The 55,616-nt window shown below is 59.6% G+C and carries 53 protein-coding genes and 1 other RNA gene (2 of these 54 cut by a window edge); 38 read left to right on the top strand and 16 right to left on the bottom strand.

What is annotated here, in order from left to right:
• The 3 genes in view from AC13DD_RS15720 to AC13DD_RS15710 are tightly spaced (at most 24 nt apart) and all read right to left on the bottom strand, a layout consistent with a single transcriptional unit that may run on beyond the window.
• A protein-coding gene (locus AC13DD_RS15720) for a D-sedoheptulose-7-phosphate isomerase (protein ID WP_008176542.1) crosses the window boundary here: on the bottom strand, positions 1 to 540 show its 5' portion. Its footprint begins 51 nt before the window's first position; only the first 540 of its 591 coding nucleotides appear in the window; its start codon is at positions 538 to 540; its stop codon lies off the left edge, out of view.
• A gap of 11 nt (positions 541 to 551) precedes the next feature.
• On the bottom strand, positions 552 to 917 hold the full coding sequence (locus AC13DD_RS15715) for a YraN family protein (RefSeq protein WP_104271799.1): 366 nt from the start codon (positions 915 to 917) through the stop codon (positions 552 to 554).
• A 24-nt stretch (positions 918 to 941) separates the two neighbouring features.
• The gene (locus AC13DD_RS15710; protein WP_482931421.1) at positions 942 to 2,870 is read right to left on the bottom strand and encodes a penicillin-binding protein activator; all 1,929 of its coding nucleotides are present in this window, start codon (positions 2,868 to 2,870) and stop codon (positions 942 to 944) included.
• A 75-nt stretch (positions 2,871 to 2,945) separates the two neighbouring features.
• Here AC13DD_RS15710 and rsmI point away from each other — a divergent pair, with 75 nt between their 5' ends.
• The 18 genes from rsmI (at position 2,946) to lpxC (ending at position 22,636) form a co-directional block, all read left to right on the top strand.
• Positions 2,946 to 3,842 carry a 16S rRNA (cytidine(1402)-2'-O)-methyltransferase gene (gene rsmI, locus AC13DD_RS15705; RefSeq protein WP_008176535.1) on the top strand — a complete coding sequence of 299 codons (897 nt, stop codon included), beginning with the start codon at positions 2,946 to 2,948 and terminating at the stop codon, positions 3,840 to 3,842.
• A 53-nt stretch (positions 3,843 to 3,895) separates the two neighbouring features.
• Positions 3,896 to 4,245: RNase P RNA component class A (gene rnpB, locus AC13DD_RS15700), an RNA gene on the top strand.
• Positions 4,246 to 4,547: 302 nt separating this feature from the next.
• Positions 4,548 to 5,000, top strand: a complete 453-nt coding sequence (mraZ, locus tag AC13DD_RS15695; RefSeq protein ID WP_008176533.1) for a division/cell wall cluster transcriptional repressor MraZ — start codon at positions 4,548 to 4,550, stop codon at positions 4,998 to 5,000.
• The gene (gene rsmH / locus AC13DD_RS15690; RefSeq protein WP_014576097.1) at positions 4,997 to 5,980 is read left to right on the top strand and encodes a 16S rRNA (cytosine(1402)-N(4))-methyltransferase RsmH; all 984 of its coding nucleotides are present in this window, start codon (positions 4,997 to 4,999) and stop codon (positions 5,978 to 5,980) included. The genes mraZ and rsmH overlap by 4 nt, the downstream gene beginning before the upstream one ends.
• A 2-nt stretch (positions 5,981 to 5,982) precedes the next feature.
• Complete coding sequence (gene ftsL, locus AC13DD_RS15685; RefSeq protein ID WP_014576098.1) at positions 5,983 to 6,387, top strand: cell division protein FtsL; 405 nt, start codon at positions 5,983 to 5,985, stop codon at positions 6,385 to 6,387.
• A 34-nt stretch (positions 6,388 to 6,421) separates the two neighbouring features.
• The gene (locus AC13DD_RS15680; protein WP_104271801.1) at positions 6,422 to 8,161 is read left to right on the top strand and encodes a peptidoglycan D,D-transpeptidase FtsI family protein; all 1,740 of its coding nucleotides are present in this window, start codon (positions 6,422 to 6,424) and stop codon (positions 8,159 to 8,161) included.
• Positions 8,162 to 8,165: 4 nt separating this feature from the next.
• Complete coding sequence (locus tag AC13DD_RS15675; RefSeq protein WP_482931420.1) at positions 8,166 to 9,650, top strand: UDP-N-acetylmuramoyl-L-alanyl-D-glutamate--2,6-diaminopimelate ligase; 1,485 nt, start codon at positions 8,166 to 8,168, stop codon at positions 9,648 to 9,650.
• Complete coding sequence (locus AC13DD_RS15670; RefSeq protein ID WP_104271803.1) at positions 9,647 to 11,035, top strand: UDP-N-acetylmuramoyl-tripeptide--D-alanyl-D-alanine ligase; 1,389 nt, start codon at positions 9,647 to 9,649, stop codon at positions 11,033 to 11,035. The genes AC13DD_RS15675 and AC13DD_RS15670 overlap by 4 nt, the downstream gene beginning before the upstream one ends.
• Entirely contained in the window at positions 11,020 to 12,105 is a 1,086-nt protein-coding gene (mraY, locus tag AC13DD_RS15665; RefSeq protein ID WP_008176520.1) for a phospho-N-acetylmuramoyl-pentapeptide-transferase, read from the top strand. The genes AC13DD_RS15670 and mraY overlap by 16 nt, the downstream gene beginning before the upstream one ends.
• Positions 12,106 to 12,120: 15 nt before the next feature.
• Positions 12,121 to 13,461, top strand: a complete 1,341-nt coding sequence (murD, locus tag AC13DD_RS15660; RefSeq protein WP_273045108.1) for a UDP-N-acetylmuramoyl-L-alanine--D-glutamate ligase — start codon at positions 12,121 to 12,123, stop codon at positions 13,459 to 13,461.
• Positions 13,461 to 14,660 (top strand): putative lipid II flippase FtsW, encoded by a 1,200-nt coding sequence (ftsW, locus tag AC13DD_RS15655; protein WP_288367256.1) that lies wholly within the window; start codon positions 13,461 to 13,463, stop codon positions 14,658 to 14,660. The genes murD and ftsW overlap by 1 nt, the downstream gene beginning before the upstream one ends.
• On the top strand, positions 14,653 to 15,738 hold the full coding sequence (gene murG / locus AC13DD_RS15650) for an undecaprenyldiphospho-muramoylpentapeptide beta-N-acetylglucosaminyltransferase (protein WP_092030361.1): 1,086 nt from the start codon (positions 14,653 to 14,655) through the stop codon (positions 15,736 to 15,738). The genes ftsW and murG overlap by 8 nt, the downstream gene beginning before the upstream one ends.
• The gene (gene murC, locus AC13DD_RS15645; protein ID WP_482902333.1) at positions 15,731 to 17,176 is read left to right on the top strand and encodes a UDP-N-acetylmuramate--L-alanine ligase; all 1,446 of its coding nucleotides are present in this window, start codon (positions 15,731 to 15,733) and stop codon (positions 17,174 to 17,176) included. The genes murG and murC overlap by 8 nt, the downstream gene beginning before the upstream one ends.
• 1 nt (position 17,177) lies before the next feature.
• A complete protein-coding gene (locus AC13DD_RS15640) occupies positions 17,178 to 18,149 on the top strand; it encodes a D-alanine--D-alanine ligase (RefSeq protein ID WP_199185536.1) in 972 nt (323 codons plus the stop codon).
• Complete coding sequence (locus AC13DD_RS15635) at positions 18,142 to 18,981, top strand: cell division protein FtsQ/DivIB (protein WP_104271816.1); 840 nt, start codon at positions 18,142 to 18,144, stop codon at positions 18,979 to 18,981. Before AC13DD_RS15640 ends, AC13DD_RS15635 begins: the two co-directional genes overlap by 8 nt.
• 36 nt (positions 18,982 to 19,017) lie before the next feature.
• A complete protein-coding gene (gene ftsA / locus AC13DD_RS15630) occupies positions 19,018 to 20,253 on the top strand; it encodes a cell division protein FtsA (RefSeq protein ID WP_008176504.1) in 1,236 nt (411 codons plus the stop codon).
• 98 nt (positions 20,254 to 20,351) lie between these two features.
• Positions 20,352 to 21,509, top strand: a complete 1,158-nt coding sequence (ftsZ, locus tag AC13DD_RS15625; protein WP_482931419.1) for a cell division protein FtsZ — start codon at positions 20,352 to 20,354, stop codon at positions 21,507 to 21,509.
• Positions 21,510 to 21,721: 212 nt separating this feature from the next.
• Entirely contained in the window at positions 21,722 to 22,636 is a 915-nt protein-coding gene (lpxC, locus tag AC13DD_RS15620; RefSeq protein ID WP_482931418.1) for a UDP-3-O-acyl-N-acetylglucosamine deacetylase, read from the top strand.
• Between the two features lie 11 nt (positions 22,637 to 22,647).
• On the opposite strand, the gene AC13DD_RS15615 is transcribed toward lpxC, so the two are convergent.
• Positions 22,648 to 23,094, bottom strand: coding sequence for a DciA family protein (locus tag AC13DD_RS15615; RefSeq protein WP_069183992.1), 447 nt, complete (start codon positions 23,092 to 23,094; stop codon positions 22,648 to 22,650).
• Between the two features lie 215 nt (positions 23,095 to 23,309).
• On the opposite strand from AC13DD_RS15615, the gene AC13DD_RS15610 reads away from it, so the two are divergent.
• The 6 genes from AC13DD_RS15610 to ribA all read left to right on the top strand — a co-directional run bounded on the left by AC13DD_RS15610 (position 23,310) and on the right by ribA (position 30,821).
• Positions 23,310 to 24,263: a M23 family metallopeptidase gene (locus tag AC13DD_RS15610; protein WP_069183991.1), complete on the top strand. Its 954-nt coding sequence runs from the start codon at positions 23,310 to 23,312 to the stop codon at positions 24,261 to 24,263.
• A gap of 181 nt (positions 24,264 to 24,444) precedes the next feature.
• The gene (gene secA, locus AC13DD_RS15605) at positions 24,445 to 27,183 is read left to right on the top strand and encodes a preprotein translocase subunit SecA (RefSeq protein ID WP_069183990.1); all 2,739 of its coding nucleotides are present in this window, start codon (positions 24,445 to 24,447) and stop codon (positions 27,181 to 27,183) included.
• Positions 27,184 to 27,310: 127 nt separating this feature from the next.
• Positions 27,311 to 28,528 carry a bifunctional glutamate N-acetyltransferase/amino-acid acetyltransferase ArgJ gene (argJ, locus tag AC13DD_RS15600; protein WP_482931417.1) on the top strand — a complete coding sequence of 406 codons (1,218 nt, stop codon included), beginning with the start codon at positions 27,311 to 27,313 and terminating at the stop codon, positions 28,526 to 28,528.
• A gap of 2 nt (positions 28,529 to 28,530) precedes the next feature.
• On the top strand, positions 28,531 to 29,502 hold the full coding sequence (locus AC13DD_RS15595) for a Nudix family hydrolase (protein WP_273157756.1): 972 nt from the start codon (positions 28,531 to 28,533) through the stop codon (positions 29,500 to 29,502).
• Positions 29,503 to 29,589: 87 nt separating this feature from the next.
• On the top strand, positions 29,590 to 30,072 hold the full coding sequence (gene moaC, locus AC13DD_RS15590; RefSeq protein ID WP_008176486.1) for a cyclic pyranopterin monophosphate synthase MoaC: 483 nt from the start codon (positions 29,590 to 29,592) through the stop codon (positions 30,070 to 30,072).
• A 134-nt stretch (positions 30,073 to 30,206) separates the two neighbouring features.
• Positions 30,207 to 30,821, top strand: a complete 615-nt coding sequence (gene ribA / locus AC13DD_RS15585; protein WP_008176485.1) for a GTP cyclohydrolase II — start codon at positions 30,207 to 30,209, stop codon at positions 30,819 to 30,821.
• Between the two features lie 74 nt (positions 30,822 to 30,895).
• Here ribA and dxs read toward each other — a convergent pair whose 3' ends face one another.
• The 4 genes from dxs to AC13DD_RS15565 all read right to left on the bottom strand — a co-directional run bounded on the left by dxs (position 30,896) and on the right by AC13DD_RS15565 (position 34,940).
• Positions 30,896 to 32,827 carry a 1-deoxy-D-xylulose-5-phosphate synthase gene (dxs, locus tag AC13DD_RS15580; protein ID WP_482931416.1) on the bottom strand — a complete coding sequence of 644 codons (1,932 nt, stop codon included), beginning with the start codon at positions 32,825 to 32,827 and terminating at the stop codon, positions 30,896 to 30,898.
• A gap of 133 nt (positions 32,828 to 32,960) precedes the next feature.
• Positions 32,961 to 33,857 (bottom strand): polyprenyl synthetase family protein, encoded by an 897-nt coding sequence (locus AC13DD_RS15575; RefSeq protein WP_405418599.1) that lies wholly within the window; start codon positions 33,855 to 33,857, stop codon positions 32,961 to 32,963.
• Positions 33,857 to 34,111 (bottom strand): exodeoxyribonuclease VII small subunit, encoded by a 255-nt coding sequence (locus AC13DD_RS15570; RefSeq protein ID WP_008176478.1) that lies wholly within the window; start codon positions 34,109 to 34,111, stop codon positions 33,857 to 33,859. The genes AC13DD_RS15575 and AC13DD_RS15570 overlap by 1 nt, the downstream gene beginning before the upstream one ends.
• 55 nt (positions 34,112 to 34,166) lie before the next feature.
• Positions 34,167 to 34,940, bottom strand: coding sequence for an NRDE family protein (locus tag AC13DD_RS15565; protein WP_273157755.1), 774 nt, complete (start codon positions 34,938 to 34,940; stop codon positions 34,167 to 34,169).
• An 89-nt stretch (positions 34,941 to 35,029) separates the two neighbouring features.
• On the opposite strand from AC13DD_RS15565, the gene AC13DD_RS15560 reads away from it, so the two are divergent.
• Genes AC13DD_RS15560 through AC13DD_RS15545 form a run of 4 tightly spaced genes read left to right on the top strand, consistent with a single transcriptional unit; the run spans position 35,030 to position 37,995 of the window.
• The gene (locus tag AC13DD_RS15560; protein WP_273157754.1) at positions 35,030 to 35,827 is read left to right on the top strand and encodes a sulfite exporter TauE/SafE family protein; all 798 of its coding nucleotides are present in this window, start codon (positions 35,030 to 35,032) and stop codon (positions 35,825 to 35,827) included.
• A 10-nt stretch (positions 35,828 to 35,837) separates the two neighbouring features.
• Complete coding sequence (lgt, locus tag AC13DD_RS15555; protein WP_482931415.1) at positions 35,838 to 36,626, top strand: prolipoprotein diacylglyceryl transferase; 789 nt, start codon at positions 35,838 to 35,840, stop codon at positions 36,624 to 36,626.
• Positions 36,623 to 37,462, top strand: coding sequence for a thymidylate synthase (locus AC13DD_RS15550; RefSeq protein WP_092030347.1), 840 nt, complete (start codon positions 36,623 to 36,625; stop codon positions 37,460 to 37,462). Before lgt ends, AC13DD_RS15550 begins: the two co-directional genes overlap by 4 nt.
• A gap of 23 nt (positions 37,463 to 37,485) precedes the next feature.
• The gene (locus AC13DD_RS15545; protein ID WP_008176466.1) at positions 37,486 to 37,995 is read left to right on the top strand and encodes a dihydrofolate reductase; all 510 of its coding nucleotides are present in this window, start codon (positions 37,486 to 37,488) and stop codon (positions 37,993 to 37,995) included.
• Here AC13DD_RS15545 and AC13DD_RS15540 read toward each other — a convergent pair.
• The 4 genes from AC13DD_RS15540 to AC13DD_RS15525 all read right to left on the bottom strand — a co-directional run bounded on the left by AC13DD_RS15540 (position 37,992) and on the right by AC13DD_RS15525 (position 41,487).
• Entirely contained in the window at positions 37,992 to 39,512 is a 1,521-nt protein-coding gene (locus AC13DD_RS15540) for a DEAD/DEAH box helicase (RefSeq protein ID WP_062785656.1), read from the bottom strand. The two genes, AC13DD_RS15545 and AC13DD_RS15540, sit on opposite strands and share 4 nt — an antisense overlap.
• A 253-nt stretch (positions 39,513 to 39,765) precedes the next feature.
• Entirely contained in the window at positions 39,766 to 40,665 is a 900-nt protein-coding gene (locus AC13DD_RS15535; protein WP_008176462.1) for a haloalkane dehalogenase, read from the bottom strand.
• A gap of 147 nt (positions 40,666 to 40,812) precedes the next feature.
• Complete coding sequence (locus AC13DD_RS15530) at positions 40,813 to 41,061, bottom strand: hypothetical protein (RefSeq protein ID WP_008176460.1); 249 nt, start codon at positions 41,059 to 41,061, stop codon at positions 40,813 to 40,815.
• A 75-nt stretch (positions 41,062 to 41,136) separates the two neighbouring features.
• Positions 41,137 to 41,487, bottom strand: coding sequence for a hypothetical protein (locus tag AC13DD_RS15525; protein WP_008176458.1), 351 nt, complete (start codon positions 41,485 to 41,487; stop codon positions 41,137 to 41,139).
• Positions 41,488 to 41,614: 127 nt separating this feature from the next.
• Between AC13DD_RS15525 and AC13DD_RS15520 the strand changes: the two genes are divergently transcribed.
• Both AC13DD_RS15520 and AC13DD_RS15515 read left to right on the top strand, forming a co-directional pair.
• On the top strand, positions 41,615 to 42,730 hold the full coding sequence (locus AC13DD_RS15520) for an AI-2E family transporter (protein WP_482931414.1): 1,116 nt from the start codon (positions 41,615 to 41,617) through the stop codon (positions 42,728 to 42,730).
• A 122-nt stretch (positions 42,731 to 42,852) separates the two neighbouring features.
• A complete protein-coding gene (locus tag AC13DD_RS15515; RefSeq protein WP_273157752.1) occupies positions 42,853 to 43,272 on the top strand; it encodes a peptidoglycan-binding domain-containing protein in 420 nt (139 codons plus the stop codon).
• Between the two features lie 73 nt (positions 43,273 to 43,345).
• Here the strand turns inward: AC13DD_RS15515 and ilvD are convergent, their stop codons facing one another.
• On the bottom strand, positions 43,346 to 45,181 hold the full coding sequence (gene ilvD, locus AC13DD_RS15510) for a dihydroxy-acid dehydratase (protein ID WP_008176452.1): 1,836 nt from the start codon (positions 45,179 to 45,181) through the stop codon (positions 43,346 to 43,348).
• A gap of 160 nt (positions 45,182 to 45,341) precedes the next feature.
• Here ilvD and AC13DD_RS15505 point away from each other — a divergent pair, with 160 nt between their 5' ends.
• Together AC13DD_RS15505 and AC13DD_RS15500 are read left to right on the top strand one after the other, a co-directional pair.
• The gene (locus AC13DD_RS15505) at positions 45,342 to 46,598 is read left to right on the top strand and encodes an HDOD domain-containing protein (protein WP_008176449.1); all 1,257 of its coding nucleotides are present in this window, start codon (positions 45,342 to 45,344) and stop codon (positions 46,596 to 46,598) included.
• Between the two features lie 52 nt (positions 46,599 to 46,650).
• Positions 46,651 to 47,229: an LON peptidase substrate-binding domain-containing protein gene (locus AC13DD_RS15500; RefSeq protein ID WP_039882136.1), complete on the top strand. Its 579-nt coding sequence runs from the start codon at positions 46,651 to 46,653 to the stop codon at positions 47,227 to 47,229.
• Here the strand turns inward: AC13DD_RS15500 and AC13DD_RS15495 are convergent.
• From AC13DD_RS15495 to AC13DD_RS15485, 3 genes are read right to left on the bottom strand one after another with little or no spacing between them, the layout of a single operon-like run.
• A complete protein-coding gene (locus AC13DD_RS15495) occupies positions 47,226 to 48,683 on the bottom strand; it encodes a bifunctional DedA family/phosphatase PAP2 family protein (RefSeq protein ID WP_053114574.1) in 1,458 nt (485 codons plus the stop codon). The two genes, AC13DD_RS15500 and AC13DD_RS15495, sit on opposite strands and share 4 nt — an antisense overlap.
• A complete protein-coding gene (locus tag AC13DD_RS15490) occupies positions 48,680 to 49,678 on the bottom strand; it encodes a GGDEF domain-containing protein (RefSeq protein ID WP_008176443.1) in 999 nt (332 codons plus the stop codon). The genes AC13DD_RS15495 and AC13DD_RS15490 overlap by 4 nt, the downstream gene beginning before the upstream one ends.
• Positions 49,675 to 50,691 (bottom strand): GGDEF domain-containing protein, encoded by a 1,017-nt coding sequence (locus AC13DD_RS15485; RefSeq protein ID WP_014576126.1) that lies wholly within the window; start codon positions 50,689 to 50,691, stop codon positions 49,675 to 49,677. Before AC13DD_RS15485 ends, AC13DD_RS15490 begins: the two co-directional genes overlap by 4 nt.
• Before the next feature lie 173 nt (positions 50,692 to 50,864).
• Between AC13DD_RS15485 and AC13DD_RS15480 the strand changes: the two genes are divergently transcribed.
• From AC13DD_RS15480 to rodA, 6 genes are all read left to right on the top strand, one after another.
• Positions 50,865 to 52,121 carry a glutamate-5-semialdehyde dehydrogenase gene (locus tag AC13DD_RS15480; RefSeq protein ID WP_053114577.1) on the top strand — a complete coding sequence of 419 codons (1,257 nt, stop codon included), beginning with the start codon at positions 50,865 to 50,867 and terminating at the stop codon, positions 52,119 to 52,121.
• 5 nt (positions 52,122 to 52,126) lie between these two features.
• Positions 52,127 to 52,777 (top strand): nicotinate-nucleotide adenylyltransferase, encoded by a 651-nt coding sequence (gene nadD, locus AC13DD_RS15475; RefSeq protein ID WP_014576127.1) that lies wholly within the window; start codon positions 52,127 to 52,129, stop codon positions 52,775 to 52,777.
• 70 nt (positions 52,778 to 52,847) lie between these two features.
• A complete protein-coding gene (rsfS, locus tag AC13DD_RS15470) occupies positions 52,848 to 53,198 on the top strand; it encodes a ribosome silencing factor (protein ID WP_008176434.1) in 351 nt (116 codons plus the stop codon).
• Positions 53,199 to 53,200: 2 nt separating this feature from the next.
• On the top strand, positions 53,201 to 53,671 hold the full coding sequence (gene rlmH / locus AC13DD_RS15465) for a 23S rRNA (pseudouridine(1915)-N(3))-methyltransferase RlmH (RefSeq protein WP_008176432.1): 471 nt from the start codon (positions 53,201 to 53,203) through the stop codon (positions 53,669 to 53,671).
• A 9-nt stretch (positions 53,672 to 53,680) separates the two neighbouring features.
• Positions 53,681 to 55,570 carry a penicillin-binding protein 2 gene (gene mrdA / locus AC13DD_RS15460; protein ID WP_008176429.1) on the top strand — a complete coding sequence of 630 codons (1,890 nt, stop codon included), beginning with the start codon at positions 53,681 to 53,683 and terminating at the stop codon, positions 55,568 to 55,570.
• Positions 55,570 to 55,616 carry the 5' end (the start) of a rod shape-determining protein RodA gene (rodA, locus tag AC13DD_RS15455; protein ID WP_008176427.1) on the top strand. The gene runs 1,096 nt beyond the window's last position, so only the first 47 of its 1,143 coding nucleotides appear in the window; its start codon is at positions 55,570 to 55,572; its stop codon lies off the right edge, out of view. Before mrdA ends, rodA begins: the two co-directional genes overlap by 1 nt.

Below are 55,616 nucleotides of genomic sequence, written 5' to 3'. Positions count from 1 at the left end.
GAGCAGCAGCAGAGGTGTAGCCTCCGTGGGACTGAGATCGTTCAGGGCGATTTCGTGGTCCTCTGGATGCAACAAAGAGGTTATGTCCGATTTCTCCCTGGCACTAAGAACCACAACACTCATTTCCCGATCATGGGCAACCTGGATAGCCTGGATAAGATTTGCCTTGTGGCCATCGTCGACGATCACGAACAACAGATCCCCGGGTTTGCCAATCGCCCGGACCTGACGCGAGAAGGTATCGTTGAAACGGTTATCCCGGCAGATGGCCGAATAGGTCGTTGCGTCGGCGCCGAGATTGATGGCGGGCAGTGCCGGCCTGTCCTGTTCGAAACGGTTCAGAAGCGCGGTACAGAAGTACTGGGCCAGAATGTTGGCATTACCGTTGGCGCAGGTAACTATTTTCCCGTCCTGGAGCAGAGTTTCCACGAAGGCATTGGCAACCTCCTCGATAGCAGGGCCGGCCGTACTCGCGGCCTGCGCGGTATGCTCCATATGGCTTGCGAACCACTGGTTGATCTGGTGTTCGGTGTCGGTCATTTTCGGTATCACTATCCTGCCAGAATTGCATTCCTGATCCATTGTACCCGGTATTTTTTGACGGTACCCGGGCTGATGGCAACCACATCTATCCGTGAGAGACTGTTCCAGAGCCCGTGCCTGTGCAGGTAAAACGAGACTGCACGAATCAGGCGTTTCTGTTTGGGGTAATTGATGGAGCTTGCAGGATCTACAAGGCTGCCAGCGCCCCGATAGCGGACCTCGAAGAATACGAGAGTCTCACCTTCCTGTCCGACGAGATCAATCTCGCCGCCGCGATTGTAGACGTTGCGCCCAATAATCCGGACGCCCCGACTGGCGAGGTAACGGGCTGCAACGCCCTCGAAGTGGTTACCCAGGGTTTTGGTGCCATCCATGGCTACTGTTTTTCTCCGTTGGTGTTATTCGCTGAGAGGTGGGGCTTCCTCTTGAGCGCCTTCCATCTCTCCCTCTTCGGTTACCGGTTCAGGAATGAGTTCAGGGGCGCCGTTGCGGAACTGGGTCCAGAGTTGTTCCCGATGGATGCTGCCCTCGGGCGTCATGGTCAGCACACCTGTTTGGCCTGATATCGAGGCGCTTTCAACCTGTTTCAGCAACGGCAGGCGTTTGCTCAGGTGCCACGCATCGGCGCCCATGGCGAAAAGGCGCCCGGGCTGGCCACGGGTTCCGGACAGATTTTCGGTAGCTCGCGTACGCAGCTCATTGTCGTCGCCCAGTACCCAGGGAATATCAGTGAAAATAACGCCGTTCAGGTCACGGTCCCGTGAAGGTGCGGGTGTGCCCTCATAGATAATGGAAGGCGAGTACACAGGCAGGTCCCCGCCGAAATAGAAGGCGAAAAGCGGTTTGAACTGTCGGGCGACAGTGGGCTCTGCCACCATGACGATGGCGTCGGCATCCTGCCGGCGACGCGGCTCGAATTCGACATTCATGCCAATGGTGCGTTCAACCTGGATGGCCCGGTCGCGGGAAACGGTAATGCCCAGCAGGTCAGCCGTTACCGCCCTGAGGTTGTCTTCCCGATAGAAGCGCTCGATATCCAGGGCAACCCCTTCATGGGACGCCATGCGTTTCAGCAACGCAGCCTCAACGCGATCGCCCCATTCGCCGCCGGGGATAAGCACCAGAACCTGCCGCAGCTGTTCTGCGGCAAGCCGGTCGGCAATTTGCCGGGCCTCGTCCTCTGCCGAGAGACCGAACTGGTAGAGTCCGTCAGCAGGCTTGGTATCCGCCGGCAGGTAATTCAGCCCGAGAGCGGGTACGGGCAGCGTATTCATGGAACCCAGTCCGGCCAGTGCCTCTTTTTCCAGGGGGCCGACAATCAGGTCGATATCCTGTTCCGATAGCTGCTTGTAAAGTTCGCTGAAAGACGTGCCGGCGGTATCAAAGATCCGAATGTCGGTTTTGCCCCGGTCAGCAGTGTCATCCAGGTAGTACGCTGCCAGAAAGCCATCCCGGATGGCCTTGCCCGCCGTTGCCAGCGGGCCCTGGAGAGGCAGGGCAAGAGCGATTTTTTCCGGACGGCTGTCCGCCAGTGTGGCGATCAGTTGGAGTTCCGAGGGCAGAATCTGGGCGGCAGGATGGCCGGGCCAGTTGTTTTGCCAACCCCGGATGAGTCGGCCCTGCTCGTCTATGCCGGTTTCTGCAGTGCGCACCAGGTTTGCCAGCTCCAGCCAGCCCTGGGCCTCATAGCCAATCGCTTCGGCAGAGGCCGAGCTCAGCTCGGTGCCCGGTACCTTCTCCAGCAGGGACCAGATGCGGTTATGAATCTGTTGCGCATCCGCGGTGTTATCCGTCTGGGCCAGCAGGATAAGGGTCATGGCCGCAGGCATCGGCTTGCCCGCCAGGTCATAAGTGTCCGCCTGCAGGTTGGCGGCCCGGGCCATCAGGTCGGCCGGGTACTCTATAAAGGTCGACGGCGTGAGTTCGGCGGCAAGCGCCTCTGCCCAGGATTCGTCCTCAAGGGCCTTGGCGCTTGCCATGGCTAGCAGGAGTTTCTGGTTGCCAAGGTCCGCAGCCGGTTGCGCCAGCTGCGAACTTTGAAGTAGCGTTCGTGCTGCCACGTGGTTGCCCTGGTCCTGAAACCTGCTGGCGATCCGGAGGAGGTAGGCCTGGGCGGTCTCGATATTATCTTCGTTGCCGGCAAGCTCGAGGGCCTGGTCGGCCGTTTGCGCGACGTGGGTTTCGAGATTGACGGTGGCGCAGCCCGCCGACAAAAGGGCGGCAGTAAATACGCTGGCCAGGGCTCGTTGATGAATACGGATATTTAACATGGCAGGCTCGACATACTCCGGATGATTGGGCTTGTAGCGCCAGACTAACGCTGGCAAGTTTAACAGCTCCGGGGTTAATTCACATGACGTAACTGTCACGCTCCCGGATACCCCATCACAGAGGCACACGCTTTGAAAAACGAGGTCAGCGATTACCCGTCGTCCGATAGCCGCAGGGATGAACCGGGCGGCACTCTTTATGTTGTTGCCACCCCGATTGGCAACCTTGATGATCTATCTCCAAGAGCAACCCGGACCCTCGCCCACGTGGATGTGGTCGCGGCAGAGGATACGCGCCACAGTGGCCGGCTATTGAGCCATCTGGGCATTCAGAAGCGAATGATCGCATTGCATGACCATAACGAAAAAGATCGCGCAGCCGGAATCCTCGCTGAGCTTAAGGCCGGGCGCGATGTGGCGCTGATCTCCGACGCCGGTACACCGCTTATCTCCGATCCCGGATACGTGCTGGTGCGCGACGCCAGGGCTGCGGGGTATCGGGTGAGCCCGATTCCGGGGCCCTGTGCACTGGTAGTGGCTCTGAGCGCGGCCGGCCTGCCGACGGATCGCTTTCTGTACGTGGGATTTCTGCCTGCCAAGCGCTCGGGTCGCAGGGCCAGTCTTGAGCCGCTGGCCAGTGAGCCGGCCACTCTGGTGTTCTATGAATCGCCGCACAGGATTCTGGAGTCGGTACGGGATATTGCCGAGGTGCTGGGCGAGGATCGTGAGATGGTTCTGGGGCGGGAAATCACCAAGACCTTCGAAACCTTCTATTCCGGTTCGATTGCGGAGGTTCTGGCAGAGTTGGAGCAGGATCCCCACGGAACCCGTGGGGAGTTCGTGGTCATGGTTCGAGGTGCGATGGCGCAACCTGGTAATGATGACGCGGCTACCATGGATGTGGACCGTGTGCTTCGGGTTTTGCTGGCAGAGCTTCCGGTGAAGAAGGTCGCCAAAATGGCCTCGGAGCTGACCGGTCTGTCGAAGAATGAGCTGTACCAGCGCGCACTGGCGCTGAAAGACAGCTGAGTACAGTGGCGTTTTCCCTTGCAAGGCTCTGAGCGCAGGAGTATTGTCTCGCCCGAGCTCGCCAGACAGTCGCCGCCGGTTTTCCGGGGGAGGAAAGTCCGGGCTCCACAGGGCAAGGTGCCAGGTAACGCCTGGGCGGCGCGAGCCGACGGAAAGTGCAACAGAAAGTATACCGCCTAAGCGCCCTCGGGCGCCGGTAAGGGTGAAACGGTGCGGTAAGAGCGCACCGCGTGGCTGGCAACAGTCCACGGCGATGGTAAACCCCACCTGGAGCAAGACCAAATAGGAATCCAATGGCGTGGCCCGCGCTGGATTCGGGTAGGTTGCTTGAGGTCTGTGGTGACGCAGACCCTAGATGAATGACTGTCCAAGACAGAACCCGGCTTATCGGCGAGCTCGCTCTTTTCCCTTCCTGTGACATTCGTCATTCTCAACAGATGTCCTTTATAGCCAAAAAATCTTAAACCTCACTTGCAGTCTTCAGACTTTTTTGCAGGTATTTGATTTTACTTCTTTTCTTTTCCGTAATCTCACCATTTCATCGAATCCGCCTCCGTAACCTCTTGTCATAAAAGGAACTTTTGCAAGTGTGGCGCTGTTTGCGGCGCTTGCATTGTGTATTGCGTGTTTCTATAGTGTGCAGAAGTGGGAAAAAGTGGTTTCTAGTGGTTTTTTGTGGATATCGGGCACCCAGAGACAGCGTAAATGAGTAATTTTCTCGGCAGTCATGCCATCAATATGGATGCGAAGGGTCGCCTGGCGATCCCCTCCAAGGTACGCGAAGAGCTCGCGCAGGCCTGTGGTGGGCGCATTGTATTGACAGCAAACGCTGACGAGGAGCGGTGTCTGCTGGTCTATCCGGAGCCCGAATGGGAAGTTCTACGTCCTAAAATCGAGGCGCTTCCCAACATGAATAAGGCGGCCCGGCGGCTGCAGCGCCTGATCCTGGGTAATGCTGCGCCCATGGAGCTGGATTCGGCCGGGCGCATTCTGATTCCGCCAACCCTTAGAAGCTATGCCCATCTGGAGAAAAAGCTGATGTTGATCGGGCAAGGCAAGAAGCTAGAGCTCTGGAGTGAAGAGCGCTGGTTTGCCTGGCTGGATGAATCCTCTGATGACGAAGACATGCCGCCCGAGATGGAGGCGCTGTCCTTATGACCACCGATCGCAACCAGGAGGCCGGGGCAGCGTACTCGCATCGCTCGGTGCTCCTGGATTCGGCGGTCGACTATCTGGTCAACGACCCCGACGGTTATTACGTGGATGGCACCTTTGGGCGGGGTGGTCACAGCCGCCTGATTCTCGGTCGCCTCGGCCCGTCGGCGCGGTTGCTGGGTATCGACAAGGATCCCGAGGCGATACGCGCGGCGAAGGAATTGGAAGCCCAGGATAACCGGTTCCACAGTTTCCACGGTTCGTTTGCGGAGCTGGGCGCTGCGGTGGTCGGTCAGGGTTGGCAGACAGTGAATGGTGTGTTGCTGGATCTCGGCGTGTCATCGCCGCAGCTTGATGATGCCTCCCGTGGATTCAGTTTCATGCGTGATGGTCCACTGGACATGCGCATGAATACCGAACAATCGCCCAGCGCCGCCGAATGGCTTGCAACAGCGGACGAGTCGGATATCGCAAACGTGATTTTCCGTTACGGCGAAGAGAAATTCTCGCGGCGCATTGCCCGGCTACTGGTCGAGCGTCGGCAGGAAGCGCCCGTCGAAACCACTCGCCAGTTGGCAGAGTTGGTCAGCGAGGCGGTCCCGAAAAAGGAAAAGCACAAGCATCCGGCTACCCGGACCTTCCAGGCAATCCGGATTTTTATCAACCGGGAGCTGGAAGATCTCGAAGTGGGTCTTCAGTCTGCTGTTGACCACCTCGCTCCTGGAGGGCGTCTGGTGGTCATCAGTTTTCATTCGCTGGAAGACCGGTTGGTCAAGCGGTTCATGAGGGATCTGGCGCGCGGGCCACAGCTGCCCAAAGGGGTGCCCGTAACCGCGGAACAGGAAGCCTCGGATTTCCGGCTCGTTGGCAAAGCCAGCAAGGCCGGCGCCGAAGAAGTAAGTGACAACGTACGTGCCCGCAGCGCAGTCATGCGGGTGCTCGAACGCACCGATATCAGGAAAAACTCGCAGGGGAGCGCGTAACCATGGGCGCTGTTGCCATTGAAGAGCCGGTAAAAACGGCGAAGCTCAACAAGCAGAAGGTCCGGGACGGTGTTGCAACCGCGGTCCGTATCTCAAGGCAGGTTTTCGCTGCCACGAAGCAGGGCAAGGTGCTTGTCTCGCTTGGTCTGGTCGCCGTGTTGCTGGCTTCCTCTATTGGCGTGGTGGTCAGTGCCCACGAGAACCGGGAGCTTTTCAACACGCTGTCGCAACTTCAGTCCGAGCGCGACCGTTATCAGAGCGAATGGAGCCAGCTTCTGCTCGAGCAGAGTGCGTTAAGCGCTCATGGCCGGGTCGAAAAGCTGGCGGCTGAGCGTTTCGGCATGGTGGTGCCGGGACGTCAGGATATTGTGCTGGTGCCACTGATGTCGCCGGTTACCAGCCGGTAATCAACGAGAACAACAACGATTCAGGGTGATCGACGTGTCCGATCAGGGAAAGAAGACAACATGGGGGCAGCGTTTGGCGTCCGGGCTGGCAGCCTGGCGCTTTGGCTCCGTCGTGGGCGTCTTTCTCCTGGTGGTGGGTGTGCTTGGCTGGCGCCTGGTCGATCTCCATGTCGTAGATAATGATTTCCTGCGCAAGCAGGGTGATGTCCGTACGATCCGGGTTGAGAGTATTGATGCTCATCGTGGTGTTGTCACCGATCGTTATGACGAGCCTCTGGCCGTCAGCACGCCAGTGCAGACCATCTGGGCGAATCCTTCTGAAGCCAATCCCTCCGAGGCGCGACTCACCAACCTTGCGCGGCTGCTCGATATCAATGAAGCCTCTCTTCGGCAGCGTCTCGAAGAATACTCCGGGCGGGAATTCATCTATCTGCGCCGCAAGGTTCAGCCGGATCTGGCCAGAAAGGTTCTCGAATTGGAGATTGACGGGATATACACCCGTCAGGAGTACCGTCGCTATTACCCCGCCGGCGAAGTGACTGCTCACGTTGTGGGCTTCACCGACATCGACGAACGCGGGCAGGAAGGGATCGAGCTCGCCTACAACCAGTGGCTGTCCGGTGAAACCGGCCGGAAGCGGGTCCTGAAAGACAACCGCGGCCGGGTTATCAAGGATCTGACCCTGATTCGCGATGCCAGCCCCGGCCAGAACCTCGCCCTCAGCATCGACCTGCGCCTCCAGTACCTGGCCTATCGGGAACTCAAGGCTGTGGTGGCGGCTCATAATGCCAGAGGGGGTACGCTGGTCATGCTCGACGTTGATACCGGTGAGGTCCTGGCGATGGTCAACCAGGGGTCCTATAACCCCAATGACCGCAGTCAGCTCGCAGCGGAAAATCTTCGAAACAAGGCTATCACCGACCTGTTCGAGCCAGGCTCAACCATGAAGCCGATCACCATGGCGGCGGCGCTGGAATCCGGCAGCTACTCGGTTAACAGCACCATTGATACCAACCCGGGTTTTCGCCGTTTCGGTCGTTTCACCATCCGGGATCATCGCAACTATGGCGTCATGGATATGACCGAGATCATCGTCAAGTCCAGCAACGTCGGAATCAGCCGGATTGCTACCGACCTTGGCGGCGATGTGATTCGTGATCTCTACGCCCGTCTGGGGCTTGGCCAGCCAACGGGGATCGGTTTTCCCGGCGAAGCCGTGGGTGTATTGCCATCGCCGCCCAAGTGGCGCCCCGTGGAAGAGGCGACACTGTCCTACGGATACGGTATGAGCGTGAACGCTCTTCAACTGGCCCAGGCCTATATGGTGATCGCCAATGGTGGCGTGCGCTATCCCCTGAGCCTGGTCCGGCAGAACAAGAAGCCGGAGGGGCAGCGAGTGCTCTCGGAGCAGGTCACCCTCCAGGTTCGCAATATGCTGCGCGAGGCCGTTTCAAGGGGTACCGGTAAGCGGGCACAGCCTGGATTCTACTCGGCCGGCGGCAAGACCGGGACTGTTCATCTTGTTGGGGCCCAGGGTTACGAGGATAGCCAGTACAAGGCGATTTTTGCCGGTATGGCGCCTATTGATAACCCCAGGCTGGTTACGGTTGTGGCCGTTGATGCGCCGCAGTCCGGAGAATACTACGGTGGTGAAGTGGCCGCGCCAGTATTCTCACGGGTAATGAGTGACGCACTGCGACTGTTGAATGTGAAGCCTGAACTGGAAGTGGGAGAGGCCGAAATGGCTGCTTCTGCATCCGGAGAGCGAGGGTAGGCCTATGTGCATCACATCTCTCAGCACGTTATTGCAGGGTATCGTAGCGGTTCCGTCGGTGTTCGACGTGACCATCCACGGACTGAAAACCGACAGTCGGGAAGTCGCCTCCGGCGATGCCTTTATCGCCCTCTCGGGCGCCCGAACGCCGGCTGACTTCTATGTCGATAAGGCCATTGCAGCGGGCGCAACGGTCATCCTCCTGGAAGCGCAGCAGGCGGGAGAGTGCACCGAACACCACGGTGCCTTGATCGTACCTGTCGCTGGCCTACGCAGTCTGGTGGGGCGAATCGCTGATCGCTTTTTCGAGCATCCGTCGCAACGACTTCGCCTGATTGGCGTGACCGGAACCAATGGCAAGACGTCGGTCTGCCAGTATGTCGCACAGCTGCTCAAGGAAACGGGAACGCCCTGCGGCATCCTCGGCACCCTGGGCTATGGCATGCCCGGCGCCCTGCAGCCTGCGACGCATACGACACCGGATGCGGTTCAGGTTAACCGGGTGCTGTCCCGGATCGTGAAACAGGAAGGTCGGGCAGCCGTGATGGAGGTGTCCTCCCATGCCCTTGATCAGGGCCGCGTGGATAACCTCTCGATGACCGGCGCTGTATTCACGAATCTGACCCGGGATCATCTGGATTATCACGGTTCCATGGAAGCCTATGGTGCCGCCAAGGCGCAGCTTTTCCAGCGTGAAGAGCTGCATTTTTCGGTAATCAACTTTGACGATCCATTTGGTCGACAGCTCTTCGAACAGCTGGACGGCAAATGTGATCGCGTGCGCTACAGCCTGCACGAGGCCCAGACCGAGCTCTGGTTACGGGAATTCCGACCAACCGACGAAGGCTTTGAAGCTGAGGTCGATGGCGAGTGGAGCCGGTTTGTTGTCTCGGTTCCGCTGATGGGAAGTTTCAACGCGAGCAATGTGTTGGCGGCTATGGCAACGGTTCTGACGCTTGGCGTGCCGATCGAGCGCGTGCAGCAGGCTGTGGGTCGGCTCACACAGCCACCGGGCAGGCTGGAGCGGTTTGTGGGTGCTAATGGTGTCAGGGTGGTGGTCGATTACGCCCACACCCCGGATGCCCTCGCCAATGCTCTGACAGCACTGCGTCCGCACGTTACCGGTGAACTGGTGTGCGTGTTTGGTTGCGGCGGTGACCGTGATGCCGGTAAACGTCCGGAAATGGCCCGGGAAGCCGAGAGGCTTGCAGATCGGGTGGTCGTTACTGATGACAATCCCCGCAGTGAGGACCCCGAAACAATTGCGCGGCACATCCTCGCCGGTTTCACGGACGCTGCCCGGGTCTCTGTTATCCATGACCGGGCCGAGGCCATTCAGTCGACGATCCGCTCGGCCACGCCAAACGACGTAGTTCTGATCGCAGGGAAAGGCCACGAGGCTTATCAGGAAATCGCCGGCCAGAAATACCCGTTCAGTGATGCGGAGCAGGTTCGCCACGTCTTGAAACTCAATGGGGGTGTGGCATGATGCGCGCCTTTTCGCTGGCGGAAGCCAAGGGTTGGCTGGGCGCCCAGTGCGCTTCGGGCGACCTTGCGTCGGTGAGCTTCGCCGGGGTTTCCACTGATACCCGCACCCTCGAGCCTGGCCAGCTGTTTGTGGCCCTGCGCGGCGAAAATTTCGATGGCCACCGTTTCCTGCAACAGGCCATGGATAAAGGCGCAGTTGGCCTGGTGGTCGATACGTCTGATACCAACCTGGCTCTGCCTCAGTTGGTAGTGAATGACACACTGGAGGCCCTTGCCCGGCTAGCGGCCGCCAACCGTGAAGAAAGCACAGCGGCCATCCTCGCGATCACTGGCAGCAGCGGCAAGACCACCGTCAAGGAAATGTGCGCCGCCATTCTGTCGCAGATGGGCAAGACGCTGTCAACGAAAGGCAACCTGAACAATCACATCGGCGTTCCGCTTACGCTGTTCGGCCTTTCTCCGGAACACCAGTACGGCGTGATTGAACTGGGTGCCAGTGGGCTGGGTGAAATTGCCCATACCGTCGCCCTGGCAAAGCCCCGCGTTGCCATTCTCACCAATGCTGGCGAGGCCCATCTGGAAGGGTTTGGCAGCTACGAGAACATTGTCCTGGCCAAGGGCGAAATCATTGACGGCGTCGCGTCAGACGGGCTGATGGTGCTCAACGGTGACGATCCGGCCTTCGCGCAGTGGCGCACCCGAGCCGGGGCCCGCCGCGTCGCAGGTGTCAGCCGTCTCGGCGCCGAGGCGGATTATCACGCAGTCATTGAGGGCCAGGACGCCGGAACCAGAACCTTTCAGGTCAGCGGCCCGAACGGCTGGCTATGCAGGGTCACGCTGGGCCTGGAGGGCGATCACAACATCACCAACATGCTGCTTGCCATCGCGGCAACCCGTGAGTTGGGTGCCAGTGATCAGGCGATTGTTGCAGGGCTGGCCAGTGTTGCGCCGGTGAAAGGGCGGCTTCAGGTCTTGGAGTTGTCGCCGGAAATGACGCTGATTGACGACAGTTACAACGCCAACCCGTCGTCCATGAAAGCCGCGCTCGGCGTGCTGGCCGGCCGTGCAGGTCAGAAGATTGCTGTACTCGGTGCCATGGCAGAGCTTGGCGCCAAGGCAAATGCGTTGCACAGGGAAGTTGGAGTGTGCGCCCGGGAGCATGGTATCGATCGACTGATTACCGTGGGGCCGGGTTGTGAAGGTTATGCCGACGGGTTTGGCGAGTCCACGGAACTCGGGCTGAGCCATGAGCAGGCCGTTGAATCGGCGATTGGGGATAAAAACACACCATTGACAGTGCTGGTCAAGGGTTCTCGCAGTTCCGCCATGGAGCGTGTGGTGGAGGGAATTAAAGAAAAGGTGAATAACTCATGCTGCTCTGGCTGACAGAGGTCCTATCACAGTATTTCTCCGCACTGACGGTGTTTCAGTACCTGACCCTGCGTGGAATTCTGGGCACACTCACCGCGCTGCTGATTTCGCTGATCATCGGCCCCGTGATGATCCGCAAGCTGAGCCAGTACCAGATTGGTCAGGCGGTGAGAGATGACGGTCCGCAAACCCATCTCAGCAAAGCTGGCACCCCGACTATGGGTGGCGCACTGATCCTGGTGGCCATTGGCATCAGTACGCTGCTCTGGGCGGATCTTGGTAACCGCTACGTCTGGGTCACCCTGCTGGTGACGCTCCTGTTCGGCGCAATCGGTTGGGTTGATGACTATCGCAAAGTCGTGGAACGTAACCCGCGGGGCCTGCCGGCCCGCTGGAAGTATTTTTGGCAGTCGGTTATCGGCGCTACGGCGGCTGTAGTGTTGTTCTTCAGTTCCGCCTTGCCCCAGGAGACGTCTCTGTATGTGCCCTTTGTAAAGCAGGTATCCCTCACCCTTGGCCCGGTGCTGTTCATTCTGCTCACCTATTTCGTGATCGTTGGCAGCAGCAACGCCGTCAACCTGACCGACGGCCTGGATGGTCTGGCAATCATGCCAACGGTGATGGTCGCCGGAGCGCTTGGTATCTTCGCTTACCTGTCCGGCCACGCCCAGTTCGCCAATTACCTGTTGATCCCGCATCTCCCGGGCACCGGGGAGCTTATCGTATTCTGCGGCGCACTCGTTGGCGCCGGGCTTGGTTTCCTCTGGTTCAACACCTACCCGGCTCAGGTTTTCATGGGGGATGTGGGCGCCTTGGCCCTCGGTGCCGCCCTGGGTGTGGTCGCGGTGATTGTTCGCCAGGAAATAGTGCTGTTCATCATGGGCGGTGTGTTCGTGATGGAAACCGTGTCGGTGATCCTGCAGGTAGCGTCCTTCCGTCTGACCGGGCGGCGGATATTCCGCATGGCGCCGCTGCATCACCACTTTGAACTGAAAGGCTGGCCGGAGCCACGAGTGATTGTCCGGTTCTGGGTTATCACGGTCGTTCTGGTCCTGATTGGCATTGCCAGTCTGAAACTGAGATAGGAAAGCGCTGCAACTATGAGTGTCATTGTTTCGGATCGTCGCACACTGATCGTAGGGCTCGGTAAAACCGGGCTTTCCTGCGTGCGCTATCTGTCCGAACAGGGGCGGGACGTTGCTGTGGCCGATAGCCGCACGGCTCCTCCGGGTCTTGATCAGCTGAAGGTCGGTTGGCCGGATATTCCGGTACACCTCGGGACCTTTGACGCAGAGCTGTTTGCCGGTTTCAACGAACTGGTGGTCAGCCCGGGAATCAGCATTGCCGAACCAGCCATTGCAGCTGCCGCCCGCCAGGGAGCAAGAATCCGGGGTGACATTGATCTGTTCGCCGAGGCTGCCGATGCGCCGATCGTCGCGATCACTGGCTCCAATGGCAAAACCACCGTCACCACACTGGTGGGTGAGATGGCCAGAGCGGCGGGCCGGAACGTCGCCGTTGGCGGCAATATCGGTACCCCGGCCCTTGATCTTCTTGGCCAGGGCGCAGACCTGTATGTGCTCGAGCTTTCGAGTTTCCAGCTTGAGACCACGGACGAGCTGAACGCCCTTGCGGCAACGGTGCTCAACCTCAGTGACGACCACATGGACCGTTACCCCAACAAGATGGCGTATTTCCAGGCCAAGCAGCGGATATTCCGGGGTTGCAAGAACGCCATTGTTAATCTGGACGATGCCTTGAGCACACCCATGGCAAGGGACAACCTGAGGTTCCTGTGTTTCGGCTTCCATCGGGTGAATCCGGAGACGTTCAGCACCCGGGACGATGACCAGGGCACCTGGATTACCTTCGGGTTTGATAACCTCTTGCTGGCCAGCGAGTTGAAGCTGATGGGTCATCACAACATCAGCAACGTGATGGCTGCTCTGGCACTGGGCCATGCCGCCGGGCTGCCCATGGATGTGATGCTCAGGGTAGCGCGGGAATTTCCGGGGCTGCCGCATCGCTGTGAATTCGTGCGCCGGCTGAAGGATGTGGACTTCATCAACGATTCCAAGGGAACCAATGTCGGCGCCACGGTCGCCGCTATTGAAAGCCTTGCCCCGGACAAGGGCAGAGTGGTGCTGATTGCCGGTGGTGATGGCAAAGGGGCTGATTTTACCGCCCTGGAAGCGCCCATCGCCCTGCATTGCCGGGCCGTGCTGCTGATCGGGCGTGATGCGCCGGCCATCGCCGATGTGCTGGGCAGCGGTATTCCGGTACACCGGGTAGGTAGCCTTGCCGAGGCGGTTTCCCGCTCTGCCGAACTGGCCATGCCCGGAGACCGGGTGTTGCTCTCGCCGGCATGCGCCAGCTTTGACATGTTCCGCGACTATCTTGATCGCGGTGACCAGTTTCGTTCTCTGGTGGAGGCCCTGTGATGCACGCAGATCTTCCACTCCAGAACCGGAACCCGTGGCTGGGCGAGATACAGCCCCTGCCGATGTTGGTGATCAGCTCCGTGGCATTGTTGGTGATGGGTGTGGTCATGATTTCCTCGGCGTCCATGGATATGGCTGCCGAAACCATGGGTAACAGCTACCACTATGTGATCCGTCAGCTGATGTTTGCCGGTCTTGGTTGCCTGCTGGCCCTGGTAGCGGTGAACGTGCCGGTGGCCTGGTGGGAGCGCAGCGGCTGGCTGCTGCTGGGCATCGGTCTGTTGGTCCTGGTTCTCGTGTTGACGCCCCTGGGCCGTACCGTGAACGGCTCCACCCGCTGGATTCCATTCGGCCTGTTCAACGTCCAGGTCTCGGAAGTGGCGAAACTCTGCCTGATTGCCTACCTGGCCGGCTACGTGGTCCGTCGCCGGGATGAACTGCTCAATACCTGGCCTGGTTTCCTGAAGCCGTTGGTCGTCCTCGGTTTGGCATCGGTTCTGCTGGTTATTCAGCCGGACTTCGGTGCCACTGTGGTGTTGGTGACGGCAGCGGCGGGGATGATTTTCCTGAGCGGTGTCCGGCTGAGCCGGTTCGTGCCCCTGATCGGCACGCTGGTGGTCCTGGGTGCCATTCTGATCGTTACCCAGCCTTACCGTCTGAAACGGGTTGTCAGCTATCTCGATCCCTGGAAAGACCAGTTCGACAGCGGTTACCAGTTGACCCAGTCCCTGATTGCCTTCGGTCGCGGAGACTGGGGTGGTGTCGGCCTGGGTAACTCCATCCAGAAGCTGTTCTATCTGCCGGAGGCCCACACCGACTTTATCTTCGCCATTATCGCTGAGGAATTCGGTCTCCTGGGATCCTTGCTGGTACTCAGTCTGTTCACCCTGCTGGTGGTGACCGGATTCGTCATTGCCCGCCGGGCCGAGAAGGCGGACATGCCGTTCGGCGCGTGTTTTGCCTATGGGCTGACCCTGCTGATTGGCCTGCAGGCAGGCATCAACATGGCGGTCAGCACCGGGCTTCTGCCCACCAAGGGGCTGACTCTGCCGCTGGTGAGCTACGGTGGATCCAGTCTGATGATTACCTGTATCTGCATTGGCGTTCTTGCCCGTGTGGAAATGGAGCGCCTGGATCAGGAAAAGCTGGCCCGAGAGAAGACCGGTCCGAAGACGCGGGGAGGTGCGGTGTATGACTGAACAGCGTCGCTTCCTGATGATGGCCGGCGGTACCGGCGGGCACGTGTTCCCGGCCCTGGCAACGGCTCGGGCGCTTGAGGCTCGTGGCCACCAGGTGTACTGGCTCGGAGCCAGTGGCGGAATGGAACAGAGGCTGATCGGCGAAACCGATATCCCGCTGTCACTGATTCATATTTCCGGTTTGCGGGGCAAGGGTAAGCTCGCTCTCTTGCTGGCGCCGTTCCGGCTGATGCGGGCGCTGGGTGAAGCCTTCACCATCCTGCGCCGGGTTCGCCCGGATTGCGTTGTAGGCATGGGCGGATTTGTTACCGGGCCCGGTGGTGTTGCCGCCTGGCTGAACCGTACGCCGCTGGTGATTCATGAACAGAACGCCATCGCCGGAATGACCAACCGCATCCTGGTCAGGTTTGCAGAAACCGTGCTGGAGGCTTTTCCGGGTAGCTTCGGGCCGAAAGTGGTTACCCGCTGTACCGGCAATCCGGTGCGGGAAGACCTCGCGGCCTTGCCTGTTCCGGAAAGGCGCCTGGCGGACCGTGAAGGTGCTCTCAGATTGCTGGTGATCGGCGGCAGTCTCGGCGCGCAGGTCTTTAATGAGCAGCTCCCCGAGGCGCTGGCGATGTTGCCGGAAGGTGACCGGCCCGTGGTCCGCCACCAGTGTGGTGAGCGCCATGCCGAGGCGGCGAAGCAGGCCTATGAGGAGCATGGCGTGGAGGCGGCCGTTGAGCCGTTCATCAAGGACATGGCCGAGGCCTATCAGTGGGCCGACCTGGTGCTGTGCCGGGCAGGCGCGTTGACCGTTTCGGAATTGTGCGCCGCGGGTATCGGCGCTGTCCTGGTGCCTTTTCCCCACGCCGTGGATGATCACCAGACGAAAAACGGGCAACAAATGGTGTCGGCGAAGGCAGCCATTCTGATTCCACAGGCAAAAATGACCCCGGCGGTGCTTGCGGAAACCCTGGGTGATCTGGCCCGGAATCGTGACCGGGTAAACGAAATGGCGAAGGCCGCCCGAACATTGGCCCGCCCTGATGCAACGGAGAGAGTCGTGAATTACTGTCTGGAGGCCGCCAATGGCTGATGCAAATAATCCGCCCCTGGTCTATCAGGTGCCTGAAATGCGCCGGATCCGTCACATCCACTTTGTGGGGATTGGTGGTGCGGGGATGAGCGGCATCGCCGAGGTTCTCAAGAATCAGGGCTACGACGTTTCCGGATCGGATCTGAAAGAAGGGGCGGTTACCGATCGTCTCAAGGGTATGGGCGTAGAAGTGCAGATCGGTCACCGGGAAGAGAACAGCGCCAGTGCCGATGTGGTTGTGGTGTCTTCAGCGGTGTCTGCGGAAAACCCGGAAGTCGTGGCGGCCCGCAGTCGTCGGGTGCCGATCGTGCCCAGGGCAGAAATGCTCGCGGAAATCATGCGCTATCGCCACGGCATCGCCGTCGCTGGAACCCATGGCAAGACCACAACCACCAGCCTGATCGCATCCATTCTGGGTGAGGCGGGCCTGGACCCGACTTTCGTGATTGGCGGCAAGCTGAACAGCGCCGGCACCAACGCTCAGTTGGGCGGTTCCCGCTATCTGGTGGCGGAGGCAGACGAGAGTGATGCGTCCTTCCTGCATCTGACGCCGGTGATTTCGTTGGTAACCAACATCGAAGCGGACCATATGGATACCTATGGCGGCGATGTCGAGAAGCTGAAGCAGACCTTTGTGGACTTTCTGCACAACCTGCCGTTTTACGGTGTTGCGGTGATGTGCGTCGATGACGGTTACGTTCAGGAGATCATCCCCCGGATATCCCGCGCCATCATCACCTACGGAATTGACAACCCGGAGGCGGATTACCGGGCCGAGAGTATCAATTCCGACGGTTTGCGGACCCACTTTGTGGTGAAGCGTCCGGCCGGGCGCAGCGACCTCGCGGTCGAGCTGAAAATGCCGGGCCGTCATAACGTGCTGAACGCGCTGGCGGCCATAGCCGTGGCCACAGACGAAGGCGTCGCCGATGATGCAATCTGCCGCGGGCTGGCCGGATTTGCCGGTGTCGGTCGCCGGTTCCAGGTCTACGGCGATTACCAGACCCCCAAGGGCACGGTCACCCTGGTGGACGATTACGGTCACCACCCGACGGAGGTAGAGGCTGTTATCCGGGCTGCACATGATGCCTGGCCCGATCGGCGTCTGGTCATGCTTTACCAGCCGCACCGCTTTACGCGGACCCGCGACCTTTATGAAGACTTTGTCCGGGTGCTTTCGGAAGTGGACGGCCTGCTTTTAATGGACGTGTATTCCGCCGGCGAACCGGCGATTCCGGGGGCCGATGGTCGGGCCCTGTGCCGCAGTATTCGCCAGCGGGGGCAGGTGGAACCGGTATTTGTTGAGGACAACCTGGAAATCGAGTCCCTGCTGGCCAATGTGCTGCAGGACGGTGATCTGCTGATAACCCAGGGCGCCGGCGATATTGGCGGCGTGGCAGCGCGGCTGGCAGCCGCGGGAGTGATAGCTGGTGAGTGACATGCATCATGGGGAACCACAGGCTTATCAGGCCGAACCGGAGCTCGTTCGGTCGCTCGGTCGGGTGGCCGTGTTCATGGGTGGAGATTCCGCTGAAAGGGAAGTGTCCCTGAAAAGCGGCAAGGCGGTACTGGCGGCGCTGGTGTCAGCCGGCGTGGATGCGTTTGCCGTGGACGTCCGCGGCTGCCTGCTGAGAACCGTCGACAACCCTGATTTTGACCGGGTGTTCATCGCGCTGCATGGTCGTGGAGGCGAGGACGGTACCTTGCAGGCCATCCTTTCGCAGGCCGGTATTCCCTACACCGGCAGCGATGTGCTGGCCTCGGCACTGGCCATGGACAAGCTGAGAACCAAGTACGTGTTCGAAGGCTGTGGCCTGCCAACGCCGAAGTTCCGCACCATGTCCGGAGCAGATCAGGCCGAACAGATCATTGGTGAACTGCGGGCGCCCTTGAGTGTGAAACCTTCCCGGGAAGGCTCCAGCATCGGCATCCGCAAGGTACACACGGCGGCCGAACTGGCTGACGCCTACGAAGCCGCCGCCGCGCTGGACAATCTGGTGCTGGTGGAGGAGTGGATCGAAGGGCCGGAGTTCACCGTCAGTCTGTTGCAGGATCGGGCGCTTCCGGCCATTGGCCTGAGCGCAAGCACCGAGCACGTTTTTTACGATTACGAGGCCAAGTACCTGGCAGACGATACCCGGTATCGCATTCCCTGTGGTCTGGCGCCTGAAGACGAAGTCCGTCTTCAGCACCTGGCACTGGAGGCCTTCCGGGTTGTTGGCTGTCGGACCTGGGGCCGGGTCGACATCATGCAGGACAGCGACGGCAAGTTCTGGCTGCTGGAGGTCAATACCGTGCCCGGTATGACGGACCACAGTCTTGTGCCCATGGCTGCAAAGGCCGCAGGCATCAGCTTCGAAGAGCTGGTGGTCCGGATACTGAAAGACAGTCTGGAGGGCGCCAATGCTTGAAACACTGCTGATCCGGAGCCGGGCGATTCCGTCCGAGCCCCCGCGACGCCGGGGGGCAACGTCCCTCGGTCCCGAGCGGGACCGGTTTGGCGTGTTGAAGGGTGTGCTGGCAGCTGTACCCTGGCTCCAGGTGGGCATGGGCGCGGTGATTGTGCTGTTGGCTGCACTGGTGCCCTGGGGCACTGGCAAGGTGCTGGGCGCCATGGATCAGCAGATCCTTGCCGTCGATGTGAAGGGAGAATTTGTGGGCGATAGCCGGGTCGCCATTGAGCGCGCCGCTGGCGACTGGATCGGCAAGAGCTATTTCGCCACGGATCTTTCGGAAATCAAAGACAGCCTGGAACGTCGGCCCTGGGTTGCGTCCGCGGCGGTGCGTCGGGTATGGCCGGATCGCCTGGTGATCGATATCAGGGAGAAGAAACCCCTGGCTTACTGGACCGATGGACGTCTCGTAAGCCGCACCGGTGAGCTGTTCGCGCCGGCGAATCCCGAAGTTGCGGGTCGGTTGCCACGACTCGCAGGGCCGGATGAAAGGGTGCGGGATGTGATCGATATGGCGCGGGACATGAGCGACAAGCTGGTCGCCCGGGGGCTTGGATTTTCAGGCCTGACGCTGGAACACCGGGGTGCGTGGACCCTGCAGCTGGCCAACGGCATCGAGGTGGTGCTTGGCCGCGATCAGGTGGCGCAACGGTTTGATCGGTTTATCACGGTTTATGAAAACCGACTGGCAGCAAGGTCGGACGAAGTCAGTCGGGTAGATGCCCGCTACACCAACGGTGTGGCGGTCAAGTGGAAGGCTGTCGAGACAGCCTCCAGCCCAAAATCATAGCAACGGTTAATTCAGACCTACGGTTTGGTGGAACACATGTCATCGGTTGAAACGGAAAACATGATTGTCGGCCTCGATATCGGAACCTCGAAGGTGGTTGCGATTGTCGGCAAGCGCAAGATGGACGGCACCATCGAAGTGGTGGGCATTGGTTCCCATCCTTCCCGGGGCCTCAAGCGTGGAGTGGTGGTGAATATTGAAACCACCGTCCAGGCAATTCAGCGCGCGGTGGAAGAGGCGGAATTGATGGCCGGGTGCCGCATTCACTCGGTGTATGCGGGTATTGCCGGCAGCCACATCAAGAGCCTGAATTCCCACGGCATTGTTGCAATCCGTGACCGTGAGGTCACCCAGGCCGATATAGACCGGGTCATTGACGCCGCCCAGGCGGTTGCGATTCCTGCAGACCAGAAGATTCTCCATATTCTGCCCCAGGAGTTCGTGATCGACAGCCAGGAAGGCATCAAGGAACCCATGGGCATGTCCGGTGTGCGCCTGGAGGCAAAGGTTCATCTGGTGACCTGCGCGGTCAATGCTGCCCAGAACATAGAGAAATGCGTGAAGCGCTGCGGGCTTGAGGTGGATGACATCATCCTGGAGCAGCTGGCATCCAGCCACGCCATTCTCACCGAGGATGAGAAAGAGCTGGGTGTCTGCGTGGTGGATATCGGTGGTGGCACCACGGATATTGCGGTGTTTACCGGCGGTGCTATCCGGCACACGGCGGTGATTCCGATCGCCGGCGACCAGGTGACCAACGACATTGCCATGGCGCTGCGCACACCGACCCAGAATGCTGAAGAAATCAAGATCAAGTATGCCTGTGCACTGACCCAGCTGGCCGGTGCGGATGAAACCATCAAGGTGCCCAGTGTTGGCGATCGCGCGCCGCGCGATCTGTCCAGGCAGGCCCTGGCGGAGGTGGTGGAACCGCGCTACGAGGAGCTGTTCACCCTGGTTCAGTCAGAGTTGCGCCGGTCCGGATTTGAAGACCTCATTCCGGCAGGCATCGTGATAACCGGCGGTTCCTCCACCATGGAAGGCGTGGTGGAGCTGGCCGAAGAGATCTTCCACATGCCGGTAAGGCTGGCCTGTCCGCAGGCGGTTTCCGGCATGACGGAGGTAGTCAACAATCCGATCTACGCCACTGGCGTTGGGTTGTTGATTCATGGTTTCCGCCAGATGGATCTGGGGCGGGCACCGGTGCTCAAGGGTGAAGATGCACCCTCGCTGTTTGAGCGCATGAAAGCCTGGTTTACCGGTCATTTCTGACGGGGCCGGGCGGGTAGTACACGAAGGTATCTCGAAAACACAATCTCGAACAAACAGCCCGGAACAAGGGCTGAAAACAGCACGAAGGAGTAGGGGAAATGTTTGAACTCGTCGATAATGTCCAGCAAAACGCTGTCATTAAAGTCGTCGGTGTAGGCGGTGGTGGCGGCAACGCCGTTCGCCATATGCTTAACAGCGACATCGAAGGTGTGGAATTCATCTGCGCCAACACAGATGCACAGGCGCTGACCGATATGGATGCGCGCCAGATCATTCAGCTCGGTGGCAATATCACCAAGGGGCTGGGTGCCGGCGCCAATCCTGAGGTTGGTCGTCAGTCCGCCCTGGAAGACCGCGATCGCATCGCCGAAGCCATCAAGGGTGCTGATATGGTGTTCATCACCGCCGGCATGGGCGGTGGTACCGGCACCGGTGCTGCGCCGATCGTGGCGGAAGTGGCCCGTGAACTGGGTATTCTCACCGTTGCCGTTGTCACCAAGCCTTTCATGTTCGAGGGCGGCAAGCGCATGAGTGTTGCCGAATCCGGCCTGAAAGAGCTGGAGGAGAGCGTCGACTCCCTGATCACCATCCCCAATGAAAAACTGTTGGCGGTTATGGGCAAGAAAACCAGCCTGCTGGACGCATTTGCCGCAGCCAACGATGTGCTTCTGGGTGCAGTGCAGGGTATTGCCGACCTGATTACCCGTAACGGTATGATCAACGTCGACTTTGCCGACGTGAAAACGGTTATGTCTGAGATGGGTATGGCGATGATGGGTACCGCCCGCGCTACCGGCGAGAACCGTGCCCGCGAAGCGGCCGAAGCCGCCATCCGCAGCCCGCTGCTGGAAGATATCAACCTGCAGGGTGCCAAAGGTATTCTGGTCAACATCACCGCTGGTATGGACCTCAACCTGGGCGAATTCTCCGAGGTTGGCGACATTGTGCGTGAGTTTGCTTCCGACTCTGCCACCGTTGTCGTCGGTACCGTCATTGATCCTGAGATGACCGACGAACTGAAGGTGACGGTTGTTGCGACCGGTCTGGGCGGTGATCGTGAGAAGCCCACCAAGGTTGTGGACAATACCCGCACCCTGGATGGAAAAACCGATTACAACCAGCTGGACCGTCCCGCTGTTCTGCGTCGCCGGGCCGTTTCCAATGGAAACGTGGCTATCGCCCAGAGCAAGGACAGCGAGGAGCAGGGTGTCGACTATCTCGATATTCCCGCATTCCTCCGTCGGCAGGCTGACTGATAATCTCGTGCAATTGTGATCCGGTTCCTGTTCCCGTGCGAAATAGGGAACCCGAAAACCGGTAAAAACGTGCACTGATTGCCATGGGTTGCGTGCTGTATGAACATTCAGCAACAACGGATTGGTTAAATGGTATTCAGTCTTATTTTCTGATATTCTCCGGGCAGATTTTTGCCTAGAATATCGCCTTTTTGTGACGGAATTATGTACCGATGATCAGACAACGGACACTTAAAAACACCATCCGTGCCACCGGTGTGGGATTGCACTCGGGTGAGAAGGTCTACCTGACCCTCAAGCCTGCCCCGGTGGACTCCGGTATCATCTTCCGCCGTACCGATCTCGAGCCTATGGTCGAGATTCGTGCTTCTGCGGAAAATGTGGGTGAGACCATGCTGTCCACGACGCTGGTAAAAGACGGTGTCCGTGTGGCGACGGTAGAGCATCTGCTCTCGGCCATGGCTGGTCTCGGGATTGATAACTGTTTCGTCGAGCTTAGCGCCGCGGAAGTGCCCATCATGGACGGCTCTGCCGGTCCATTTGTGTTTCTTCTGCAGTCCGCCGGCATTGCCGAGCAGGATGCGCCCAAGCGTTTCATCCGCATCAAGCGTGAGGTCACGGTTGAGGAAGGTGACAAGAAAGCGACCCTGCTGCCATTCGAAGGCTTCAAGGTCAGCTTCGGTATCGACTTTGATCACCCGGTGTTCAAAGGCCGCGCCCAGACTGCCACCGTCGATTTTTCCAGCACGTCCTTTGTGAAGGAAGTGAGCCGCGCACGGACCTTCGGGTTCATGCGTGACATCGAGAAATTGCGGGCCATGAACCTCGCCCTTGGGGGCAGTGTGGATAACGCTATCGTTGTGGATGACTACAAGATCCTCAACGAAGACGGTCTGCGCTATGACGATGAATTCGTGAAGCACAAGCTGCTTGATGCCATCGGTGACCTTTATCAGTTGGGTAACAGCCTGATTGGTGAGTTCCGCGGTATCAAATCCGGTCACGATCTGAACAACAAGCTGTTGCGCAAGCTCAGGGCAGAAGAGGATGCCTGGGAAGTGGTTACCTTTGATGATGAGGCCACTGCCCCGATTTCCTACATGAAGCCCGTGCTGGCGGCGGGTTAAAGCCGGACGCTTTAATCCCGGACGTGGCTAGCGAGTTTTTCGAGAACCTCGCGTAATGCTTTATCCTTCGTGTGCCCGGCTTCCTCTTTGAGGAGCCGGGCATTTTCTTTACTCAAGGGCTCTTTCTTGAACACCGGTTTTTCCCGGAATCGTGGCGGCGCAACCTTGACCCTCAGTTTCCAGACGAACCGGAAGAGTTCGTTCTCTCTAAGCTTTTCCATGATCTCGTGCTGGCGGAACCGGATCTGACTGGCCTTCCCGGCGGTTTCGGCTGTCAGAGCCAGTTCGCCGTCTTTGCAGCTGACAAAGCGTGTGCCCTTAACCAGATCCTGCGGTAGGGCTGCGAGAACTTCTGCCTCTGCCTGTCGGTGAAGTTCGGCCTTTGCCACTAGATCCTTGAGTACCGGGGTCTTGCCCAGCTTGTCGAAGGTCATTTTTTGCTCGCTTTTGCGTTTCATGGCGGCGTTTTTACTCGACGGCTCCGTTTACGATTGGTTACACTTCGGCACGGTTTATGCGTAGTGCCTGTATTACACTCGTTTTACATTGTGATAAATGAGTATGTCTACCGGGCGCTGCAATTTTTTCAGTATGTAGCTGTTGCCAAAGGATGGCAGACCCCCTTCGGATTTTTCCGGGGCGCAACACTACAGGATGCGGTTGCGGCTCAACGATGAAACCTGATGATGATATGAACATTATTTTCGTTGGCAAACACCACGGAAAATCCCGGGTGTTGTCTATCAACAGTACGCTTGCTGTTGCTCTGCTGTTTCTGGTGCTTTCCCTGCTGGTTGCCGCGGGTTGGGCCGGTTACCAGACGGCGATTGAGCAGGTAGAGGCCAGGGAGCCCACCAACGCCGACCTGGTGGCCGAGTGGCAGCTGAAGCTGGCAGAGCAGAAGGCGGAGTTGGCCAACATTGAAGAGAACGTCCAGCAACAGGTAGATGCATTGACTCTGCGCCTGGGCGAGATTCAGGGCCGGTTATTGCGCCTGGATGCCCTGGGCCAGCGTTTTGTGGAATCCGGCCTGGTGGCCAGCGATGAATTCAACTTCGATCAGCCTGCTGCGGTGGGTGGCCCGGAGGATGCCTTGTCCGGGGATTCCTTCTCCGCACCTGAGCTGACCCGGATGATTGAGGAAATGGAATGGCGAATCGAAGACCGCGAGCAGCAACTGCGGTTGCTCGACCAGCTGGCCTCCAGCAAGCGGCTCGAAGATGAGCTGTACCTGGAAGGCCGTCCGATCACCTGGGGCTGGCTGTCTTCGAAGTACGGTTACCGGTCCGATCCGTTTACCGGCAAGCGGACCTGGCATGCCGGTGTTGATCTGGCCGGTAAGGATGGCAGCGATATTATCTCGGTTGCGGGCGGTGTGGTGACCTATGCCGGCGAGCGCTATGGCTACGGTAACCTTGTTGAAGTCGATCATGGCGATGGTCTGATCACCCGCTATGCTCATTGCAAGACGATCAAAGTGGAAGTGGGTGATGTTGTTCAGAAGGGCCAGGTAGTCGCGCTGATGGGCAGCACAGGCCGTTCCACCGGGCCTCACGTGCACTTTGAAGTCATCCGGAATGGCAAGTCTGAAAACCCGGAAACCTACATCAAGCGTGCCAGCCGCTGATCCGGTCCCGGCGCCGCAGCTTTCACAATCTCTCCGTCAACCGGCTCTGGGCCGGTTTTTATCTGTGAATCCGGTGCCTCACCGGCGACTTCTTGCGCCTGTGTGAGGCCTGCCTTTTGTCCTGTTACAAAATAAGGTTAGAATGCCGGCTTCCTCCGTTTAATCAAAGAAGCAGTGGTCTATGTTCACAAAGCTTGCAACTAAGATGTTCGGCAGTAAAAACGCCAGAGAAATCAAGAGAATGCGTAAATCTGTCATACGCATCAATGAGCTTGAAGAGCAGTATGGCAATCTGTCCGACTCCGAGTTGCAAGGTAAGACCGCGGAGTTCCGTCGCCGGCTTGATGAAGGCGAATCCCTCGACGCCCTGCTGCCTGAAGCCTTCGCGACCGTGCGTGAAGCAGGCCGTCGCGTTATGGGAATGCGCCATTACGACGTCCAGCTGATCGGTGGTATCACCCTGCACGAAGGCCGTATCGCGGAAATGAAAACCGGTGAGGGTAAAACTCTGGTTGCCACTGCTGCGGTGTATCTGAACGCGCTGCCCGGCAAAGGCGTCCACGTGGTTACCGTGAACGATTACCTGGCCCGCCGTGATGCCGAGTGGATGGGTAAGCTCTACCGGTTCCTGGGCATGCAGGTGGGTGTAGTGGCCTCGGGCCAGCCGGCGGAAGAAAAGCGCGCGGCGTATCAGGCGGATATTACCTACGGTACCAACAACGAATTTGGCTTCGACTATCTGCGTGACAACATGGCGTTCAGTACCGAGGACAAGGTCCAGCGCGGGCTGAACTACGCGATCGTGGACGAAGTGGACTCGATACTGATCGATGAGGCCAGAACGCCGCTGATCATCTCGGGTGCGGCTGAGGACAGTTCAAAACTGTACCAGGCCATCAATGAGCTGATTCCGGGCTTGGAAAAAGGTGAGGTGCCTGAAGAGGGTGAGCCTACCGGCGACTTCACCATCGACGAAAAATCCCGCCAGGTGGAATTGACCGAGGGCGGTCACGAGAAAGTTGAAGAATTGCTGCTTGAGCGTGGCCTTCTGAAGGAAGGAGAGAGCCTGTATTCAGCGGCCAACCTCAGCCTGCTGCACCACGTGCACTCGGCACTGCGGGCCCACCATCTGTTCCAGAAAGACGTGGATTACATTGTTCAGGGCGGCCAGGTGGTCATCGTGGACGAGCATACCGGCCGTACCATGCCGGGGCGCCGCTGGAGCGAAGGCCTACATCAGGCGGTTGAGGCCAAAGAAGGCGTCAAGATCCAGGCCGAAAGTCAGACTCTCGCGTCCACGACGTTCCAGAATTATTTCCGGCTTTACGACAAGCTGGCCGGCATGACCGGTACCGCAGACACCGAAGCTTTCGAATTCCGTCAGATCTACGGCCTCGACGTGGTGGTCATTCCGCCCAACAAGCCGATTCAGCGGACTGACTACAACGATCTGGTGTATCTGACTCAGGAAGAGAAATTCCACGCGATCATTGATGAGATCAAGGATGTCACCGCCGAAGGGCGCCCGATCCTCGTGGGTACCGCGTCTATCGAGGCTTCCGAGCTTCTTTCTGTGCTGCTCAAGAAGGCGCGGATCGAACACAAGATCCTGAACGCCAAGCAGCACGAATCCGAAGCCCATATCATTGCTCAGGCGGGCCGGCCGGGCGCAGTCACCATCGCCACCAACATGGCCGGTCGTGGTACCGATATCGTACTCGGCGGTAACTGGGAGCACGAAGTCGCCGCCATGGAGAATCCCTCGGAAGAGGAGGTTGCCCGGGTCAAGGCGGAATGGACCGAGCGCCACAATCAGGTTCTTGAGGCCGGTGGCCTGCACATCATTGGTACCGAGCGTCACGAATCCCGCCGGATTGATAACCAGCTTCGTGGCCGTGCCGGTCGCCAGGGCGATCCCGGTTCCTCACGGTTCTTCCTGTCCCTGGAAGACAACCTCATGCGTATCTTCGCACCTGACCGGGTCAAGAGCCTGATGCAGGCAATGGGCATGAAAAAGGGTGAGGCCATTGAACACCGTATGGTGACCAATGCGATCGAGAAATCCCAGCGCAAGGTCGAAGGCCGCAACTTCGATATGCGGAAGACGCTGCTGGAATACGACGACGTGGCCAACGATCAGCGGACGGTCATCTACGACCAGCGTAATGAGGTCATGTCCTCAAACGATATCTCGGACATGGTCAAGACCATCCGGGAGGACGTTGTCGATTCGCTGATCAGTGAATACATCCCGCCCCAGAGCATGCCCGAACAGTGGGACATCACTGGTCTGGAAGCACAGCTCCAGTCCGAGATGGCCATTGATCTTCCAGTACAGAAGTGGCTGGAAGAAGATAACAAGCTGTATGAGGAAAACCTGCGCCAGAAGATTCTGGACGAGATTGTCGCCGCCTACGAAGCCAAGGAAGAAATCGCCGGCTCAGAGGCCATGCGCAAGTTCGAAAAGCAGGTCTTCCTGCAGGTGTTGGATACCCTCTGGAAAGAGCATCTTTCCAACATGGACCATCTGCGCCGGGGCATCCATCTGCGGGGTTATGCCCAGAAGAACCCCAAGCAGGAGTACAAGCGCGAGGCGTTCAACCTGTTTGAAACCATGCTTGATACCATGAAACGGGACGTCACCCGCGTACTCTGCCATGTTCGTGTCCAGAGCCGTGAAGAAATGGAAGAAGTCGAGCGCCGTCGCAAGCAGGAACTCGAAGAAGAGCTTGCCAAGGCTCGCCTGCGCCACGATGAGACCAGCGCCACGGCCCAGAGTCAGGGCGAGGGCAACGCTGACGATTCCCGCCAGTCGACCCCCGAAACCTTCGTTCGACAGGAGCGCAAGGTGGGTCGAAATGAACCCTGCCCCTGCGGGTCCGGCAAGAAGTACAAGCAGTGTCATGGCAAGGTCAGCTAATACAGACTACTGACTGCACCATCGGAACCCGCAATCTGCCAGCCACGACTGGTGGACTGCGGGTTTTTTCGTTTCCAGCGGGTTGTGCGGTACTTCGAGCGCAACCCCAGACAAGAGGAGTGGCAGAATGGCGGTAGGTCCGGGAACCTTACCTGAGTTTCACCCGGTGGCGGGGGTTAAGATCGGTATAGCCAGTGCAGGCATCAAGAAGCCGGGACGGAAGGACGTGGTTGTATTTGAGCTGGCCCCGGAAAGCCGGGTTGCCGGGATTTTCACGAAAAACCAGTTCTGCGCGGCGCCGGTTACTCTCAGCCGCCGACATCTGGCCGAGACCTCGCCCCGGTATCTGCTGATCAATACCGGTAATGCCAATGCCGGCACCGGTGAGCAGGGCATGCGGGATGCGGTGGCCTGCTGCCAGGCTCTGGCAAGCCAGGCGGGCGTTGCCGAAGCCGAGATCCTGCCGTTTTCCACGGGCGTGATTGGCGAGCCGCTGCCGGTGCAGAAAATTGTCGGCGCCCTTCCGGACGCCCTGGCGAACACCGCCGAGAACCGCTGGGCAGAGGCCGCCAGCGGCATCATGACCACGGACACCCGCCCAAAAGGCGCCTCCTGTCAGGTGGAGCTGGACGGTCACACGGTCACCATCTCTGGCATCAGCAAGGGTGCGGGTATGATCCGCCCGAACATGGCGACCATGCTCGGGTTTATTGCCACCGATGCCCGGATTGCGCCGGAACTGCTGCAGACGCTTGCCTCGGAACTGGGGGAAAAGTCCTTCAACCGCATCACTATCGATGGCGACACCTCTACCAATGACGCCTGCATGCTGATGGCCAGCGGCCAGTATTCCGGCCCCGAGATCACGGCCTCCAGCGCGGCGCTGCCGAAGCTGCGGGAGGCCTTGCAGGCAATCTATCTGGAACTGGCCCACGCCATTGTCCGCGACGGCGAAGGAGCAACCAAGTTTGTCACCATCGACGTCAGCGGAGCGGCCGGTCAGCAGGAGGCTCTGGACGTTGCCTATACCGTGGCGCATTCGCCGTTGGTCAAGACCGCACTGTTCGCCTCGGACCCGAATTGGGGCCGGATTCTGGCGGCGGTTGGTCGCGCCGGTGTCGAAGGACTGGACCTCAATGCCCTTGAAATCTATCTGGGCGATGTCTGCCTGGTCCGCAACGGTGGCCGGGCCGAGGATTACTCGGAAGCCCGCGGGCAGGCCGTGATGGACCGGGAAGAGATCACCATTGCCATCGACCTCAAGCGGGGTGATGTTCGGGAAACCGTGTGGACCTGTGATTTCTCCCACGATTACGTGACTATCAACGCCGAGTATCGTACCTGAGCATGTCTGCCAGAGAGACGCCGGTCAAAGAGGTTCACGTTGCCGTGGCGGTCATCGTCCGTGATGGCCGTGTGCTGATCGCCCGACGGCCAGACCACGTTCACCAAGGGGGCTTACTGGAGTTTCCCGGTGGCAAGGTGGAGCCTGGCGAGACGGTTCAGGCGGCGCTTGTGCGCGAAATTGCCGAGGAAACCGGTCTTCACGTGCCGGCGGGTTCCCTGGAGCCTGTTATCGGTATTCGGCACGATTATGGCGACAAGCGGGTTTTCCTGGACGTCTGGGAAACCAGTTCTGCCGGGGGCGAAGCAAGGGGATGTGAGGGGCAGCCCGTGGAATGGCTGACCCCGGAGCAGCTTCGGGATGAGGATTTCCCCGCCGCCAACCGGCCGATCATTCGCGCTCTGCGTTTGCCCCGGCAGTTGGCAATCACCGGTTCCGAGAATGGCCTGGAGCCAACCCTTGCGCACCTTCAGGAGGGTCTGAGCGCCGCTCGACCACCGCTGGTACTGCTCCGGGCTCCGGCGTTGAGACCGCCGGCCTATCGGGAGTTGGCGGCGAACGCGTTGCCGGTTTGTGAAAAGGCCAGAGCCGCCCTGATTGTGCACGGTGGACCGGAGGTATTCCGCGCCATACCCGGCGCCCGTGGGCTGCACCTGCCCTGGCGCGAGGCGAACAAACTCTCGGCCAGACCGGTTCCGGAAGATGTCTGGCTGGGGGTTTCCTGCCATGACAGGCAGGAAATCGATCATGCGACGGCTATCGGAGCGGACTACGTGACCCTGGGGCCAGTCCAGCCGACCGAAAGCCATCCGGGTGCGCCGACCCTGGGATGGTCGGTCTTTGCCGACCTGGTGTCGGAAGCGGTGCTTCCGGTATTTGCCCTGGGCGGTTTGTCGCCCGGCGATCTCCGCGAGGCTCGCCAGCGGGGCGGTCAGGGCATCGCCGGAATCCGCTTCTGGTGGCCGCAAAGCTGATACTTGTCAGCGACGCCGTGGCCATGTCTGTTATGCTGTCGTTCCTGCATTTTTCACCATCTTGCACAACCGATTCCGGGAGAGACCGTGAGTAAACTGACCCATCTCGACGACAAGGGCGAAGCCCGCATGGTGGATGTGACCGACAAGGCGGCCACCGAACGCGAGGCCCGCGCTGAAGCTACCATCCGCATGGCGCCGGAAACCCTGAACATGATTATTGAGGGTGAGCATCCCAAAGGGGATGTCCTGGCTGTTGCCCGCATCGCCGGTATCATGGCCGCAAAGAAAACCCATGATCTGATTCCCTTGTGTCATGCGCTGAACCTGACGTCAGTGAAAGTTGAACTGACTCCGGGCGACGACGGGGCATCTGTACATATCCTGACCCGCTGCAAACTTTCCGGCCAGACCGGTGTCGAGATGGAGGCGTTAACCGCGGCAAGCGTGGCGGCACTGACGCTGTACGACATGTGCAAGGCGGTCGATCGTGGCATGGAGATTGATTCCGTGCGTCTGCTGGAGAAGAAAGGCGGCCGCAGTGGCCACTGGGTCGCCGATAAAGCCTGATCTGGCGGACCGCCGCGCTCGTAAGTGTTGGTTACCAAGACCACTCCGGAGGAGCGACAGTGCCGAGACTACGCCAAGCGGGCGGGCCCGTGATAGAATGCGCGGCCCGATTGACTGAACCACGAGGAAACACTGTGGCTGTTCGTTACATCCAGACCTGCCGGTTGCCGACCCCGTTCGGGGTATTTGATATGCACGGCTTTGAAGAACCGGACACCGGAAAGGAACACGTTGCCCTGACTCTCGGTGACCTGGATAGCGACGAACCCATGCTGGCCCGCACGCATTCCGAATGTCTGACCGGCGACGCCCTCTATAGCATGCGGTGTGATTGCGGCTACCAGCTGGAAGAGGCGCTGCGCAGCATTGCCCGGGAAGGTCGGGGTATCCTCATGTATCTGCGTCAGGAGGGTCGGGGAATCGGCCTGTTGAACAAGATCCGCGCCTACCATCTGCAGGATCAGGGCGCGGATACGGTAGAGGCCAACGAGCGTCTGGGTTTCGCGGCCGATCTTCGTGACTACAGCATGTGCAAGGACATGCTGGAGCATCTCGGTATCAGGAGCCTGAGGCTGATGACCAATAATCCCCGCAAGGTCAAAGCGCTCTCCTCCTACGGCATCGACATTACGGAAAGGGTACCTCTGCACGTGGGCCGCAACCCCCACAATGAACACTACCTCGATACCAAGCAGAGCAAGCTCGGCCACTGGCTGGAGACCCATCAGGACGACGATCCCGAAATCTGAGCTGGGTTTGTCGCCACATACGAAAAAGCCCGCGAACTCCGCGGGCTTTTTGCATTCTCAGGTTTGTGTTCCGTCTATTTGACGGCTTTCAGGTTCTGGTGGCGCAGGGTCTCGATCCGCGTGCGGATAGACGATTCAATACCTGCGGCATCCAGACCACATTCTTCCAGCAGCTCCCCGTGCTTGCCGTGGTCCATAAAGGTATCGGGCAGGCCCAGTTGAAGTACCGGCAAGGTAACCAGGCGGCTGTTCAGGAATTCGGTCACGGCGCTGCCTGCACCACCGGCAATGGCGTTTTCTTCCAGGGTCACCAGCAGTTCATGCTGCTCGGCCAGCTCCAACACCAGTTCTTCATCCAGGGGTTTGACGAAACGCATGTCTGCGACCGTCGCGCCGATGGCTTCTGCAGCCTCCAGAGCAGGCGCCAGCAGGGTGCCAAAGTTGAGGATGGCAACACCTTTGCCGTTGCGAATCCGGCGGCCCTTACCAATCTCAAGCGGCGTCAGTTCCTGCTGAATTTCGGCACCGGGGCCTGTGCCACGGGGGTAGCGCACCGATGCCGGTCCTTCGTAGAGCATGCCGGTCTGGAGCATCTGGCGGGTTTCATTTTCGTCCGACGGTGTCATCACCACCATGTTCGGCACGCAGCGCAGGTAGCTGATGTCGAAAGCGCCAGCGTGGGTCGGGCCGTCTTCACCGACCAGGCCTGCGCGATCAATCGCGAACAGCACATCCAGGTTCTGGATAGCGACATCGTGAATCAGTTGATCGTACGCCCGCTGCAGGAACGTCGAGTAGATGGCGACCACCGGCTTGGCGCCGTCACAGGCGAGCCCTGCGGCCAGCGTGACTGCGTGCTGTTCGGCGATGGCGACATCGAAGTAGCGTTCCGGGAAACGCTGGGAGAACGCCAGCAGATCGGAACCTTCACACATGGCCGGGGTAATGCCCACCACGCGCTCGTCCTGCTCGGCGGAATCACAGAGCCACTGACCAAAGACGTTGGCGTATTTCGGATTTGCCGGTTTCGGCTTGACCGGTTCGGGCTTGCTGGGAGGAACCGGTTCGATCTTGTTGATGGCGTGGTAGCCGATCGGATCGGCTTCAGCCGGCGCAAAGCCCTTGCCCTTGGTGGTTACCACATGGAGAAACTGCGGACCCTCAAGTTCGCGGATGTTCTCCAGGGTTTCCACCAGCAGGGGCAGGTCATGACCATCGATAGGGCCGATGTAGTTGAACCCCAATTCTTCGAACAGGGTACCCGGGGCAATCATGCCCTTGAAGTGCTCCTCGGTTTTCTTGGCCAGCGCCATAAGGTGTGGCGCTCCCTGAAGAACCTTCTTGCTGCTGTCGCGAACCTGGTTGTAGGTGCGGCTGGACAGCAGCTTGGCAAAGTAGTTGGACAGTCCGCCAACATTCCGGGAGATCGACATGTCGTTGTCGTTCAGGATCACCAGCATGTCGGCGTGCAGGTGACCGGCGTGGTTCAGGGCTTCAAAGGCCATGCCAGCGGTCATGGCGCCGTCACCAATAACGGCGATGCTTTTACGGCCGGTCTGTTGCAGTCTTGCAGCAACGGCCATGCCCAGTGCAGCGCTGATGGAGGTGCTCGAGTGGCCCACGCCGAAGGTGTCGTATTCGCTTTCTGCACGCTTCGGGAAGCCGGCCAGACCGTCTTTGCGACGTATGCTGCCCATGGCGTCCTTTCGGCCGGTCAAAATCTTGTGGGGGTAGGCCTGATGGCCGACATCCCAGACCAGACGGTCGCTCGGCGTATCAAAAACATAGTGAAGGGCAACGGTAAGCTCGAGCACGCCCAGGCCCGCGCCGAAATGGCCACCGGTCTGGCCCACTGACCATAACAGAAATGCCCTGAGCTCCCGGGCCAGCTGCGTAAGCTGCTCCGGGGCCAGCTCTCTCAGCTGGGCCGGTTCGTCAATCCGGTCCAGCAGCGGCGTGTTGGGCCGCTGTGACGGGATTTCCTTGAAAATATAAGTGTCCTGCATCTGCTCGGGTCTTTTCCGGTACGTTCAGTAACTGACTGGCATTATAAGGGAACAGGGGAGGCTGTTTCACACAAACCGGGCCAGTTGTTACGAAAATATTTACGGCCAGTGTGCGCCTTCGGGGCGCCGGGGTTCAATGGGTTCTTGCCACCACGTAATCGGCCATCGCCCGCAGCGGGTCTGCTTCGGAGCCGAATGCCCTCAGGCTGTCCTGGGCATTCTCGAGCAGAGCTGCCAGATGCTCCCGTGCGCCGGCCACGCCAAGCAGGGCGGGATAGGTGGGTTTGGCGCGGGCGACATCCGAACCCTGGGGTTTGCCAATGACCGTGGTGTCTCCCTCTATGTCCAGCAGGTCATCCTGAACCTGGAAGGCCAGGCCCAGTGCCTTGGCATACTGTGTAAGAGAGGCCAGAGCCTGCTCGTTGACCGACGGCGCGGTCAGGGCACCGATCCGCACGCTGGTCTCGATCAACGCGCCAGTCTTGTGCCGGTGCATGGTTTCAAGCTGGGGCAGTGCCAGGCTCTTGCCCACCGATTCAAGATCAATGGCCTGACCGCCAACCATTCCGCCGTGGCCACTGGCCCGGGCCAGTTCCCTGACCATGATCAGACGCACGGATTCCGATAATCCCGGAGCCTCGGCAAGCCACCCGAAGGCCAGCGCTTGCAGGGCATCTCCGGCGAGGATGGCAGTGGCTTCGTCGAAGGCAATGTGGGTAGTGGGCCGTCCGCGGCGTAATTCGTCGTCGTCCATGGCCGGCAGGTCATCATGGATCAGTGAATAGGCATGGATCAGCTCCACCGCGCAGGCCGGAATCAGGGCTTCGTCACCCGTCTGTCCCAGTGCCCTGGCTGCCGCGAGGCATAACGCCGGGCGGATTCGCTTGCCACCACCCAGCACGCTGTAGCGCATGGCTTCCTGCAGGCGGCCAGAGGCGGAATCACGTGTAATGCACCGGTCCAGCTCTGCATCGACGCGGGCCCGGCAGGTTTCCAGAAAATCAGCGGCAAGCGGGTTCGGTCCGGACATCAGTCAGCATCATCCGGTGAAAACGGGCGGGTTTCCAGGGTGCCGTCGCTGTTCTGTACCAATTGTTCGACCCGCTGCTCGGCGCTCTTCAGCGCCTGCTGGCATTCACGCGTCAGCTTTACGCCCCGCTCGAACGCCGTCAGGGATTGTTCGAGGGACAGCTCGCCCTGTTCCAGATCGCGAACCAGCTTTTCCAGTTCATCAAGAGATTTTTCAAAATCGGCTATCGATGTGGCGCCTTGTTCACCGGCCATCAGGGGCCCTCCGATCGGGTGGCAGAATTTCGCGGATTATACCAGAGCCTGTTCGCTATCGCTGCCAATGGAAGTGGCGGCGTTCCCCGGTTTCGGCGTCCGGGCCCCAGCTCTGTTCGGTTACCTCGATTTCGCCGCTGGCAGACACGGTGACCACGGTGGTTGCACGGGTGCCGTAATCTGAGCCGACGATAAAGGGCGACGACAGGAAGCGCTCGGTCTCCAGCCCAACGCCGGTGTCAGGCAGCAGGTGGTCCGGTGCCGGCGTGCTGTCCTGAAGCAGAGGAATCAATTCGTTGTGCAGCTTTTCTGCGTGGCGGCCGGCAGCGGCAACGGTGTCCCCTGCGGCCTGTCGGAGGCGCAGAAGTTTGGGCCAGGGTGTCTGCAGAAGGTGATTGCTCAGGCCGTAGACCCCGCGGTGGATCCGCCGGCCGGGGTGGGCATCCCGGTTACTGAAATACCAGCCGTCTCCCGTGGTCAGGTGAACGAGGTTGAAGCCGGAAAACTGATCGGCTTCATCAAGTAGATAGCCCTCAAGCCTATCCCGGGAATCGGTGAGGGCCCGCAAGGGCAGTTCGCCCCGGCTGATTCGACCGGTCTCCGGTGTGCCTTCCCGTACATTGGTCACGGCACTGACCTCGCCATCGGCATTGACTGCAAGCCAGGTGCCCCCGGAAAGCAGATCACGGCCGGCAAGCACGCGGGTGCCGGATTCTGTGGTCCACCAGTCCATGGCGGCTGTTGGGCGACGGAAGAATTCATCCCGGTTGGCGGCAACAACCAGCGGGAAATGAGGGTTCTGGCCAAGGGCGAAAGCGATCAGGCACATGGTTTAGGAGTAGGCTCCCGGATTTAATGAAGTTGACTCTTGCGCTGTGTATCATACCAGCCTTGGTTTTCCCGGGTGCGTCTCAAACTATGACCCTTTTCTATGTAATAGCATCTTATCTGGCCCTTGGCGCCCTGGCGGGCACCGTCGCGGGCCTGTTTGGCATTGGCGGCGGGCTGATCATCGTGCCTGTGCTGATGTTCAGCTTTGGTCTGCAGGGAATCAATCCGGACATTATTCCCCATCTGGCGGTTGGCACCTCGCTGGCGACCATTGTCTTTACCTCGGTCAGCTCCATTCGCTCCCACAACAAGCACGGTGCCGTGCGCTGGGATCTGTTCCGGCCCATGACCGCGGGGATTGTGGCCGGTGCCCTGGTTGGCGCCTGGACCGCGTCCCTGATGAGCGGGCGAGCGCTGGAACTGCTGATCGGTATTTTCGTGATTCTGGTGGGCCTGAAGATGTTTTACCAGGTCGACCCCAAGCCCGGTCGTGATGTTCCCGGCGTCGCAGGGCTGGGCGTTGCCGGGGGCGGTATCGGCTGGGCGTCGGCGATTTTCGGAATCGGCGGTGGAACTCTGACGGTTCCCTATCTGAGCTGGTGCAACGTGCGGATGCAGCAGGCGGTGGGCACATCGGCTGCCTGCGGCCTGCCTATCGCCATTGCCGGTGCTCTGGGTAACATCTGGACAGGGTGGGACAATCCCGCACTGCCGGAACCGAGCGCCGGCTTCATTTATCTGCCGGCCCTGATCGGTATTATTCTCACCAGCGTTTTCTTTGCCCGGGTGGGCGCCAATCTGGCACATCGGCTGAACCCCCGGATTCTCAAGCGTACTTTCTCCATCATGCTCCTGCTGGTGGGGCTCCGTTTTCTCCTGAGCTGAGAGGTAGTATATGCTGCAGCATCCCCAGATTGATCCGGTGGCCATTGCCATCGGCCCCCTCAAGATCCACTGGTACGGTCTGACTTATCTGTTCGGTTTTCTAGCCGGCTGGTGGCTTGGACGCATTCGCACCCGCAAGCCCTGGTCGCCGATCAACGAAGAGCAGATGGGCGACCTTCTGTTTTACCTGGCCCTGGGGGTCATCCTGGGCGGCCGCTTCGGCTATGTCCTGTTCTACAACTTTGACGCCTTCCTGGCGGACCCGCTCTGGCTGCTGCGGGTCTGGGAAGGGGGCATGTCTTTCCACGGCGGTTTGCTGGGCGTGATGTATGCCATGTGGTGGTATGGCCGCAAGGTGGGCAGCGGATTCTGGCGCCTGGCCGACTTTGTGGCGCCGCTGGTGCCCCTTGGACTCGGCGCAGGGCGGATCGGCAACTTTATTAACGGCGAGTTGTGGGGCAAGCCCACTGACGTTGCCTGGGGTATGGTGTTTCGAACGGCTCCGGATTCTCTCGCCCGTCATCCCTCCCAGCTTTACCAGTTTGCCCTGGAAGGCGTTGCCCTGTTCGTGATCCTGTGGTGGTTCTCATCCCGGCAGCGCCCGACCATGGCGGTTTCCGGTCTGTTCCTCATTTGCTACGGCGTGTTCCGCTTCCTGGTGGAATTCGTGCGTCAGCCGGATCCGCAGCTGGGCTATCTTGCCTTTGACTGGCTTACCATGGGGCAGGTACTGTCCTTCCCGATGATCGTTGCCGGCGCCGCCCTGATGTTTATTGCCTACCGGAGACAAGCCCGATGAAAGCCTATCTCGACCTTATGCAAGACGTTGTTGATAACGGATTCGACAAGGGAGACCGCACCGGTGTCGGCACCCGGTCGGTGTTTGGCCGTCAGATTCGCTTCAACCTCCAGGAGGGCTTTCCGCTGGTCACTACCAAGAAAGTCCACCTGCGCAGCATCATTTACGAACTGCTCTGGTTCCTGCGGGGCTCCACCGACAACTCCTGGCTGCAGGAACGGAAGGTCTCGATCTGGAACGAGTGGGCATTGGAGAATGGTGACCTTGGGCCTATCTATGGCAAACAGTGGCGAAGCTGGCAGTGCCCCAATGGCGAGGTGGTTGACCAGATCAGCGAAGTGATCGAGCAGATTCGCACCAAACCGAATTCCCGCCGGCTGATCGTGTCCGCCTGGAACCCCGCTGAGCTTCCGGATGAGTCCATCGGTCCCCAGGATAACGTTCGCGAGGGTCGCATGGCGCTGGCACCCTGTCACTGCCTTTTCCAGTTCTACGTGGCCGACGGCAAGCTCTCCTGCCAGCTTTACCAGCGAAGCGCCGATCTGTTCCTGGGCGTACCTTTTAATATTGCCTCGTACGCCTTGCTGACGCACATGATTGCCCAGCAGTGTGATCTGGATGTCGGTGAGTTTGTGCATACCTTCGGCGACTGCCATCTGTACCAGAACCACCTGACCGACGACATCGTCTTCGAGCAGCTGAAACGCGAGCCCCGGGCCCTGCCTAAACTCGTGATCAAGCGCAAGCCCGCGAGCATCTTCGAATACGAGCTGGAAGATTTCGAGTTTGAGGGTTATGACCCCTATCCGGGCATCAAGGCGCCGATTGCCATTTGACCGAACCCCGAAGAGACGAGTACATGAGAAAAGCCCTGATCGTTGCCATGTCCCGTAACCGGGTTATTGGCCGTAACAACAAACTGCCCTGGTATCTTCCGGGTGACCTTCGTTATTTCAAGCAGGCTACCATGGGCAAGCCCATTATCATGGGCAGGAAGACCTGGGACTCCATTGGGCGGCCATTGCCGGGACGGATGAACGTGGTGATCTCGCGCAATGAAGAGTGGGAAGCGCCAACCGGAACAGTGGCTGCGAAGTCTTTGCCCGAAGCGCTGGTGAAGGCCGAGGCGCAGGCGGAGCTGGAAGGTGGTGACGAAGTGATGATTATCGGTGGCGGGCAGATCTACGCCGAGGCATTGCCGATGGTTGATCGGATGTACATCACCCAGGTGCACGCTGAGGTGGACGGCGATGCGTTTTTTCCGGAAGTAAACTGGGATGAGTGGGAAGAAATCGGACGGGAGGATTTCTCCGCGTCCGATAACAACCCTTACGACTACAGTTTCGTGGTCTATCAGCGTCAGGCTTAAGCCTGACGAGGCGGGCGCTTGCCTGCGGGCTTGCCGCCCTTGCCGGGCGGTTTGCCTCGACCACCGGGGCCGCCACGACCCTTCGGGCCACCTTTCTTGAAACCGCCTTTCGGGCCCTTGCGATTCTCGCCCGGACGACCGCCGCCACCTTTACGATCACGGCGGGGAGGTGTTGCCGACACGGTTGGCAAGGCCTCTGGCTGCTCGAGGGGCAGGGAGCCTGGCTGGGCTGCTTCCATCCAGCAGGCGAGGGCGCCGGCTACCATGGCCATGTCCATGTCATTGCGCTCGGCGATTTCGTCCAGCAGCGACATCGCCTTTGCCAACTTCTTGTCTTCCGCAAAGCCCAGCAGTTGGGACTCGAACTGCTGCTCCCTCATTTTCTTGAGCTCAACGGGAGACGGCAACTCGTAAGCTTCCATCGGCGAGTTTGTTGCGCGTTCAAGCGTTCGCAGCCAACTGCGCTCGCGGGGTGTTACCAGCAGGATCGCCTTGCCTTCGCGACCGGCACGACCAGTACGACCAACCCGATGGATGTACGCTTCAGTGTCGTAGGGAACGTCGTAGTTGATGACGTGTGTGATACGGGACACGTCCAGACCGCGTGCTGCCACGTCGGTGGCAATGATAATGTCTTTCTTTCCGCGCTTCAGGTCTTCAACCGTTTGTTCACGCTGGCGTTGGTTCAGGTCACCGCTCAGGGGCGCGACCGCGTGGCCCCGGGCAGAAAGCTTTTCGGCCAGCATGGTGGTTTCCGCTTTGGTGCGCACAAAAATTATGGCGGCATCAATCGGCTCAACTTCCAGAATGCGGGTCAGGGCATCCAGCTTGCGCTCAGCATAGACCGGCAGAACGAACTGGGAGATACGCTCGACCGTGCGGGTTTCGCTTTCAATGCGAACTTCTGTGGCGTTGCGCAGGTAGGTCTGGGCCACTTTCTTGATCTGCGGCGGCATGGTGGCCGAGAACAATGCCCGTTGGCAGTTCTCCGGGGTCTTCGCCAGGATCGCTTCCACGTCGTCGATAAAGCCCATGCGCAGCATTTCGTCGGCTTCATCAAGAACCAGCGCTTTCAGGCTGTCCAGCTTCAGGGTACCTTTGCGCAGGTGGTCGAGCATCCGGCCCGGTGTGCCCACGATCACCTGGGCACCGCGACGCAGGCCCTTGATCTGGGGATAAAAGTCCTGGCCACCGTAAATGGGCAGAACGTGGAAATTCCGGAACTTGCTGGCATAGGTGGTAAACGCTTCCGCCACCTGGATGGCAAGTTCCCGTGTTGGGGCCAGAACCAGAATCTGGGGATCGGTAACAGAGGCGTCAATCCGGCTCAGCAGGGGCAATGCAAATGCCGCGGTCTTACCGGTTCCGGTCTGGGCAACGCCCAGCAGATGGTTACCGGCCAGCAGCGCGGGGATCGCCTGGGCCTGGATGGGTGACGGGGTTTCGTAGCCAACGGCGGACACAGCTTCAAGTACGGCTGGATCCAGCCCCAGTTCGGCAAAGGACAATTCAGACATTGATTCACTCGGAATTCGGGAGGTAGAGCATTGCCGGGCAATGCATGTTGTGCCGACATTATAGCGGCTTTGTTGCTGCTTTAATACGCAAAACCCCGGCGAGGCTATAGGTAGTTGCCGGGGACAGGCCATTGCGTTGCCATCCGATGCCGGGGAATCTTTGTCATGAGTCCTGTAGGCAGCTAACCGCTGCTCGGGCTCGGCACTCTGCGCCGCCAGACGGTAACCGTGTTCGGCCAGGAAAAATGGCGGCTCAGGCCGCCATTTCCGATTTCAGGGCATCGATGATGATGCGGGCGAAATCTTCCGGTGAATCTTCCTGCAGGAAATGTCCGCCCCGAAGCGTGATGTGAGGCTGGCCGTGGGCACCGGGAATCCGGCGCTGCATGTGCCTGTCGCCGCCCCGGGTAATCGGGTCGCCACTGCTGAAGCAGGTGATGAAGGGCTTCTTCCACTTCTCCAGGACCTGCCAGGCCGCCTTGTTGGCGTCGCTGTCCGGTGTATCCGGTTCCGTCGGAACCAGTTTTGGAAACGCCCTGGCTCCGGCCTTGAACTCTGCTGACGGGAATGGGGCTTCGTAAGCGGCAATTTCAGCTTTGCTCAGGGTGCGATCGGTGCCCAGTTGCACGATACGACCGACCGGGAACCAGGGGCTGTGGGTGGCAAATGCCTTCCACATGGAAAATACCGCTGGAACAGGCGTTTCGCCGGTCGGCAGCATGCCGTTTCCGACGATGATTCGGCTGAATCGCTGACGGTGTTCCGCGGCCAGTCGCAGGCCCAGCAACGATCCCCAGTTCTGGCACACAAGGGTGATATTGGTCAGGTTGAGCTGTTCAAGCCAACTGGCCAGCCACGTGAGATGGCGGCCGTAACTGTAGTCTGTAACCGACGCCGGCTTGTCGGATTTGCCGAAGCCGATCAGATCCGGGGCCAACACCCGGTGACCGGCCTCGGCCACCAGAGGGATCATGTGCCGGTACAGGTAGGACCAGGATGGTTCGCCGTGGAGCATGAGAACCGGCGAGGCGTTTCTAGGGCCTTCGTCAACGTAGTGCATCCGGAGACCCGGTTCTACGTCAAGATGGTTTGGAGCAAAGGGGTAATCCGGAAGACCTGCGAAGCGGGCTTCATCGGTTCTCAGAATACGCATGCCATCGACTGTCCTGACTGATTGGTTGCGTGATTGCCGGGCGGCATCCGGTGCTCATAGTGCCCTACTACAATCGTCGAAGATCAGGATAAAGCAGATGGAAATTTTGTGTGTTTGAGTTGCGTAACAGAGCGTTGTGGCTTTGAATCAGGACGCAATGCCAAACAGGCGTTCGGGGTTGTCAACGCGGGCCAGAGCGTCATCGCAACAATTGACGGCGCCGCAATCGTCGGCTGAGCAAAGGCCAATGGTCTGGCACTCCATGTTCTGGTGCTGGTCGCCCTCATTCCGGAAAATCCGGGCCCTGGAGAGAATCGAGTGGCAGTGGCCACAAAGGAGTGTGGGAACCGCGCTGCCTTCAGCAAGAAGTGCTGTGTATTGATGTTGTTCAGTCATAAATATCCTCCTGATACTGCCCAACATATGGGCCAAGTATGACATTTCAAAGTCGGGATGCCGGTGTTATACGGCTTAACTGTCAGGATCGACCAGTGGCCGACGGTTGGAGCGCTTGTCATCCCAGTCAAGCTCCTTGGGGTCATACCAGCCGATTGCCCCCAGCACTCTCTCCCGAGTCTGTGGCGACAGGGTAGGCCACAGCTCCTGGAAGTCCTCGAGGCCGAGCTCCCTCTGCTTCATCTGCTTGCTCTGGAGCCGGTTGATAATGCGTGGTAGCTGCAGGGCCTCGCCTAGCTGACCCGGCACCATGACTTCCTGACCCATCACTTTGCGACGGTGCGTTCGGGCGGCCAGAACCTTGCGCAACTCGGTGGCCGCATCCAGGGCTGTTTCGATGGTGAAGGTTTCCAGTTCCAACAACATGACCTGTCTATTAGTTGATCAACAACCGTCCACTATAACCCGAAGACAGCTACAGTGGCCACGCCAGCGTGGTAGGGTAGAATGACTCGTTATATCGCAGAACCAACATCAGGGAACCGCATAATCTATGTACGCAAAACTTGAAACACGGACTTTTCTGGCGTTGCTGGTCGGCGTTTCCCTTGCCTTTGTTTTTCTTATGAAGCCCTTTTTCGGGCCCATATTCTGGGCGGTCGCCATCGCCCTGATTTTCCACCCGGTGCAGCAACTGCTGGAGCGGAAACTCGGGGACAGGCCCAATGTAAATGCACTGATTACCCTGTGTATCTGCATGTTCATCGTGGTTATCCCGGTTCTGGTACTGGTGACCTCATTGGTTGCCGAGGGCGTCGCGCTTTATCAGCAGATCCAGAGTGGTGAAATACGCCCCGGGGAATACATAGATCGGGTCAACCAGTCGTTCCCCGCCATCCAGGCCTTCCTGGCACAGTTTGATATCAGCTTTGCTGAGCTGAGGGACCGGGCCGTGAGTATCTTTGTCGGAGGAAGCCAGTTCCTGGGCAGGCAGGCGCTGGGCGTGGGCCAGAATACCTTCCAGTTTTTCCTGGGCCTGGCCTTGATGGTGTACCTGGCGTTCTTTCTGCTTCGGGATGGTCGTGCGCTGGTCGAACTGATGATTCGGGCTCTGCCACTGGGCGATGAGCGGGAGCGGTTGCTGTTTGCCAAGTTTGCGGAGGTGACCCGCGCGACAGTCAAGGGCAACCTGCTGATTGCCATCATCCAAGGGGCTCTGGGCGGGCTGATTTTCTGGATCCTGGGCATCAGTGGTGCGTTGCTCTGGGGTGTGGTTATGGCGATCGTATCGCTGTTGCCGGCTGTGGGTGCGGCGTTGGTCTGGGTGCCGGCAGCCATCTACCTGGCGGCCGTGGGCGATGTTGTCGAAGCGGTGGTGCTGACAGCCTTTGGTGTGGTGGTCATCGGGTTGGCAGACAACCTGCTGCGCCCGGTACTGGTTGGTCGTGATACCAAGCTGCCGGACTACATTGTTCTGTTGTCGACCCTTGGGGGCATTGTCATGTTCGGCATCAACGGATTCGTAATGGGACCGCTGGTAGCTGCACTGTTTATGGCGTTCTGGGGCATTTTCATCCGCGAATTCAGCGAAGAAGCCCACCGCCCAGCCGCTTCTGCGGACGAAGATACCCCTGCGCAAAGCAAGAAAACGGGACATGATGTCCCGTAAGGCGACATGCGACAAAAGTATGGTAGTCTTTTAACCGTTTGCCCCAGCCTGTGGAGATAGGCACCACACAACAAGAAAGAAACGGATATCGATGAGATATCAGGAGTTAGCAGGTGAGTACCATGAGAAACTCAACAACCCGATTGGGACGCCTGGCCGCAGCGGCCGGATTGGCGGTCACACTGGGCTTTGCCCCTGCAGCCTTCGCGGATGAGATCGTTGCACTCAAGAACGCGCTCTACGGAGCAGGATACGACATTACCAATGTCAGCCCGCAGATGGATGACTCAACCCGGTCCGCGCTAACCCGGTTCCAAAAGGATAATGGTCTTCAGACCACGGGAAATCTGGACGATCCGACCAAGGAAGCCTTGGGTATGATATCGGTTCAGGTTGCCGCTTCGGCACCGTCACAGTCTGCCGCAGCCAGCAGCGCGCCGGCTCAGGAGTCGGCTTCTTCCGCGGCAGAAACCTCGGCCCCGGAGCCTGAGCAGGATGACGCCATTGAAGAAGAGGAAGATGGCGGCTGGTCGCTCTGGTAATCGGAGTTTCCTGAACAAAAAAGCCCGGCGAGATGTCCCGCTGGGCTTTTTTGTTGGTTCAGGATCTCAGTGCTCAGTCGAGTTTTTCGAGATCCCGAACGGCGCCCTTATCGGCGCTCGTGGCCAGTAGCGCATAGGCTTTCAGGGCTGCAGACACCTTGCGGTCCCGTGGCAGTTCCGGTTTCCAGCCCTTGGCGTCCCTGGCTTCCCGGCGACGATCCAGTTCGGGCTGATCCAGCTCCACGTTGATGCTCCGGTTCGGAATGTCGATGCGGATTGTGTCGCCATTTTCGATCAGGCCAATGGCTCCGCCGGCGGCCGCTTCCGGCGACGCGTGGCCGATGGACAGGCCGGAAGTGCCGCCAGAGAAACGCCCGTCCGTCAGTAGCGCGCAGTCTTTGCCGAGTCCCTTGGATTTCAGGTAGCTGGTCGGATACAGCATTTCCTGCATGCCCGGTCCGCCACGGGGCCCTTCGTAACGGATGATGACAACCTCGCCCGGCTTGACCTCGTCGGAGAGAATTCCGGCAACGGCGGAATCCTGGCTCTCGAATACCCTTGCCTTGCCTTCGAACACGAAGATGCTCTCGTCTACGCCCGCAGTCTTGACCACGCAGCCGTCAAGGGCAATATTGCCATAGAGTACGGCCAGGCCGCCTTCGGAACTGTAGGCGTTCTCAACCGAGCGGATGCAGCCGGTTTCCCGGTCACCGTCCAGGGTTGGCCAGCGGGTGCTCTGGGAGAACGCGGTCTGCGTGGGAATGCCGGCAGGGCCGGCCTTGTAGAACTCGACCACTTCGGTGGGCGGCGACCTCATGATATCCCAGGTCTCGAGCGCTTCTCGCATGGTCTTGCTGTGCACGGTGGGAAGGTCGGTGTTGATCAGGCCGCCCCGTTCCAGCTCGCCGAGAATGCCCATGATACCGCCGGCCCGGTGCACATCTTCCATGTGATATTTGGGTGAGTTCGGAGCCACTTTGCAAAGTTGCGGTACACGACGTGACAGTTGGTCGATCTCGTTCAGGGTGAACGGGACACCGCCTTCCTGGGCTGCCGCCAGCAAATGGAGGATGGTGTTGGTTGAGCCGCCCATGGCGATGTCCATGACCATGGCGTTTTCGAAAGCCGCCATTGAAGCAATGCTCAACGGCAGTACGCTGGCGTCATCCTCCTCGTAATAGCGCCGCGCATTCTCCACAATCTGTCGACCGGCTTTGAGGAACAGCTGCTCCCGGTCGGCGTGCGTTGCCAGGAGCGAACCGTTGCCCGGCAGCGCCAGACCGATGGCCTCGGTGAGGCAGTTCATGGAGTTGGCGGTGAACATGCCGGAACAGGAGCCACAGGTCGGACAGGCGCTGCGCTCATACTCTTCCACCTGTTCGTCGGAGGCGTTGGGATCTGCAGCAATGACCATGGCGTCCACCAGGTCGAGCTTGTGCTCCGACAGTTTGGTCTTGCCTGCTTCCATGGGGCCGCCAGAGACGAAGATCGTGGGGATGTTGAGGCGCATGGCAGCCATCAGCATGCCCGGGGTGATCTTGTCGCAGTTGGAAATACACACAAGCGCATCGGCACAGTGGGCATTGACCATGTACTCTACGGAGTCGGCGATGATCTCCCGGGATGGCAGGGAGTAAAGCATGCCGTCATGGCCCATGGCGATGCCATCATCGACCGCGATGGTGTTGAATTCCTTGGCAACACCGCCGGCGGACTCGATTTCGCGGCACACCAGTTGCCCGAGGTCCTTAAGGTGCACGTGGCCGGGCACGAACTGGGTGAAAGAGTTGGCAACCGCGATGATCGGTTTGCCGAAGTCGCCGTCTTTCATGCCGGTGGCGCGCCAGAGGGCACGGGCGCCGGCCATGTTGCGGCCTGCAGTGGATGTCCGCGAACGATACTGAGGCATGGGGTTCTTTTCTCTCTGTTGTTACCTGATGACGTTGATCAAAAAAACAGAGGATACCAGATTAGACTCCAGGCGCATGGTTGTTTTCAGAGCCTCTGTTTACAATAGTTAACACAGTTGCCAACTTATTTTCCGGTTTGATCCGACAAGGAGTATGCCTATGGCCGGCCAGGAAAGCCTGCCGCTTCGTCGCCTTAAAGAGTTTCAGCCCTTGAACCGGCTGACCGATGACCAGTTGGTTTTGCTTGCCAGCCGGGCCGAGCGTCGTACCCATGGGCCCGGGCAGAGGGTGCTGGAACGCGGTGTCCGTGACGGTCTCGATTTTTTCCTGGTGGCAGGAAAGATTGAGCTTGAGTCCGTGGATGGCCGAAAAACGATCATCGAAGCCGAAACCGAGAAAGCCCAGAACCCGATTGCCAGACTCCAGCCACGAATGTACGACGTTACAGCCGTCAAACCCTCGGAATTCCTGGTCGTCGAGCAGGACATCCTTAACCAGTTGCTGCGTTCGGCGCCTGTCGAACAGGTTGAGATGGATTCAGGTGAAGGCAATGGAGGGCTCGAGAGCGAGGAACATCACCTGCTGATGGAATTCCTGTCGGAGCTGAGATCGAACCAGGTGAAGCTTCCCAGTGTGCCGGATGTGGCCTGGAAGGTCCGGCGGGCGGTAGATAGAGAGGAGTCGACGGCGGATCAGGTGGCTCTTGCCGTATCGGCCGACCCGGCGATGGCGGCCAAGCTCGTTCGCGCCTGTAATAGCCCGCTTTATCGCGGATTCAGTGATGTCCGGAATGTCCGGGAAGCAGTGGTCCGTTTGGGCATGCGCACCACCCGCCAGCTGGTGACGGTGTTTTCCATGCGTGAGGTGTTCAAGACCCGTCAGGCGTCGCTTCAGAAAGAGATGGAAAAGCTTTGGCGTCACTCTCGTGAAGTGGCTGCCCTTTGCTGGGTGCTGGCGGATCACGCCACCAAATTGAATCCGGAGGAGGCGTTGCTGGCGGGACTGCTCCATGATATCGGCGTGGTACCGATCCTGGTCCAGGCGGAACATCATGTGAATCTCTTTGCCGATGAGGCCAACCTCAGCCATGCAATCCGCGAACTCAGGGCGGATGTGGGTACGGCGGTTCTGGAGAACTGGTCGTTCCCGCCGGCGTTCGTTGAGGCGGTCCGTCATGCCGAGGACTGGGGCTATGAATGCCGAGAGACATCACCCCAATTGGTGGATGTGGTTATCGTGGCGCAATTGCATTCGATGATCGGTTCCAGCCAGAATGCCGAGCTTCCCCCGTTCGACCAGGTGCCGGCGTATCGGCGTCTGGGCGAGCTTGAACTCAATGCTTCTCGCAGTTTGCAGCTTCTGACGGAGGCCAGGGCCCGGGTCGACGAAGTTCAGCAATTGCTGTCCATCCGGTGATTGTCCGGGCTGTGTAAACTGTGGAGTCTGCTTTCCGGTGACTGTTGCACTTATGAATGTACCTTTGTTCCCCCTGAATTCCATCGTCCTGCCCAGGGGGAGGATTCCCTTGCAGCTGTTCGAGCCGCGCTACATCGACATGCTGACCCGTTGTCTCAAGGAGGATCGTGGGTTCGTTGTGGTGCTGTTGCAGGAAGGCGGAGAGGCCGGGCGCACCGCCGCCTTCTACGATATCGGCACTTATGTACGTATTATTGATTTCCAGCAGCTGGAAAACGGCCTTCTGGGGATTACCGTTGAAGGCGAATCCAAGGTCTCCGTGGTCCGCAGCTGGCAGCAGGAAGACGGCCTGAATGTGGGGGACGTCGAGTGCCTGATTGAAGAGGCAGAGAGTGAGGTGCCGGAGCGTTTCAGCGAGTTGCCCTCGGTTCTGAAGGCGTTGTTTCGTCATCCGGTCATCCGGGACCTGAACATGGACATTGACTATGGTGATGCCCGGGATGTTGGCTGGCGGCTCACGGAACTTCTGCCCCTGGACAAACAGGAGAAGCAGAAGCTGGTGGAATTGCAGGACCCTCTGGAGCGGCTCACCCGGCTACAGGGGCTTCTGGAGGCGCTGGAAGAAGGCTAGGTGCCAGCAACCGGCCTGAAGTTCAGAACCGCCTGATCCCAGGACAGCAGGATGTAGGCTCCCGTAAGGATTAACCAAACCACCGCTGCACCAACGATGGTGATATCCGGCGCCAACGGAACCTTGTCATAGCGGCTGTAACTGGCCCGCACCGCACCGGTAACGGCCAGGGCAAGCAGCAGTCCTCCAATCACATCGGTGAACCAGTGCACCCCAAGGTAGAGCCGGCTCAAAGCCACGGGCACCAGTGGCAGCGAGAGCAGCACGTAGTATTGCCAACGTCTCCGATGCCTGCTTTCGCCGGCGACGAAACTTGCCAGCAGCGTCACCAGCAGGGTGATGCCGGCCGTGTGACCACTGGGAAAAGCGCCGGAATTCGGCGGGCCCATGACTTCATCCGGCCGGGGCACGCCCAGCAGCGCCTTCAGGCCCCAGACCAGAACCACCGTCACTGCGATAGCCGCCAGAACATGGATGGCCGCGGCGTAATAGCCCCGGAATAGCAGTGCCGCGCAGGCGAGCACTCCGGCGGTCATTAACACCGGCGCGTCACCCAGCAGGGTAATGGCAATGAAGGGACCGTCCAGCAGAGGTTGCCGGAGTTGCTCAAACCAGAGAAGGGTGGCCTGATCGAACCCATCCAGGAGGCTGGTGGCGGTAGCCAACTGCCCCCAGATCAGAAGTAGTGCGGAGGCACCCAGCGCCAGCATGAATGAGGCCAGCGGGAATTCGCCCTCCCGGGCCGGCCGTTGATTCGTGTACAAGCGCCAGAAACGGTTCGTAGCCTCGTACTGCGCCATCCACTGCTTCAGCCAGCGGTAGAAACGGCTGTCCTCCCCGAGCCCCAGCTGAAACCTCAACAGCACGAAATAGACCACCGTCAGGGCCGCGAGGCTGATGCCGATGACCGCGTAAAAATGCGCCGGAGGCCTGATATCACTGGCCAGGGCACTGCCCACCAGAAACCCCGGGAAGATGTAGACTGGCGCCCAGGCAACAGCGGAGCCGATGTTGAAAGCCAGAAAGCGTCGCCAGGACATCATCAGGGCCCCGGCCACGAGCGGGATGATCGGTCTGACCGGGCCGACGAAGCGGCCGATGATCACACTCTTGCCGCCGTGACGCTTGAAGAAGCGCTCCCCGGTACCGATGATTTTTGGATAGCGGCTCAGTGGCCAGGCGGTTGTCAGGCGCCCCTGCAGCAGTCGCCCCAGGCCAAAACTTGCCGTGTCGCCGGCGATGGCCCCAAGGCCCGCCCAAAGCAGTGCTTCCGCAAGCGGCATGCCGGTCTCCCCCGCCAATACGGCGACGGCAAACAGGATGGCGACACCCGGGACAATAATGCCGGCTATAGCGAGTGATTCGATGAAGGCAGTCGTAAACAGGGCTGTTGCCAGCCAGCCGGGATGCAGGCTGAGCCATGCCGACAGATCGTTCAGCCAGGCACTGCTCATGTTTCGATGGTTTCTCCCGGGCTGAACCAGACCGAATCCGTACCGCGTCTGCGAGCTTCTTCCATGGCCTGGTGGGCCCGGTCCCTGAGTGTGTCGGTACGGGTGTCGCCACTGCCGCGGGTGGTGCAGCCGAGGCTTACTGTGGCTTTGCCAACCACCGGCCAGTGGTGTTCGGCAATGGTGCGGCGAATCCGCTCGGCAATCACTCGCACGCCTTCTTCCGGAGTAAACGGCAGGATCAGGAAAAACTCCGAGTCTTTCAGTGTGTACAGGGTATCGCCGGCCCGAATCACGCCGAAGAGGTGCTCGGTCATATCCCTGAACAGGCCCTGAACCTGGTCCCTGCCGTGAAGGTCGGCCACTTCGTCGGCGTAATCAATGCTCAGGTCGATGACGGACAGGCAATGCCCCGTGGCGATGGCACGGCTGATCTCTTTCTGAAGGGTTTCATCCAGAAAGCGGGCATTATGGGCGCCAGTCACCGGATCGGTAATGGCGAGGTCCTCTGCCGACTGGGCCATGTGGTCATAGTGCCAGATGTACAGGGCTGCAACCGCCAGAAGGATGAACAGGCCCCCCGTGATGGCAATGGCGTCAGCCGGTGCCTTTTCGAGGAACAGGATGATCGACATGGGTACCAGCAGCAGAAGCGATAGCCCGACGCCCTGACGCAGGGGCAGGATAAGCAGATTCAGCACCAGCAGGGGCATGGCCCAGTGGCTGATGCCCGGGGCATCCATAGTCAGCAGCGCTGCCAGCATGCCACTGTTCAGGCCGGAGAGGATGACCAGGTGCCCGGGGGCCGACAGCTGGTGCCGGCGGCAAATGATGGTGTAAACGGCACCCGCGAGGGTCAGAACCGCCATCCCTGAGGCCAGGTAAAAGAGTTCGTAGAAACCATAGCGGAGGTTCTGCATCGCCAGGGTGAAAATGAACAGGCAGGCGATGCCGTAGCCAAAGGCATGTGTCCAGGTTCTCAGTCGGGTCTCTGTCATGCCACTGGCCCCTCCGCCCGAGGCTGGCTTGGTTGTGCCGGCTGCGACCATGAACTGTAGGCCTGGCTTCGGTTGCCTCCCTGCTGCTGGGCCCGGCGCAGGGCATTCGCGGCACTCTGCTGCAGACTGTTGGCATCGTCACCGATATTCAGGCCGGCGATCCCGGTGCTGACGGTCAGGTTCATGCCGTGGGATTCCAAAAGCGTTGCCAGGCCCTTGCGGATCGTCTCGGCGCGGGCGATCGCGTCGCTGGTGGAAATGCCCGGCAGGATCACCAGAAACTGAAGATCCGCGACCCGGTAGTAGGTGTCGAAATCACGGATCTGGGAATGCAGGTAGCGACCAATGCGGGGAAGAATCGAGCGGATGTCCTCATCCGGTTCGTCATCGCTCAAATGGGTGTCCAGCCCGATCATGATAATCGACATATCGGTGCCCTCCCGCTCACTGCGCTGGATTTCCTTGTGCAGGTCGGCAGACAGGTATTCCCGGCTGGCCGCCTGGGTCAGTTCGTCGGTACGGCGCAACGGCGCAAGTTGACGGGTCTTGTAGTCCCGCAGGAAGACCAGCAACGCCGAAAGCAGCAGGGTAAGAAGAAAGGCGCTGATCATCTGGTGGCGGTCGGCAAGGCCTACCGCCCATTGTGTCGCGATCATTGCCAGTACAGCGATGATCAGTGTTACCACGGCTGCGGCCGCTGGCGGAACCAGGGCGAAAGCAACCAGAGGCAGCGCGTAAAGCCAGTGGCTCAGGATCCATGGGCCGGTCCAGAAACTGGCCAGCAGTATCAGCAGAAGCACGACAAAGAAAGCCTGCTGGATTCTCGGCCAGGGCTGGTGGACCCGGTTGGGGTGGAACGTCTTTCCGGCAATGACAATACCTGCCGCGGCAGCCGCGGCTGCGGCAACCATGGGTTCGCCCAGCACGGCGCAAAGGGTCGCAATGGCGATCAGGGCCACGAAGCCCGCTCGCGACAACTTGCTCAACAGGAATTTTTCGGCCATCTGGGCCATGGTGTCCTTCCTTTTCCCGAACTCCCTTGAAAAACCGTCCCCGGGGAACCTTTATAGGTCCGAGTATGGCATATCGCAGCGGTATAATATCTGTTTGGGATGCGTACTTGAAACGGGAAAGGTAAAGTTAGGCCCTGATTCCTGATTCCGCTTGAAAACAGAAAGGTATTTGAATGGATATTGCAGCGTACATGGCTGAGGTTGGGCAGCAGGCCCGTGCAGCGGCAACCGGAGTGGCTCGTTCGACCACCGCCGTGCGTAATCAGGCGCTCCTGGCGACGGCCGAGGCCCTGGATGCAGCCCGGGAAGAGCTGGCCCTCGCCAATGGCAAGGATCTGCAGATGGGCCGGGAAAATGGCCTGGATGCGGCGATGCTTGACCGGCTGGAGCTGACACCCCAGCGAATCGATACCATGATTGAGGGCCTGCGCCAGGTGGCCTCCCTGCCAGACCCGATCGGTGCCATCACCGACATGAACTACCGGCCCTCCGGTATCCAGGTGGGCAAGATGCGTGTTCCGCTGGGCGTCATCGGTATTATTTACGAGTCCCGTCCCAACGTGACGGTCGAGGCTGCGAGTCTGTGCCTCAAGTCAGGCAATGCGACCATTCTCCGGGGCGGCTCAGAGTCCATTCATTCCAACCAGGCCATTGCCCGCTGTCTTTCCGTGGGGCTCGCGAAAGCGGGACTGCCCGAGAATGCGGTGCAGGTGATCAAGACAACGGACCGCGCTGCGGTCGGAGAGTTGATCACCATGCCGGACTACGTTGATGTGATTGTGCCCAGGGGCGGCAAGGGGCTGATCGAGCGCATCAGCCGCGATGCCCGGGTGCCTGTTATCAAACACCTTGATGGCGTCTGCCATGTCTACATCGATAGCCATGCCGATCCGGAAAAGGCGCTGAAGGTGGCGATCAACGCCAAAACCCACCGGTACGGAACCTGCAACACCATGGAAACCCTGTTGGTGGATGCAGAAATCGCCGAGGATATCCTGCCTCTGCTGGCCCAGGCTTTTGTTGAAAAAGGCGTGGAATTGCGGGGCTGCGAGCGAACACGGGCCATCGTCGAAGGCGTGGTCGAAGCTACCGAGGCAGACTGGGAAGCCGAATATCTGGCTCCGGTCCTGGCAGTGCGTGTGGTTGACGGCCTGGAAGGCGCCATTGCCCACATCAACCGCTACAGCTCCCAGCATACCGACAGCATCATTACCGAGAACTACACGCGGGCACGGCGCTTCATCACGGAGGTGGATTCCAGTTCGGTGATGGTCAATGCCTCCACGCGCTTCGCCGATGGGTTCGAGTATGGTCTGGGGGCCGAAATCGGCATCTCCACTGACAAGATCCACGCCCGGGGGCCGGTGGGGCTGGAAGGCCTCACATCCCAGAAATACGTGGTCTTCGGTGACGGGCACATCCGGACCTGATGCCCATGCATGTCATTTATGGAGGGACCTTCGATCCGGTGCATCATGGCCATCTCAGGCTTGCGCTGGAAATCAGCGATCGTCTTGGCGTGGATTACGTCAGCCTGGTGCCCTGTCATATTCCGCCGCACCGGGGGCAAACCGGGGCGTCTTCCAGTCAGCGCCTGGAGTTGTTGAGGCTGGCAGTGGCCGGTGAGCCCCAGTTGCGGATTGACGACCGTGAGCTCTCACGGGAAGGAGCGTCCTACACCGCCGATACCCTCCGCCAACTCCGGGCCGAGCTTGGCCCGGATGAACCCCTGGTGATGGTGGTTGGCACGGACGCATTTGCTGGCTTCGATCGCTGGCGGGAATGGCAGCAGATTCCGGGTCTGGCGCATGTGGTTGTGGTCCGTCGGCCGGGCCCGGCATTGGATCCATCCTCCGAACCGGCCCGATTGCTGGCAGAGCGCGGTGTGGAAAGCCCGGAGGCCCTGCATGACAGCCCCTGCGGCTGCGTTCTTGAGCTGGATCCACCCTTGCTGGATGTTTCCGCGACCGGTATTCGGGAGCGTATCGGTGACGGCCGTTCGCCACGCTATCTGGTGCCTGACTCGGTCTGGACAGAAATTCGCCGCCAGGGGCTCTATGGAGCATGCCCTGACGGGAACTTTTAGTGCTACAATCGCGTCTGAATATGACATTTCGGGCGGCCATACCGGCAAACGCCCGTCCAACAGGGTGATTATGCAGGCAGAGCAACTGAAAGATCTGGTAATTAATGCGCTTGAAGATGTGAAAGCACAGGACATCAGCGTAATCGATGTCCGTGACCGCACCAGTGTCACCGACTTCATGGTTCTGGCATCCGGAACGTCCAACCGACATGTAAAATCCCTGGCAGACTCCGTCGTGGTCGAAGCGAAGGAGAAGGGCGTGCGCGCGAGCAATGTTGAAGGTGCCGGCGTCAGCGACTGGATTCTCGTGGATCTGGGCGATGTGGTTGTTCACGTCATGATGCCTGCCACACGAGAATTTTACGATCTGGAGCGCTTCTGGCGTGATGCTCCGGATCTTGGTGTTGCGGGCAGCGAATAATCATGCGGTTACGCCTGATCTGTGTGGGGCAGAAAATGCCCGACTGGGTCAGTACCGGATTCGGAGATTACGCCCGCCGCATGCCGCCGGAGCTACCCGTGGAACTGGTTGAAATCCCCGTCGCCCATCGGGGCAAGAATCCCGATATCCCCAGGCTGATGCAGCGAGAAAGTGACGCCATTCTGGCGGCCACCGGCGCGAAAGACCGGGTCATCGCGCTGGAGGTTGGTGGGCGGCCGTGGTCGACCGAAAAGCTTGCGGCGCAGCTGGAGAACTGGCAACAGGATGGCCGGGACGTCAGCTTTCTGGTGGGCGGCCCGGATGGCCTCGCCGACGATTGCCGCAAACGGGCCGACCAGCAATGGTCGCTGTCGCCCCTGACCCTGCCTCATCCCCTGGTGCGTATTGTTCTTGCAGAACAGCTCTACCGGGCCTGGTCGATCACCCGCAATCACCCGTATCACCGGGCCTAGGGGGACGTTATGCCATGGGGTGAGTTCAAGGATACGGCAGCGGAACGCCGGCTGTTCCAACGGCGGACCCTGGTCATGCTGGTAATTGTCATGCTCGCTATCGGCGGTCTGATTGCCCGGATGTACCAGCTTCAGGTCGTGGAGCATGAGATATACACCACGCTCTCAGACAAGAATCGCGTCCAGGTCCAGTCGGTGCCTCCTCCCCGGGGGCTGGTATACGACCGCAATAACACCCTGCTGGCGGAGAACCGCCCCGTTTTCAGTGTAACGCTTGTGCCCGAGCGGGTGCAGGGCATGGACGATACCCTGGCGCAGCTTGACGCGATCCTGGAGATCTCCGAGGAAGACCGCGAACGGTTTCAGCGTCGGCTTCAGGAGCCCCGCCGACCCTTCCAGGAAATACCCCTTCGCTATGACCTTAATGAGCAGGAGATGGCACGCCTCGCCGTGCATCGCCACGAGCTTCCGGGCGTCGAGGTCAAGGCTGAGCTGGTACGGTATTACCCCCACAGTGAGCTGACGGCCCATGCCCTGGGGTTTGTCGGACGTATCAATCGGGATGAGTTGCAAAGGATCGATCCGGTCAACTACGCAGGCACCAACTACATCGGCAAGTCGGGCATTGAGCGGTTCTACGAGGAAATCCTCCACGGCCAGGTCGGTTACCAGCATGTCGAAACCAATGCCCGGGGCCGGACTCTCAGGGTTCTGGAACGTGAGAACCCGGTTCCCGGGGAGGATCTGCAGCTGCATCTGGATCTCAGGCTGCAACAGCGTGCCCACGAGCTTCTTGATGGTCGTCGGGGCGCCATCATTGCCATAGAACCGGATACCGGCGGCATTCTCGCGCTGGCCAGCGTGCCGGGGTTTGATGCCAACAAATTCGTCACCGGTATCAGCGTCAACGATTATCGGGAATTGAGCGACAGCAAAGACAAGCCCCTGTTTAATCGTGCCTTGCGCGGTCAGTACCCGCCAGGCTCAACCCTCAAGCCCATGCTTGCGGTCGCCGCCCTCGACAGTGGCGCGACCACCCGGGATTACACCATCTGGGATCCGGGGCATTTCCGACTGAATCAGGGTGGCCGGGTCTGGCGCGACTGGAAGCGGACGGGGCACGGCTGGGTTGATCTCAAGGACGCTGTGGCCGAATCCTGTGACGTCTACTTCTACGAGGCGGCGGTCGAAATGGGCGTGGATACCATGCACAGCTACCTGTCTCATTTTGGCTTCGGGGAAGACGCGACGCTTGATGTCTCCGGGGCCCTGAGCGGCTTGCTTCCTTCCAGAGACTGGAAAAGGGCAGTGCGCAATGAACCCTGGTATCCGGGAGATTCCGTGAACCTGGGTATCGGCCAGGGCTTCATGTTGGCAACACCGTTGCAACTGGCGACAGCGACCGCCCTAATCGCCAATCGAGGCGAGTGGGTCGAGCCGAGGTTACTGAAAGATATCAAGGGGGATCGCCCGGTCGAGGAGTTCCTACCCGCCGAAACCCACGAGCCGCTCAAGTTGAAGAACCCGGACGACTGGGAGTATGTGGTGGAAACCATGGTTGAAGTCATGCACGGAGCGAAGGGCACTGCCCGGGGTGCTGGTCGTGGTGCCCCCTACAAGATGGCAGGCAAGACAGGAACTGCCCAGGTCTTCAGTCTGGCCGAGGATGAAGAATACGATGAGGAAGAAATCCGCGAGCGGCTTCGGGATCATGCGCTTTTCGTGGGTTTTGCGCCGGTAGATAACCCGAAAATTGCCGTCGCCGTTATTGTCGAGAACGGCGGCAGCGGCAGTGGCACCGCGGCACCGGTCGCGCGGGCGCTGTTTGACTCCTGGTTGCTGGATTATGGCCAGGGGGATAGCGCATTGGTCAGTGGTGTCGGCGAGGTGGCTGACTGATGGCGTTCAAGGCGTTACTGGATTCAACCGCAAGCAACCCTCTTGG

It is taken from the genome of Marinobacter sp. L-13, assembly GCF_056857715.1.
The sequence above is the reverse complement of the archived record's forward strand: the minus strand, read 5'-3'. Positions and strand labels throughout refer to the sequence as shown.

Excerpts from the sequence above, each read along its gene's own strand:
- AC13DD_RS15515 (WP_273157752.1), top strand. The coding sequence starts at position 42,853 with ATGAGAAACTCAACAACCCGATTGGGACGCCTGGCCGCAGCGGCCGGA.
- AC13DD_RS15565 (WP_273157755.1), bottom strand. The coding sequence starts at position 34,940 with ATGTGCCTGATCGCTTTCGCCCTTGGCCAGAACCCTCATTTCCCGCTG.
- AC13DD_RS15715 (WP_104271799.1), bottom strand. The coding sequence starts at position 917 with ATGGATGGCACCAAAACCCTGGGTAACCACTTCGAGGGCGTTGCAGCC.
- lpxC (WP_482931418.1), top strand. The coding sequence starts at position 21,722 with ATGATCAGACAACGGACACTTAAAAACACCATCCGTGCCACCGGTGTG.
- AC13DD_RS15490 (WP_008176443.1), bottom strand. The coding sequence starts at position 49,678 with ATGACAGAGACCCGACTGAGAACCTGGACACATGCCTTTGGCTACGGC.
- AC13DD_RS15550 (WP_092030347.1), top strand. The coding sequence starts at position 36,623 with ATGAAAGCCTATCTCGACCTTATGCAAGACGTTGTTGATAACGGATTC.
- AC13DD_RS15530 (WP_008176460.1), bottom strand. The coding sequence starts at position 41,061 with ATGACTGAACAACATCAATACACAGCACTTCTTGCTGAAGGCAGCGCG.
- murG (WP_092030361.1), top strand. The coding sequence starts at position 14,653 with ATGACTGAACAGCGTCGCTTCCTGATGATGGCCGGCGGTACCGGCGGG.
- ftsZ (WP_482931419.1), top strand. The coding sequence starts at position 20,352 with ATGTTTGAACTCGTCGATAATGTCCAGCAAAACGCTGTCATTAAAGTC.
- murC (WP_482902333.1), top strand. The coding sequence starts at position 15,731 with ATGGCTGATGCAAATAATCCGCCCCTGGTCTATCAGGTGCCTGAAATG.
- AC13DD_RS15480 (WP_053114577.1), top strand. The coding sequence starts at position 50,865 with ATGGATATTGCAGCGTACATGGCTGAGGTTGGGCAGCAGGCCCGTGCA.
- mraY (WP_008176520.1), top strand. The coding sequence starts at position 11,020 with ATGCTGCTCTGGCTGACAGAGGTCCTATCACAGTATTTCTCCGCACTG.
- mrdA (WP_008176429.1), top strand. The coding sequence starts at position 53,681 with ATGCCATGGGGTGAGTTCAAGGATACGGCAGCGGAACGCCGGCTGTTC.
- ftsW (WP_288367256.1), top strand. The coding sequence starts at position 13,461 with ATGCACGCAGATCTTCCACTCCAGAACCGGAACCCGTGGCTGGGCGAG.
- mraZ (WP_008176533.1), top strand. The coding sequence starts at position 4,548 with ATGAGTAATTTTCTCGGCAGTCATGCCATCAATATGGATGCGAAGGGT.
- AC13DD_RS15535 (WP_008176462.1), bottom strand. The coding sequence starts at position 40,665 with ATGCGTATTCTGAGAACCGATGAAGCCCGCTTCGCAGGTCTTCCGGAT.
- nadD (WP_014576127.1), top strand. The coding sequence starts at position 52,127 with ATGCATGTCATTTATGGAGGGACCTTCGATCCGGTGCATCATGGCCAT.
- rsmH (WP_014576097.1), top strand. The coding sequence starts at position 4,997 with ATGACCACCGATCGCAACCAGGAGGCCGGGGCAGCGTACTCGCATCGC.
- lgt (WP_482931415.1), top strand. The coding sequence starts at position 35,838 with ATGCTGCAGCATCCCCAGATTGATCCGGTGGCCATTGCCATCGGCCCC.
- rlmH (WP_008176432.1), top strand. The coding sequence starts at position 53,201 with ATGCGGTTACGCCTGATCTGTGTGGGGCAGAAAATGCCCGACTGGGTC.
- AC13DD_RS15500 (WP_039882136.1), top strand. The coding sequence starts at position 46,651 with ATGAATGTACCTTTGTTCCCCCTGAATTCCATCGTCCTGCCCAGGGGG.
- secA (WP_069183990.1), top strand. The coding sequence starts at position 24,445 with ATGTTCACAAAGCTTGCAACTAAGATGTTCGGCAGTAAAAACGCCAGA.
- AC13DD_RS15505 (WP_008176449.1), top strand. The coding sequence starts at position 45,342 with ATGGCCGGCCAGGAAAGCCTGCCGCTTCGTCGCCTTAAAGAGTTTCAG.
- AC13DD_RS15540 (WP_062785656.1), bottom strand. The coding sequence starts at position 39,512 with ATGTCTGAATTGTCCTTTGCCGAACTGGGGCTGGATCCAGCCGTACTT.
- AC13DD_RS15595 (WP_273157756.1), top strand. The coding sequence starts at position 28,531 with ATGTCTGCCAGAGAGACGCCGGTCAAAGAGGTTCACGTTGCCGTGGCG.
- ilvD (WP_008176452.1), bottom strand. The coding sequence starts at position 45,181 with ATGCCTCAGTATCGTTCGCGGACATCCACTGCAGGCCGCAACATGGCC.
- murD (WP_273045108.1), top strand. The coding sequence starts at position 12,121 with ATGAGTGTCATTGTTTCGGATCGTCGCACACTGATCGTAGGGCTCGGT.
- AC13DD_RS15670 (WP_104271803.1), top strand. The coding sequence starts at position 9,647 with ATGATGCGCGCCTTTTCGCTGGCGGAAGCCAAGGGTTGGCTGGGCGCC.
- AC13DD_RS15635 (WP_104271816.1), top strand. The coding sequence starts at position 18,142 with ATGCTTGAAACACTGCTGATCCGGAGCCGGGCGATTCCGTCCGAGCCC.
- argJ (WP_482931417.1), top strand. The coding sequence starts at position 27,311 with ATGGCGGTAGGTCCGGGAACCTTACCTGAGTTTCACCCGGTGGCGGGG.
- ftsL (WP_014576098.1), top strand. The coding sequence starts at position 5,983 with ATGGGCGCTGTTGCCATTGAAGAGCCGGTAAAAACGGCGAAGCTCAAC.
- AC13DD_RS15520 (WP_482931414.1), top strand. The coding sequence starts at position 41,615 with ATGTACGCAAAACTTGAAACACGGACTTTTCTGGCGTTGCTGGTCGGC.
- AC13DD_RS15575 (WP_405418599.1), bottom strand. The coding sequence starts at position 33,857 with ATGTCCGGACCGAACCCGCTTGCCGCTGATTTTCTGGAAACCTGCCGG.
- rsfS (WP_008176434.1), top strand. The coding sequence starts at position 52,848 with ATGCAGGCAGAGCAACTGAAAGATCTGGTAATTAATGCGCTTGAAGAT.
- AC13DD_RS15485 (WP_014576126.1), bottom strand. The coding sequence starts at position 50,691 with ATGGCCCAGATGGCCGAAAAATTCCTGTTGAGCAAGTTGTCGCGAGCG.
- AC13DD_RS15525 (WP_008176458.1), bottom strand. The coding sequence starts at position 41,487 with ATGTTGTTGGAACTGGAAACCTTCACCATCGAAACAGCCCTGGATGCG.
- AC13DD_RS15640 (WP_199185536.1), top strand. The coding sequence starts at position 17,178 with ATGCATCATGGGGAACCACAGGCTTATCAGGCCGAACCGGAGCTCGTT.
- AC13DD_RS15610 (WP_069183991.1), top strand. The coding sequence starts at position 23,310 with ATGAAACCTGATGATGATATGAACATTATTTTCGTTGGCAAACACCAC.
- AC13DD_RS15675 (WP_482931420.1), top strand. The coding sequence starts at position 8,166 with ATGTGCATCACATCTCTCAGCACGTTATTGCAGGGTATCGTAGCGGTT.
- AC13DD_RS15545 (WP_008176466.1), top strand. The coding sequence starts at position 37,486 with ATGAGAAAAGCCCTGATCGTTGCCATGTCCCGTAACCGGGTTATTGGC.
- AC13DD_RS15615 (WP_069183992.1), bottom strand. The coding sequence starts at position 23,094 with ATGAAACGCAAAAGCGAGCAAAAAATGACCTTCGACAAGCTGGGCAAG.
- AC13DD_RS15560 (WP_273157754.1), top strand. The coding sequence starts at position 35,030 with ATGACCCTTTTCTATGTAATAGCATCTTATCTGGCCCTTGGCGCCCTG.
- ftsA (WP_008176504.1), top strand. The coding sequence starts at position 19,018 with ATGTCATCGGTTGAAACGGAAAACATGATTGTCGGCCTCGATATCGGA.
- AC13DD_RS15495 (WP_053114574.1), bottom strand. The coding sequence starts at position 48,683 with ATGAGCAGTGCCTGGCTGAACGATCTGTCGGCATGGCTCAGCCTGCAT.
- AC13DD_RS15570 (WP_008176478.1), bottom strand. The coding sequence starts at position 34,111 with ATGGCCGGTGAACAAGGCGCCACATCGATAGCCGATTTTGAAAAATCT.
- dxs (WP_482931416.1), bottom strand. The coding sequence starts at position 32,827 with ATGCAGGACACTTATATTTTCAAGGAAATCCCGTCACAGCGGCCCAAC.